The sequence below is a fragment of the Pseudomonas sp. Y5-11 genome, assembly GCF_022368695.1.
In the GTDB taxonomy this organism is placed as follows: domain Bacteria; phylum Pseudomonadota; class Gammaproteobacteria; order Pseudomonadales; family Pseudomonadaceae; genus Aquipseudomonas; species Aquipseudomonas parakoreensis.
Map to the genome: position 1 here is coordinate 4,020,865 of NZ_CP058974.1, position 56,440 is coordinate 4,077,304.

The 56,440-nt window shown below is 60.3% G+C and carries 50 protein-coding genes and 1 pseudogene (1 of these 51 cut by a window edge); 34 read left to right on the forward strand and 17 right to left on the reverse strand.

What is annotated here, in order from left to right; genetic code table 11:
• A protein-coding gene (locus HXW87_RS17660; protein ID WP_004577357.1) for a hypothetical protein crosses the window boundary here: on the reverse strand, nucleotides 1-138 show its beginning. The gene continues 315 nt to the left of window position 1, outside the view; the window shows 138 of its 453 coding nt (coding positions 1-138); it begins with the start codon at nucleotides 136-138; the stop codon falls past the left edge of the window.
• A gap of 83 nt (nucleotides 139-221) precedes the next feature.
• Here HXW87_RS17660 and HXW87_RS17665 point away from each other — a divergent pair, with 83 nt between their 5' ends.
• A complete protein-coding gene (locus HXW87_RS17665; protein WP_004577358.1) occupies nucleotides 222-527 on the forward strand; it encodes a helix-turn-helix transcriptional regulator in 306 nt (101 codons plus the stop codon).
• A 100-nt stretch (nucleotides 528-627) separates the two neighbouring features.
• Here the strand turns inward: HXW87_RS17665 and HXW87_RS17670 are convergent, their stop codons facing one another.
• The 3 genes from HXW87_RS17670 to HXW87_RS17680 form a co-directional block, all read right to left on the reverse strand.
• A complete protein-coding gene (locus HXW87_RS17670; RefSeq protein ID WP_024717488.1) occupies nucleotides 628-1,098 on the reverse strand; it encodes an MbcA/ParS/Xre antitoxin family protein in 471 nt (156 codons plus the stop codon).
• A 402-nt stretch (nucleotides 1,099-1,500) separates the two neighbouring features.
• Nucleotides 1,501-2,016, reverse strand: coding sequence for a cupin domain-containing protein (locus HXW87_RS17675; protein WP_239776984.1), 516 nt, complete (start codon nucleotides 2,014-2,016; stop codon nucleotides 1,501-1,503).
• Nucleotides 2,017-2,159: 143 nt separating this feature from the next.
• Complete coding sequence (locus tag HXW87_RS17680) at nucleotides 2,160-3,056, reverse strand: helix-turn-helix domain-containing protein (RefSeq protein WP_239776985.1); 897 nt, start codon at nucleotides 3,054-3,056, stop codon at nucleotides 2,160-2,162.
• A 161-nt stretch (nucleotides 3,057-3,217) separates the two neighbouring features.
• Here HXW87_RS17680 and HXW87_RS17685 point away from each other — a divergent pair, with 161 nt between their 5' ends.
• The 5 genes from HXW87_RS17685 (at nucleotide 3,218) to HXW87_RS17705 (ending at nucleotide 9,533) form a co-directional block, all read left to right on the forward strand.
• A complete protein-coding gene (locus tag HXW87_RS17685) occupies nucleotides 3,218-4,576 on the forward strand; it encodes a glutamine synthetase family protein (RefSeq protein ID WP_041063837.1) in 1,359 nt (452 codons plus the stop codon).
• Between the two features lie 158 nt (nucleotides 4,577-4,734).
• Complete coding sequence (locus HXW87_RS17690; protein WP_041063835.1) at nucleotides 4,735-5,823, forward strand: polyamine ABC transporter substrate-binding protein; 1,089 nt, start codon at nucleotides 4,735-4,737, stop codon at nucleotides 5,821-5,823.
• Nucleotides 5,820-7,121 (forward strand): FAD-binding oxidoreductase, encoded by a 1,302-nt coding sequence (locus HXW87_RS17695; RefSeq protein WP_239776987.1) that lies wholly within the window; start codon nucleotides 5,820-5,822, stop codon nucleotides 7,119-7,121. The genes HXW87_RS17690 and HXW87_RS17695 overlap by 4 nt, the downstream gene beginning before the upstream one ends.
• A gap of 191 nt (nucleotides 7,122-7,312) precedes the next feature.
• Nucleotides 7,313-8,968 (forward strand): MlaD family protein, encoded by a 1,656-nt coding sequence (locus HXW87_RS17700; RefSeq protein WP_239776993.1) that lies wholly within the window; start codon nucleotides 7,313-7,315, stop codon nucleotides 8,966-8,968.
• A gap of 16 nt (nucleotides 8,969-8,984) precedes the next feature.
• Nucleotides 8,985-9,533 (forward strand): PqiC family protein, encoded by a 549-nt coding sequence (locus HXW87_RS17705; protein WP_095669187.1) that lies wholly within the window; start codon nucleotides 8,985-8,987, stop codon nucleotides 9,531-9,533.
• On the opposite strand, the gene HXW87_RS17710 is transcribed toward HXW87_RS17705, so the two are convergent.
• The gene (locus tag HXW87_RS17710) at nucleotides 9,494-10,801 is read right to left on the reverse strand and encodes a HAMP domain-containing sensor histidine kinase (RefSeq protein WP_239776995.1); all 1,308 of its coding nucleotides are present in this window, start codon (nucleotides 10,799-10,801) and stop codon (nucleotides 9,494-9,496) included. The genes HXW87_RS17705 and HXW87_RS17710 overlap by 40 nt on opposite strands.
• Before the next feature lie 316 nt (nucleotides 10,802-11,117).
• Here HXW87_RS17710 and HXW87_RS17715 point away from each other — a divergent pair, with 316 nt between their 5' ends.
• The 6 genes from HXW87_RS17715 (at nucleotide 11,118) to HXW87_RS17740 (ending at nucleotide 19,183) form a co-directional block, all read left to right on the forward strand.
• Entirely contained in the window at nucleotides 11,118-11,798 is a 681-nt protein-coding gene (locus HXW87_RS17715; protein WP_239776997.1) for a histidine phosphatase family protein, read from the forward strand.
• 295 nt (nucleotides 11,799-12,093) lie between these two features.
• On the forward strand, nucleotides 12,094-13,815 hold the full coding sequence (arnT, locus tag HXW87_RS17720) for a lipid IV(A) 4-amino-4-deoxy-L-arabinosyltransferase (protein WP_239776998.1): 1,722 nt from the start codon (nucleotides 12,094-12,096) through the stop codon (nucleotides 13,813-13,815).
• Entirely contained in the window at nucleotides 13,812-15,329 is a 1,518-nt protein-coding gene (locus HXW87_RS17725) for a glycosyltransferase family 39 protein (RefSeq protein WP_239777000.1), read from the forward strand. The genes arnT (HXW87_RS17720) and HXW87_RS17725 overlap by 4 nt, the downstream gene beginning before the upstream one ends.
• Before the next feature lie 186 nt (nucleotides 15,330-15,515).
• Nucleotides 15,516-16,529 carry an iron ABC transporter substrate-binding protein gene (locus HXW87_RS17730; RefSeq protein WP_239777002.1) on the forward strand — a complete coding sequence of 338 codons (1,014 nt, stop codon included), beginning with the start codon at nucleotides 15,516-15,518 and terminating at the stop codon, nucleotides 16,527-16,529.
• A 3-nt stretch (nucleotides 16,530-16,532) separates the two neighbouring features.
• Nucleotides 16,533-18,128, forward strand: a complete 1,596-nt coding sequence (locus HXW87_RS17735; protein ID WP_182401102.1) for an iron ABC transporter permease — start codon at nucleotides 16,533-16,535, stop codon at nucleotides 18,126-18,128.
• Nucleotides 18,125-19,183 (forward strand): ABC transporter ATP-binding protein, encoded by a 1,059-nt coding sequence (locus HXW87_RS17740; protein WP_239777004.1) that lies wholly within the window; start codon nucleotides 18,125-18,127, stop codon nucleotides 19,181-19,183. The genes HXW87_RS17735 and HXW87_RS17740 overlap by 4 nt, the downstream gene beginning before the upstream one ends.
• Here HXW87_RS17740 and HXW87_RS17745 read toward each other — a convergent pair whose 3' ends face one another.
• Nucleotides 19,184-20,074 (reverse strand): tyrosine-type recombinase/integrase, encoded by an 891-nt coding sequence (locus tag HXW87_RS17745; RefSeq protein ID WP_239779167.1) that lies wholly within the window; start codon nucleotides 20,072-20,074, stop codon nucleotides 19,184-19,186.
• 438 nt (nucleotides 20,075-20,512) lie between these two features.
• Between HXW87_RS17745 and arnB the strand changes: the two genes are divergently transcribed.
• The 14 genes and pseudogenes from arnB (at nucleotide 20,513) to HXW87_RS17815 (ending at nucleotide 36,187) form a co-directional block, all read left to right on the forward strand.
• Complete coding sequence (gene arnB, locus HXW87_RS17750; protein ID WP_131670405.1) at nucleotides 20,513-21,661, forward strand: UDP-4-amino-4-deoxy-L-arabinose aminotransferase; 1,149 nt, start codon at nucleotides 20,513-20,515, stop codon at nucleotides 21,659-21,661.
• Entirely contained in the window at nucleotides 21,658-22,689 is a 1,032-nt protein-coding gene (arnC, locus tag HXW87_RS17755; protein ID WP_239777006.1) for an undecaprenyl-phosphate 4-deoxy-4-formamido-L-arabinose transferase, read from the forward strand. The genes arnB and arnC overlap by 4 nt, the downstream gene beginning before the upstream one ends.
• The gene (gene arnA / locus HXW87_RS17760; RefSeq protein ID WP_047294354.1) at nucleotides 22,686-24,677 is read left to right on the forward strand and encodes a bifunctional UDP-4-amino-4-deoxy-L-arabinose formyltransferase/UDP-glucuronic acid oxidase ArnA; all 1,992 of its coding nucleotides are present in this window, start codon (nucleotides 22,686-22,688) and stop codon (nucleotides 24,675-24,677) included. Before arnC ends, arnA begins: the two co-directional genes overlap by 4 nt.
• The gene (gene arnD, locus HXW87_RS17765) at nucleotides 24,677-25,561 is read left to right on the forward strand and encodes a 4-deoxy-4-formamido-L-arabinose-phosphoundecaprenol deformylase (protein ID WP_041063807.1); all 885 of its coding nucleotides are present in this window, start codon (nucleotides 24,677-24,679) and stop codon (nucleotides 25,559-25,561) included. The genes arnA and arnD overlap by 1 nt, the downstream gene beginning before the upstream one ends.
• The gene (gene arnT, locus HXW87_RS17770) at nucleotides 25,558-27,207 is read left to right on the forward strand and encodes a lipid IV(A) 4-amino-4-deoxy-L-arabinosyltransferase (protein ID WP_086791184.1); all 1,650 of its coding nucleotides are present in this window, start codon (nucleotides 25,558-25,560) and stop codon (nucleotides 27,205-27,207) included. Before arnD ends, arnT (HXW87_RS17770) begins: the two co-directional genes overlap by 4 nt.
• On the forward strand, nucleotides 27,204-27,548 hold the full coding sequence (gene arnE / locus HXW87_RS17775) for a 4-amino-4-deoxy-L-arabinose-phosphoundecaprenol flippase subunit ArnE (RefSeq protein ID WP_239777008.1): 345 nt from the start codon (nucleotides 27,204-27,206) through the stop codon (nucleotides 27,546-27,548). Before arnT (HXW87_RS17770) ends, arnE begins: the two co-directional genes overlap by 4 nt.
• Nucleotides 27,545-27,958 (forward strand): 4-amino-4-deoxy-L-arabinose-phosphoundecaprenol flippase subunit ArnF, encoded by a 414-nt coding sequence (gene arnF / locus HXW87_RS17780; protein WP_239777010.1) that lies wholly within the window; start codon nucleotides 27,545-27,547, stop codon nucleotides 27,956-27,958. Before arnE ends, arnF begins: the two co-directional genes overlap by 4 nt.
• Nucleotides 27,955-29,315: pseudogene (locus tag HXW87_RS17785) on the forward strand (UDP-glucose/GDP-mannose dehydrogenase family protein). The gene arnF and the pseudogene HXW87_RS17785 overlap by 4 nt, the downstream one beginning before the upstream one ends.
• Before the next feature lie 15 nt (nucleotides 29,316-29,330).
• The gene (locus tag HXW87_RS17790) at nucleotides 29,331-30,929 is read left to right on the forward strand and encodes a glycosyltransferase family 39 protein (protein WP_239777018.1); all 1,599 of its coding nucleotides are present in this window, start codon (nucleotides 29,331-29,333) and stop codon (nucleotides 30,927-30,929) included.
• Nucleotides 30,930-31,008: 79 nt separating this feature from the next.
• Nucleotides 31,009-31,527, forward strand: coding sequence for a GNAT family N-acetyltransferase (locus tag HXW87_RS17795; protein ID WP_239777020.1), 519 nt, complete (start codon nucleotides 31,009-31,011; stop codon nucleotides 31,525-31,527).
• A gap of 142 nt (nucleotides 31,528-31,669) precedes the next feature.
• Nucleotides 31,670-32,848, forward strand: a complete 1,179-nt coding sequence (locus tag HXW87_RS17800) for an MFS transporter (RefSeq protein ID WP_239777022.1) — start codon at nucleotides 31,670-31,672, stop codon at nucleotides 32,846-32,848.
• A gap of 155 nt (nucleotides 32,849-33,003) precedes the next feature.
• The gene (locus HXW87_RS17805) at nucleotides 33,004-33,690 is read left to right on the forward strand and encodes an HPP family protein (RefSeq protein ID WP_108182677.1); all 687 of its coding nucleotides are present in this window, start codon (nucleotides 33,004-33,006) and stop codon (nucleotides 33,688-33,690) included.
• A gap of 235 nt (nucleotides 33,691-33,925) precedes the next feature.
• Nucleotides 33,926-35,032, forward strand: coding sequence for an enoyl-CoA hydratase/isomerase family protein (locus HXW87_RS17810; protein WP_239777024.1), 1,107 nt, complete (start codon nucleotides 33,926-33,928; stop codon nucleotides 35,030-35,032).
• Between the two features lie 3 nt (nucleotides 35,033-35,035).
• Nucleotides 35,036-36,187 (forward strand): acyl-CoA dehydrogenase family protein, encoded by a 1,152-nt coding sequence (locus HXW87_RS17815; RefSeq protein ID WP_086791167.1) that lies wholly within the window; start codon nucleotides 35,036-35,038, stop codon nucleotides 36,185-36,187.
• A gap of 187 nt (nucleotides 36,188-36,374) precedes the next feature.
• Here the strand turns inward: HXW87_RS17815 and HXW87_RS17820 are convergent, their stop codons facing one another.
• The 6 genes from HXW87_RS17820 to HXW87_RS17845 form a co-directional block, all read right to left on the reverse strand.
• Entirely contained in the window at nucleotides 36,375-37,148 is a 774-nt protein-coding gene (locus tag HXW87_RS17820; RefSeq protein ID WP_239777025.1) for an enoyl-CoA hydratase, read from the reverse strand.
• A 119-nt stretch (nucleotides 37,149-37,267) separates the two neighbouring features.
• Nucleotides 37,268-38,395, reverse strand: a complete 1,128-nt coding sequence (locus tag HXW87_RS17825; protein ID WP_027611962.1) for an acyl-CoA dehydrogenase — start codon at nucleotides 38,393-38,395, stop codon at nucleotides 37,268-37,270.
• 144 nt (nucleotides 38,396-38,539) lie between these two features.
• Entirely contained in the window at nucleotides 38,540-39,733 is a 1,194-nt protein-coding gene (locus HXW87_RS17830; protein ID WP_239777027.1) for an acetyl-CoA C-acyltransferase, read from the reverse strand.
• Between the two features lie 12 nt (nucleotides 39,734-39,745).
• Nucleotides 39,746-40,507: an SDR family NAD(P)-dependent oxidoreductase gene (locus HXW87_RS17835; RefSeq protein ID WP_096796067.1), complete on the reverse strand. Its 762-nt coding sequence runs from the start codon at nucleotides 40,505-40,507 to the stop codon at nucleotides 39,746-39,748.
• Nucleotides 40,508-40,522: 15 nt separating this feature from the next.
• Nucleotides 40,523-42,187, reverse strand: a complete 1,665-nt coding sequence (locus HXW87_RS17840; RefSeq protein WP_239777038.1) for an AMP-binding protein — start codon at nucleotides 42,185-42,187, stop codon at nucleotides 40,523-40,525.
• Between the two features lie 261 nt (nucleotides 42,188-42,448).
• Entirely contained in the window at nucleotides 42,449-43,465 is a 1,017-nt protein-coding gene (locus HXW87_RS17845) for an AraC family transcriptional regulator (protein WP_239777040.1), read from the reverse strand.
• Nucleotides 43,466-43,755: 290 nt separating this feature from the next.
• On the opposite strand from HXW87_RS17845, the gene efeU reads away from it, so the two are divergent.
• From efeU to efeO (HXW87_RS17865), 4 genes are read left to right on the forward strand one after another with little or no spacing between them, the layout of a single operon-like run.
• A complete protein-coding gene (efeU, locus tag HXW87_RS17850) occupies nucleotides 43,756-44,610 on the forward strand; it encodes an iron uptake transporter permease EfeU (protein WP_239777051.1) in 855 nt (284 codons plus the stop codon).
• An 8-nt stretch (nucleotides 44,611-44,618) separates the two neighbouring features.
• Nucleotides 44,619-45,818: an iron uptake system protein EfeO gene (gene efeO, locus HXW87_RS17855; RefSeq protein WP_239777060.1), complete on the forward strand. Its 1,200-nt coding sequence runs from the start codon at nucleotides 44,619-44,621 to the stop codon at nucleotides 45,816-45,818.
• Nucleotides 45,819-45,835: 17 nt separating this feature from the next.
• A complete protein-coding gene (efeB, locus tag HXW87_RS17860; RefSeq protein WP_239777067.1) occupies nucleotides 45,836-47,134 on the forward strand; it encodes an iron uptake transporter deferrochelatase/peroxidase subunit in 1,299 nt (432 codons plus the stop codon).
• A 26-nt stretch (nucleotides 47,135-47,160) separates the two neighbouring features.
• Nucleotides 47,161-47,985, forward strand: coding sequence for an iron uptake system protein EfeO (gene efeO / locus HXW87_RS17865; protein WP_041063755.1), 825 nt, complete (start codon nucleotides 47,161-47,163; stop codon nucleotides 47,983-47,985).
• A 109-nt stretch (nucleotides 47,986-48,094) separates the two neighbouring features.
• Here the strand turns inward: efeO (HXW87_RS17865) and pssA are convergent, their stop codons facing one another.
• Nucleotides 48,095-49,438: a CDP-diacylglycerol--serine O-phosphatidyltransferase gene (pssA, locus tag HXW87_RS17870; RefSeq protein ID WP_047294318.1), complete on the reverse strand. Its 1,344-nt coding sequence runs from the start codon at nucleotides 49,436-49,438 to the stop codon at nucleotides 48,095-48,097.
• Between the two features lie 206 nt (nucleotides 49,439-49,644).
• Here pssA and HXW87_RS17875 point away from each other — a divergent pair, with 206 nt between their 5' ends.
• Nucleotides 49,645-50,208, forward strand: a complete 564-nt coding sequence (locus HXW87_RS17875; RefSeq protein ID WP_239777068.1) for a TetR family transcriptional regulator — start codon at nucleotides 49,645-49,647, stop codon at nucleotides 50,206-50,208.
• Nucleotides 50,209-50,264: 56 nt separating this feature from the next.
• Nucleotides 50,265-50,744, forward strand: a complete 480-nt coding sequence (locus HXW87_RS17880) for a nuclear transport factor 2 family protein (RefSeq protein ID WP_047294316.1) — start codon at nucleotides 50,265-50,267, stop codon at nucleotides 50,742-50,744.
• A 122-nt stretch (nucleotides 50,745-50,866) separates the two neighbouring features.
• On the opposite strand, the gene sfnG is transcribed toward HXW87_RS17880, so the two are convergent.
• Nucleotides 50,867-51,949 (reverse strand): dimethylsulfone monooxygenase SfnG, encoded by a 1,083-nt coding sequence (gene sfnG / locus HXW87_RS17885; RefSeq protein ID WP_239777077.1) that lies wholly within the window; start codon nucleotides 51,947-51,949, stop codon nucleotides 50,867-50,869.
• 287 nt (nucleotides 51,950-52,236) lie between these two features.
• Here sfnG and HXW87_RS17890 point away from each other — a divergent pair, with 287 nt between their 5' ends.
• Nucleotides 52,237-53,016 carry a TSUP family transporter gene (locus HXW87_RS17890; RefSeq protein WP_222019259.1) on the forward strand — a complete coding sequence of 260 codons (780 nt, stop codon included), beginning with the start codon at nucleotides 52,237-52,239 and terminating at the stop codon, nucleotides 53,014-53,016.
• Here HXW87_RS17890 and nudC read toward each other — a convergent pair.
• The 3 genes from nudC to HXW87_RS17905 form a co-directional block, all read right to left on the reverse strand.
• The gene (gene nudC / locus HXW87_RS17895; RefSeq protein WP_239777079.1) at nucleotides 52,984-53,814 is read right to left on the reverse strand and encodes an NAD(+) diphosphatase; all 831 of its coding nucleotides are present in this window, start codon (nucleotides 53,812-53,814) and stop codon (nucleotides 52,984-52,986) included. The genes HXW87_RS17890 and nudC overlap by 33 nt on opposite strands.
• A gap of 6 nt (nucleotides 53,815-53,820) precedes the next feature.
• The gene (locus HXW87_RS17900) at nucleotides 53,821-54,633 is read right to left on the reverse strand and encodes a crotonase/enoyl-CoA hydratase family protein (RefSeq protein WP_239777080.1); all 813 of its coding nucleotides are present in this window, start codon (nucleotides 54,631-54,633) and stop codon (nucleotides 53,821-53,823) included.
• 237 nt (nucleotides 54,634-54,870) lie between these two features.
• Nucleotides 54,871-55,644 carry a class I SAM-dependent methyltransferase gene (locus HXW87_RS17905; RefSeq protein WP_095666616.1) on the reverse strand — a complete coding sequence of 258 codons (774 nt, stop codon included), beginning with the start codon at nucleotides 55,642-55,644 and terminating at the stop codon, nucleotides 54,871-54,873.
• A gap of 175 nt (nucleotides 55,645-55,819) precedes the next feature.
• On the opposite strand from HXW87_RS17905, the gene HXW87_RS17910 reads away from it, so the two are divergent.
• Entirely contained in the window at nucleotides 55,820-56,353 is a 534-nt protein-coding gene (locus HXW87_RS17910) for a tetratricopeptide repeat protein (RefSeq protein ID WP_047294307.1), read from the forward strand.
• The last annotated feature ends 87 nt before the right edge of the window (nucleotides 56,354-56,440 follow it).

The following is a 56,440-nucleotide window of genomic DNA, read 5'->3' on the forward strand; positions in this document are numbered from 1 at the left end:
CCTATGCACCACTTGTAGATAAAACCACGGCAACATCAGTTCCTGCTCAACGAAGCTCCACACCCTTTGCCCGGCTGGAGACGCTGGCTCATCGGGCAGGTCAAACGCTATTTCGGCACGCGGATAGGTAGTAAACATGGCACCCCCTAAAATGAACACTATAGATTGTAGCCCTATAGGGCTCGATAGCGCTTCATCGTTCCTTTTGTGGGAACGGAAAATTGGAACTCAACATCGCCTTCGGCCAGGCGCTCAAAAAGGTTCGAGCCAGTAAAAACCTCACGCAAGAGGATTTTTCTACAGTGAGCAGCCGTACGTATCTCAGCTCGCTGGAACGAGGCCTGAAAAGCCCTACGCTGGAGAAAATCAATCAACTCGCTGGAGCCCTTAAGGTGCATCCCCTCACGATCCTCGTCGCTACCTACATCGGTAGAGACGACCATCAAGACGTTGAACGTCTTTTTCAGACGATCAGGGATGAACTGGCCGAGGTAACCTCTCTTGAACACCTATCCAAACGAAGCTAAAGCGCCGCTAAGTGAGCAAGTGGGGAAGGGTAGAGGGAGGGCACCGTCGACACGATGCTTCCACAACACTTCTCTAGCACCAACAAAAGCATAGAAAGGCCTACTGGTAGATCCCAAACTCGACTCGTCCCAAGTAGTCTTCGATTACTCTAAATCCAACTGGGTTATCTACCAGAGTGAGAGGAATCAGATCTGCCAAGTGCCTGCAGGGTTTTTGAAGCCATTCTTCGGCAAGCTGCAGACTGCCAAAAACCGTCGTTGCGTGCTCGAGAACCCTGGCGAACTGAAAAGCTACAGCACTTTGGAAAGCATTGAGGCGAAAGGCTCCATCATCATTCTTGCCGATTTTTTTATGCCTCGGCTTGCCAACGATCCGTTCGATGACCTTCGACGATGCATAGAGCTTGGAGGTCGAGACCATGGCACGGACGTCTTGGAGCGTGAAACCTTCTTTCGCCAGCAAGAAAATGCTGAACTGGCTTAGCTCATCGATTCTGGCTTGAGTCAGATACTCGGTTGGTTTTCGGACCTGGTGGCCTGACGCAGGCATTTGCGCATCATGAGAATCCATAGGGTTCACTTGTGACGTTGGGTGACGGATGAAGACTAGGTCTAGTCAATTCTAGATGGATTCAACGTGCAAGACATAAGGGCTGAAAGCAGCCCCTAGGGCGAGGAAATTTCAAAATTGAGAATTTTAGGGCGAGGCTGTTCTAGATTTCTACGAATTAGGCGTGGGTGCGTGCGAGTTTCGCAAGGAAAGTCTCGAATTTCCGCATTCGCGAGTTGACTTGATGTCTGCAGCCTGTGGGCTTGGTGCAGGAGGGACGTAACGTAATACCTCGTTTAACATAATATACATTACACGTAACAAGATGTTTCCGAATCAGCCCGGTTGCACGCACATTCAATCCAGAGGCTCACCAGAAACCGCATTTTCCAAAACCTCGGTTTGGCCTGAAATTTGTGAGCCTCAATCAGCAGACCGCGTCAGCTTTTCTATCAACATCCGATGCTGTGGAAATTGCGCAGTCAGTCTGCGTCTGTCACCCATCTCCATGTCCGAGAAATCAAATCCCGGCGACACGGTTTCACTGATCAAACCAAACCCGTGTTCACCCTCAAGCAGTCGCGATGCTTTCCAGATGCCACCAGGCACGTGCATTTGCAAAAGCTGTCCCGCCAGAATATCGCTACCCATTACCAATGTTTGAAGCGAACCGTCACCTGCGATCATGCTGTACTCGATGGGATCGCCCAAATGGTAGAAATGCAGGATGTCCGATTGGTTGAAATGAAACTGGCCGACCGGCGAATCTTCCGTCAGCAAGTAATAGATCGAAGTCATCAGGTAACGTGGGCCACGGGTGGTTTGCAGTATGGCGCGATGATCTGCTTGAAAAGTCCTGCGAAAATAGCCGCCTTCAACATGAGGCTGCAGATCCAGTGCAGCAATCACGTCCACAATGTCTGTTTTCCCTCGATTCATGGCCTGCTCCATTGATTGAAAGGCAGATAGGCTGATAGCTCTACTAAACGGCTATTTAGTGGAGTTAACGGTATTTCGAAGAATATCGAAGACAATTGCTTCCACTTCAACGATCTAACGCATACCCACGTCAGGAACACTCGCTAGCGCTTCAGCGTCTCGCTCGGCAGCTCTTTGAACAGCGCCCGATAACTGTTGGAAAACCGCCCCAGATGCCAAAACGACCAGTTCATCGCCACTTCGGCCACGGTGGTTTCCGTGGGCCGGCGATTGAGTAATTCGCGGTGTGCACTGTTAAGCCGGCGCAGGCGCAGCCACTGGCTCGGGGTCATACCGGTGTAGGCCTTGAACGCCTGCTGTAATTGACGCAACGGCACCCCTGCCACCTTCGAAAGCTCAAGCAGATTAACAGTCTCTTCTGGCGAATCTGCCGCCCATTCCCCTACTCGCTTCATGATCGTCCGTTCTTCAGTACGACGCTGCAAACCGCCTCGATCAAGGCGGGTGTGAGCGTTGTCGAGAATGAACAGACAGTCTTCGAGCAGCTGCTGCGTCAATGAGTTTTTATCAAACGGATCAACAGCTTGCGACAACTTCGTGAGCGTTGAGCTTAACCAGCGACTGAACAAGGCGTTCTGCCCGCAGTTAAGCGGCGCCATGAACAATCCCTCGAGTTTCGCCACATCCAGACAGTGTTCACGGACGAATTGCGGGCCGAACACCACGGCGATTTCCTGGTAGTTCTCCGGGGTGATCCAGATGTTGCGGCTGTCTTCGTTAAGCAAATACAGCGCGTTGTCACTGCGATCAAAACAGAACGCCAAGGCACCCGATGGCGCGCTGAATGCCTGCTCGACGCGGGTGTTCATCTGTTCTTCGTAGACCTGCACACCTTCCAGATCCAGATAGCGAATCTGCCCGGCGAAATGCCCGGGCGACATCTGCTGGTAATGCTGTACCCAACCCGGTGTGGCGCGGATTTGTTCGGTGACATCAGCGGTATTGAACGCCTGAACCTGAAGCGGATTACACGTTGTCATGGGAGACCTTGCGCACTCTTTTGGTGCGCTTTGGTGCTGCTTAAAGTGGATAGATGGAACGGCAAGGCACGCCCAAGATAGTCGTCAACGCGCCACAGGGGAAGGGGCGGAAGATGAAACCCGCCCTCCCCGGCGTCTATAAAACCAATAACGAGGTCTTTATGAATGCCCCTTTCGATCAGCTGTTCACATGGCTGAAAGATCACAAGATTACCGAAGTTGAATGTGTGGTCAGCGACCTGACCGGCATTGCCCGCGGCAAGATCGCACCGACCAACAAGTTCCTGCATGAGCGAGGCATGCGCCTGCCGGAAAGTGTGCTGCTGCAAACGGTAACCGGGGATTTTGTCGACGACGACATCTACTACGACCTGCTCGACCCGGCCGACATCGACATGGTCTGCAAACCGGTGAGCGACGCCGTGTATGTGATTCCATGGGCCATCGAGCCGACCGCCATCGTCATTCACGACACCTTCGACAAGTTCGGCAACCCGATCGAACTGTCGCCGCGCAACGTGCTGAAAAAAGTCCTGCAGCTTTACACCGACAAGGGCTGGAAGCCAATCGTTGCACCGGAAATGGAGTTCTACCTGACCCAGCGCTGCGAAGATCCGGACCTGCCACTCAAGGCACCACTGGGGCGTTCGGGCCGTGCCGAAAGCGGTCGGCAGTCGTTCTCCATCGACGCCGCCAACGAGTTCGATCCATTGTTCGAAGACGTCTACGACTGGTGCGAGCTGCAAGGTCTGGATCTGGACACGCTGATCCACGAAGACGGCCCGGCGCAGATGGAAATCAACTTTCGTCACGGCGACGCCCTGGATCTGGCCGATCAGATCACCGTGTTCAAACGCACCCTGCGGGAGGCGGCGCTCAAGCACAACGTCACTGCGACGTTCATGGCCAAACCGATTGGCGACGAACCTGGCAGTGCCATGCACCTGCACCAGAGCGTGGTGGAAATCGCCACGGGCAAGCCGATTTTCGCTGATGCCGACGGCAAGATGAGCGACTTGTTCCGCCATCACATCGGCGGCCTGCAAAAGTACATTCCTAAAGTACTGCCGATGTTTGCGCCCAACGTCAACTCGTTCCGCCGCTTCCTGCCGGACACCTCGGCACCGGTCAACGTCGAGTGGGGCGAAGAAAACCGCACCGTCGGTTTGCGTGTACCGACCTCCGGGCCGGAAGCCATGCGCGTGGAAAACCGCCTGCCGGGCGCCGACGCCAACCCGTATCTGGCGATTGCCGCGAGCCTGTTGTGTGGCTACATCGGCATGGTCGAAGGCATCGAGCCGAGTGCCGCCGTCGAAGGCCGCGCCTACGAACGCCGCAACCTGCGCCTGCCGATCACCATCGAAGACGCGCTGACGCAAATGGAAGAGTGCGACACCGTTGCCCGATACCTTGGCAACAAGTTTGTGCGCGGCTACGTCGCGGTCAAACGCGCCGAGCATGAAAACTTCAAGCGCGTGATCAGCTCCTGGGAGCGCGAGTTCCTGCTGCTGAGCGTCTGATCCACGTCCTATATCCCTTGTGGGAGCGAGCCTGCTCGCGAAGGCGTCACCACAGTCACCATCAATGTTGCCTGACCCACTGCTTTCGCGAGCAGGCTCGCTCCCACAGGGATTGGCGAACCACCTGAAAAATCCAAAAAATTCGAAGAGGTGTCGATATGCGTCTATTGAAATCCATGGTTCCCGCCGCACTGGCGCTGTTGTGCAGCACCGCAGCCCTGGCCCAGCCCCAGGTCAGCGTCTACAACTGGACCGACTACATCGGTGAAACCACCCTCGCCGACTTCCAGGCCAAGACCGGGATCAAGGTGATCTACGACGTGTTCGACTCCAACGAAACCCTGGAAGGCAAACTCCTCGCCGGTCGCACCGGCTACGACGTGGTGGTGCCGTCCAACCACTTTCTCGCCCGTCAGGTAAAAGCCGGTGCGTTCCTCAAACTGGATCGCGAGCAGCTACCGAACTGGAAAAATCTCGACCCGAAATTGCTCGAATTGCTCGAAAAGAACGACCCGGGCAACCAGCACTCGGTACCGTACCTGTGGGGCACCAACGGCATCGGCTACAACGTCGACAAGGTCAAGGCAGTGCTTGGCATCGATCACATCGATTCCTGGGCCGTGCTGTTCGAGCCGGAGAACCTGAAGAAGCTCACCCAATGTGGCGTGTCGATGATGGACTCGGCGGACGAAGTGTTCCCGGCGATCCTCAACTACATGGGCATGGACCCACGCAGCGAAAACCCGGAAGACTATAAAAAAGCCGAAGCCAAACTGCTGAGCATCCGCCCCTACATCACCTATTTCCACTCCTCGAAATACGTTTCCGATCTGGCCAATGGCGACATCTGCGTAGCCTTCGGTTACTCCGGCGACGTGTTCCAGGCGGCCAACCGCGCCAAGGAAGCCAAGAACGGGGTGAACATCGCCTATGCGATTCCGAAAGAAGGCGCCAACCTGTGGTTCGACTTGCTGGCGATCCCGGCCGACGCCAGCAACACCAAGGAGGCCCACGCCTTCATCAATTACCTGCTTGATCCGCAAGTGATTGCCAAGGTCAGCGCGTCGGTCGGTTACGCCAACCCGAACCCGGCCGCCAAGCAGTACATGGACCAGGCGCTGGTGAACAATCCCGAGGTCTACCCGTCCCAGGCAGTGCTGGACAAGCTCTACATCTCCTCTACCCCGCCCCAGTCGATCATGCGTCTGATGACCCGGTCCTGGAGCAAAGTGAAGTCGAACAAATGAATCAGTACAGCCAAGAACACGCCCGCTCCTATTACGCGGCTTCAGCCCGGGCCAGCACGCCCTGGCCGACACTCGACGCTGACCTCAGCGCCGATGTCTGCGTGATCGGCGGCGGCTTCACCGGCGTCAATACCGCGATTGAACTGGCGCAGCGCGGGCTGTCGGTGGTGTTGATCGAAGCCCGGCGCATCGGCTGGGGCGCCAGCGGACGCAACGGCGGCCAGTTGATTCGTGGCATCGGTCACGAGGTCGAAGGCTTTGCCCGTTACGTCGGCAACGACGGCGTGCGTTATCTGCAACGCGCCGGTATCGACTCCGTGGAACTGGTGCGCCAGCGCATCACCGAGCATGCCATCGAGTGTGACCTGCGTTGGGGCTTCTGCGAACTGGCCAACACCCCGGCGCAGTTCGCGGCGTTCAAGGACGAACAGGTCAGCCTCGACGAACTCGGCTACCGCCATGAGACCAAGCTGGTCGGCCCCGAGCAAATCCGCCAGCAAGTGGTCAACGCCGACGGCTACGCCGGTGGTCTGATCGACATGGGCTCCGGCCATCTGCACCCGCTGGATCTGGTGCAGGGCGAAGCGCGTCTGGCGGCGTCCCTCGGTGTACGCATTTTCGAGCAGAGCCCGGTCCAGCAGATCATCCACGGCGAAACGGTTGAAGTGCGCTGCGCCACCGGCAGCGTCCGCGCTGGCAGTCTGGTGCTCGGTTGCAACGCGCATCTGGATGAACTCGAGCAGCAACTCAGCGGCAAGGTCCTGCCCGCCGGCAGTTACATCATCGCCACCGAGCCGCTGTCCGAGGAACGTGCCGCGCAATTGATCCCGCACAACCTTGCGTTGTGCGACCAGAAAGTCGGCCTCGACTATTACCGGCTCTCGGCGGACCGACGTCTGCTGTTTGGCGGCGCCTGTCACTATTCCGGTCGCGATCCGGCGGACATTGCCGCCTACATGCGCCCGAAGATGCTTAAAGTCTTCCCGCAACTGGCGGACGTGCGCATCGACTATCAATGGGGCGGCAAGATTGGCATTACCGCCAACCGCTTTCCGCAGGTCGGGCGGCTCAAGCAACAGCCGAACGTGTTCTACGCTCAGGGTTATTCCGGTCACGGTCTGAATGTCACGCATTGGTGCGCCAGGCTGCTGGGCGAGGCGATTCACGCCGGCCACAGTCAGGGCATGGACGTGTTCAGCGCCGTGCCGCACATGACCTTCCCCGGCGGCCCGGCCTTGCGTTCACCGCTGTTGGCATTGGGTATGTTCTGGTATCGCTTGCGCGAAATCCTCGGCTAACGCGCGCCCCTGTAGGAGCTGCCGCAGACTGCGATCTTTTGATCTTTAAAATCAAGAGATCGCAGCCTGCGGCAGCGCCTGCACAAAACCACATCGACCCGCGAATTTGCTCTATCGCCAAGCACTTCTATATTGATGAAGTGCTTTTGCGTTCCTGACGCTCAGCATCCACAAAACCGAGGAGGACATGGATGAAGTCGTCAGCCGCCGATGAGCCACGAGCACCGGGCCACGCGCCAATCAAGACCCGGCGTTTCAGCATCTCCCTGGTGTGGATCGTCCCGGTCGTCGCGGTGCTGGTCGGCATATCGCTGGTGGTGCACAACCTGCTGCAGGAAGGCCCGACCATCGTCGTCAACTTCAAGACTGGCAGCGGCCTGGTTGCCAACAAGACCGAGGTCAAATACCGCAGTGTGGTGATCGGTCAGGTGACGGATGTCGAATTGAGCGGCGATCAGAAGAGCGTCGACGCCACAATCAAACTGGCCAAACAGGCCGAAACCTTCACCCGCGAAGACTCGGAGTTCTGGGTTGTGCGCCCACGCATCGGTGCCGGCGGCGTTTCGGGCATCGATACCTTGCTTTCCGGCGACTATATCGGCGCCGACATCGGTCAGGCCAACAACCGCGCCAAGCATTTCAAGGGGCTGGAGAATCCGCCGCCGATCACCTACGGCGAACCGGGCAAGCGCTTCATGCTGCATGCCTCGGATCTCGGCTCGCTGGATATCGGTTCCCCGGTTTACTACCGCAAGATTCCGGTGGGCCAAGTCGTGACCTACACCCTCAATCCCGAGGGCAAAGGCGTGGACATCGAGGTGTTCATTCACGCACCGAACGACGCGTTCGTTACCGAAAATACCCGCTTCTGGAACGCCAGCGGCATCGACATCAATGTCGGCGCCAACGGTTTTGCGGTGAAGACCGAATCGCTGTCCACCATGCTGGTCGGCGGCATTGCCTTCCGCGCGCCGGATTACAGCCCCAACGACGTTGCCGCCGCCGACGACAAGGACTTCGAACTGTTCGCCGATCAGCAGACCGCCCTCGCCCCGCCCAACGGCAAGGCGCAATACATGGTGTTGCGTTTCGAGCAGTCGTTACGCGGGCTCAAGGTCGATGCGCCCGTCGAGTTTCTCGGCATGGAGATTGGCCGGGTCGTTGGAATCAACCTCGACTTCGACGCGAAAAAACGCACCTTCCCGCTTAACGTCGGGATCGTCATTTACCCGCAGCGCCTCGGCCAGGCTTACAAAAAGATGCTGACCGAATTCAAGCACGATCCCAACGACGAAGCGGCCGGTATTCGTCTGCTCGGCACCTTCGTCGACAACGGTCTGCGCGCTCAGGCCCGCAGCGGCAACCTGCTGACCGGGCAGCTGTACATTGCGCTGGATTTCTTCCCGAAAGCCGAGAAAGTTGCATTTGACGCAACGGCCCGACCAGTCGCCTTGCCCACCGTGCCCGGCAGCCTCGAACAGTTGCAGGAAAAACTCGAAGCGGTGGTCGACAAGCTCAACAAACTGCCGGTCGAGCGGATTGCCGGCAACCTCGACAGCAACCTCGTCGAGCTGCGCAAAGGCCTGCAACAGTTCAATGCGAAAACCTTGCCGGGCGTGCAAACCACACTGGCCGACGTCAGCAAGACCTTGCAGTCCGCCAGTTCGACCTTGGCCGAAGATTCACCGCAGCGCGAGAAACTCACCGAGACCCTCGACGAACTCGGGCGCATGTCGCGTTCGCTGCGTGAGCTGTCGGACTATCTCGGTCGCCATCCGGAATCGCTGATTCGCGGTCGTCCCGACAACGCAGCGCCGCTGGATCTGAAAGGACCGCCACGCAATTGAGCCCAGGAGCTATCCCATGGCTGTACCGCTGAAGATCACCATGCTCGCTGCGTTCATGCTCCTTGGCGCCTGCCGCAGCGAACCGATCAACTTTCACACCCTGACGCCGGTGGAGCTGTCGGCGTCCCGGGCCGGCGCGCAGATTCCCATTGAGGGGATCAGCGTGCCGCCGCAAGTCGACCGCCCGCAAATCGTCATCCGTCAGGGCAACAATGGCCTGGCGATTCTGGAAACCCAATGGTGGGGAGCGAGTCTGGCGGATGAATTACGCAGTGCCTTGAGCGATCAACTGAGCAATACCGGCAGTCGCGGCAATGTTTCGGTGCGTATCGATGTGCAGCGTTTCGACTCGATTCCCGGACAATACGGGCTGATCGACGTCAAATGGCGCCTGCGCCCGAGCGGTGCGGCGGACAACGCTCTGCTGACCTGCCATTCAACCTTGCAAACACCCTCCGGCCCGAGCATCGACGAACTGGTGGCCGCGCAACAGAACAACGTCAAACGCCTGGCAGCCCTGATCAATCAGGCGGCGGGCAACGCTCGCTGCCCGTCAGCCTCCTGAGCCGCCGACAGCGTGACCGTGAAACGGCAGCCATTGGGCTCGCGAGTGACCAACTGAACCTGCCAGTGTTGATGGCTGCAGATCCGCTGCACCAGCGACAACCCCAGCCCAAGGCCTTCACCGCGCTGTTCGTCACCGCGCACGAACGGCTGGAACATCGCGTGACGTTTTTCTTCCGGAATACCGATGCCGCTGTCCTCGACCACAAAGCTGTCGTTGAGCAGGGTCAACCGGACAAATCCCTGATCGGTGTAATGCCAGGCATTGCGCAGCAGATTGCCCATGACCGACTGCAGGAACGTCAGGTCGTAACGTGCACTGCCCGCCAGTTGCGGCTCGTAGATAAACTCCAGACCCTTTTCGCCAATCAATCGCCCCCAGATTTCCACCTGGGCGTCGGCGATAGATTTGAGTGTGCAAGTGGATTCGGTGCCGAGCTCCTCCGGCTTGCGCGCCAGCATCAAGAAGGTCTCAACCAGTTGGCGCATTTCTGCGCTGGCCCGGGCGATGCGTTTGACCTGTTGGGTGGAGCGCGAATCCAGCGAAGGGTTGGCCAGCAACAGCTCGCAGGAACTGGCCAGAATCATCAGCGGTGTGCGCAATTCATGGCTCACGTCACTGGTGAAAAGCTTTTCCCGGTTCAGGGTTTCGCGTAACCGGCCGAGTGTCTGGTCGAAAGACAGCGCCAGCGCCCCAACCTCGTCATCGGCGTAATCCGGATGCAGCGCCGGTGCCAGTGCGATCAACTGGTCACGATGACGCACCTGCCCCGCCAGGCGGATCACCGGCGCCATGACTTGCCGCGCCAGCAGCCTGCCGAGCGCGACCGCCAGCATGACGCTGAGGATGAACCCGACTATCACCACCACGAACAGCAGGTGCTCGCGTTGTTCGAAGCTTTCCTGATTGCGCAACAGCACATATTTGCGGCCGCCGACCGCCTCGACCATCGCATAGAAGTCGTCGCCGTTGAACGTGATCTCTTGAAACCCCACGGGCAGTTCCGCCAGTTGCGGTGTCAGCGCCATGGGCCCGGGGCCGTTCTCGAAAAAAAACAGTTCGCTCTTTTCCGGCTCGTGGCGCCACTGGTTGATGTCGTCCATCGCCAACAACCGGCGCAAGCCACCGCTGAGGGCGGTCATGGTCAACTTGTGCTCCACGACATGCACGGTAGCCACAATGCCCATTGCGAAGACACCGGCCACCACCGCGCTCATCAAGGCGAACACAATCACAATCCGATTGGCGAGGCTTTGCTTGAGGTCCATCCGGTTGCTTGACTCCAGTGCTGATGTCGGGGACTGCAAGCCGCTGCGCCACGACGTTATCCAGAGTCGCAGCTTCGCCTCGACTGGCGCTGTTGTTAAGTGGCCCTAATAAACAAAACGAGTATTTGAGTTTATTTATCAAATAGACTTTTCCGTTAATGCCTGCGCCGCTCTCGCAAATTTTTCACATGTTCTTCACTGCACCGCCACGACTCTGAACGTAGTGTTCAGCAGCCATTCAAGCAGACCACCGTAAAGTAACTAACCTCCTGGAGCTTACGTTGCACTTTGCGTGTGAACTGAATGGAACTCGGGAATGACAAGGGGCAACGTCGTGGTTGAATTAGCACAAGTACAATCAGCACCCAAGAGGTCGTACCTCTCGCGTCCGCGTGCCTGGGCAGCCATCGCAGTCGGCGTGCTGGTGATCAGTCTGATTTGTGGCTTTGTCTGGCTGCAGCGTTCACCAGCCAACCTGCGCTATGTCAGCGCATCTGCCACCCAGGAGTGGGTCAAAGCCTGGCAGGCTGGCGAGGTCGTCGCGCTGGTCCGTCATGCCGAGCGTTGTGACCGCTCGAGCAATGTTTGCCTGGGGCCGGCAGACGGTATCACTCAGCTGGGCAGTGTCTCTGCAGCCACCGTGGGCCGGGCCTTTACGCAACTGGGAATGCAGCAGACTCAGGTGTTCACCAGCCCGCTGACGCGCACTGCACAAACGGCTCACTACATGTTCGGTCGCGACGCAGTGGCCGCGGAATGGCTGGAAACCTGTGGCCCGACGATGCGCAATGAAGTGGTGGCGCACAAGACCGCAGGACAGAACATGATCCTGGTGACCCACAGCGGCTGCGTCGCCGATTTCGAACGGCAAACCGGTTACCCACGCGCGGTCGCCGCCGAATATGGCAGCACGGTTTTAGCTCGAATAGATGCGCAAGGCAAACTTGAAGTAATCGGCATCATGAACCCAGAAGGCTGGCAACGATTGCCCAAGTAATCGTCAGACTTGATCAAGTAAAAAACACTCGGGCAATGCTCTGGCACAGAGCTATTGGCGCTTATGAAATTGTAATAAGAAATTTTTTTCACTTTGAAAAACTGGAAATATTTCATTTTAAAGCTTGTCTTTCCGAGGAGAACTTAACGCTGGAAGCAGACCCGTTCTCTGAATACAGGACACGCCCTTCGGACGTGCTCGCCTCTGCATTCATTCAACCCAGTGCCGCGCCTGCAACGGAAATCGCCAGGCGCAACACTGAAACGCACACTTTGTACTGCACCAAGGTCCAGTCATGACGTCTGAGAACAAACCGTTGCACCATGCAGCGTTGAATTTGCCGCGCCTCCACCAGAGCACCCTGATCGAACGCTTTGCGATACCCGGGCTGGTACTGGCATTCGTGGTGTTTTATCTGCTGCCGCTGATGACCCACGGCCTGTGGATTCCCGATGAAACCCGCTATGGGCAGATCAGCCAGGAAATGCTGCAGAGCGGCAACTGGGTGGCGCCGCACTTCATGGGGATTCGCTATTTCGAAAAACCGATTGCCGGCTACTGGATGATTGCCATCGGCCAGGCCATTTTCGGTGAAAACCTGTTTGGCGTGCGCATCGCCTCGGCGCTCAGCACGGGCGTGAGCGTCTGGCTGGCCTATCTGCTGGCCCGTCGCCTGTGGAACAACCCGCGAATCAGTGCCGCTTGTGCCCTCCTTTATATGAGCTTCGGCCTGATCGCAGGGCAGGCTGGCTATGCCAACCTCGATCCGCAATTCACCTTGTGGGTCAACCTCAGCCTGGTGGCGATCTGGTTTGCCATCGACAGCAATACCCCGCGCGCGCGTCTGGGCGGCTGGGCATTGCTGGGATTCGCTTGTGGCATGGGCCTGATGACCAAAGGTTTCCTCGCCCTGATGCTGCCGGTGCTGATTGCCCTGCCCTACATGATCTGGCAGCGACGCTTTGGCGAGCTGGTGCGTTATGGTCTGGTCGCCGTGGCGGTGGCCGCGCTGGTCAGCGTGCCATGGGCACTGGCCGTGCATTACCGTGAACCGGATTTCTGGCGATTCTTCTTCTGGCACGAACACATCCGGCGTTTTGCCGCCGGCGAAGACGCACAGCACGCACGGCCATGGTGGTTCTACCTGCCGTTGCTGTTTGCTTCTACCTTGCCATGGGCCCTGCTGTTGCCTTCGACGCTGCTACGCACCTGGCGCGAAAAACGCGATCCGAAAATCGCCTTCCTCGCCTTGTGGTTCCTGCTGCCGCTGGCATTTTTCAGCGCGAGCAGCGGCAAACTGCCGACCTACATCATGCCGTGCCTGCTGCCGTTGGCCCTGTTGATGGGCTACACGGTAATGAACTGGATAGCTGACCAGAACGGGCGCGTCTTGCGCATCAACGGTGTGGTCAACGTGGTGCTGGCCATTGCGGCGCTGGTCGCACTGATCTACCTGCAAGCGACCCGTGAAATTTACGAACACACCGAAATGTTCAGCCTGTCGCTGGGTTATATCGTGTTGCTCGGCTGGCTCATTGCCGGCGCGCTGCAAACCGTGCGCCCACTGACGCTGTGGGCGATGCCGGCGCTGGGCATCGGCTTGCTCGTCGCACTGCTGCCTGCCGCCATGCCGGCGACCATCGTCAACAGCAAGATGCCGGATCAGTTCATTGCCGAACACCAGCAGGAACTCAGCCAGACCCGCTCGTTGCTGAGTAACGACCTGGGGGCGGCTTCTGCGTTGTCATGGCGCTTGCGTCGCCCGCAAGTCGACCTGTTCAACACCGTTGGCGAGCTCAAGTACGGCCTCGATGACCCGGCCATGGCGTCACGCAAGGTCAGCCTCGCCGGTGTAGGCGAGTGGATGACCGAAGCGCGCAAAAAAGGCTCGGTGGGTGTGTTGATGCGCGTCAACAGCACCTCCGACGAACAACAACTTGAGCTGCTGCCGATCGATGGTCAGCACTTCCGGCGCGGCAACCTGGAAATCTTCATTTTTTCCCAGAGCAAACCATGACCGCAGACAAAAAAGATCGGGGCGCGTTGCTGCTTCTGCTTGCCGCGACTGCCCTGCTGTTACTGCTCGGTCTGGGGAGTCGTGAGCTGTGGGGGGCGGAAACCCGCTGGGCTAACATCGCGTTGCAGATGTTGCAGAGCGGCGACTATTTCGACCCCTATCTCAAGGGCAGCCCCTATTACGACAAGCCGCTGCTGTCGTACTGGCTGATCACCGCCACCGCCTGGTTCACGGGTGGACTGGGGCATTGGTCGTTGCGCCTGTCATCGGTGATTTCCGCGTGGTTCAGCGTGTGGCTGGTGTACCTGATCGGCGAGCAATTGTTTCGCAAAGGCACCGGGCTGATTGCCGGCTGGATGCTGGCGACCACGTTCTACTTCGTGTTCTGGGCGCGAGTCGCCACTGCCGACATCCTCACCGTCTGCGGTGTGCTTGCCGCGGTCTGGTGGTACTGGCGCGGCCCGGATGACACCCGGTTCTGGCGCTATGTGGTGTTCTTCGGTTTGCTGTCGCTGACCTCGCTGTTCAAGGGCCTGATCGGTTTCATCCTGCCGGGGCTGGTGCTGCTGCCGCACCTGCTCAGTGAGCACCGCTGGAAACGTCACCTGAACCTGCGACTGTTCGCGGCGATAGTGATCGCCGGGGCGTTTTATATGACGCCGTTCGTGCTCTCGCACTTCTACGGCGCGCCCAACTACGAACAAAGTGGCCTGGGGCTGGTACTGCGTGAAAACGTTGTGCGGTTTTTCCAGCCGTTTGATCAGTTCGGGCCGATTTACACCTACTTGATCTACCTGCCGGTTTACACCCTGCCCTGGGCACCGTGCTGGTTGATCGCCTTGTGGTTGGCCGCGCGCAACTGGAAGCACATCGAACCGGATACCCGCTGGCTGATTCAAGGGCTCGCGCTGCTGATGCTGTTCTTCACCGCCAGTGGCAGTCGCCGCAGCTATTACGTCTTGCCGCTGGTGCCCTTCGCGCAACTGCTGGGTGCCTGGTGGGTAACCCGGCGCATGGCGGCTCGCCACAGCGAAGGCCGTGGGCTGAAGATCGGTTTCGCTGTCACCACCGTGTTGCTTGCCGCGATATTGGGTGTGCTTTACCCGTGGACCAACAGCGGCGGCGGTGTCATCCGCTTCGGCGAACAGGTTCGCGAGCAGGCCAGTCAGCAGGCACCGTTGAATCAATGGCGCATGGTCATGGTCGAGGTCGACAACAAAGTGCCGATGTACCTGCAAACCGGTGGTGCACCGTTCTACTACGTGCCGGAAACGATCCAGGACTTTCCGCACAATGGCGACACAGCAACGCTGATCGCCTGGCTGGAACGCACCAGCGGGGAACGGTGGGACCCGCAACGCACGATTTTCGTGGCGCAATACCGTTCCGGCGACGCCGTGCCGCTCGATGCATTGAAGGCTGACCATCAGGTCATCACCACCACGCCCACCCGTGGCGAGCAGGTCTTTCACGGGCGGGAAGACCAGAGCGTGGCCTACATCCCCCACTCCTGAGCGATGACGTTAAGACAAAAGTAGAGAGTCGCGGTAAATTTGAATGGCAATGACAACTATTAACGGCTTCTTTGACGTTTTTTTCTCATTTGCCACCCTACATTGCCGCGACTCGACACTTGCAAATCGTTCGCATTGTTTCCTGCGAGGGTTTGCTCATAACGTCTGAAATCAGGAGCTGCCCGAATGAATCCACGCCTTCCATCCATCTTCAAGCGCGCATTGCTGGCCACCGCGTTGCTCGGCACCGGGCATGCAGTTGCCGCCGACTCGGTAGGTCTGGTGGTTTACAACGCGCAGCATGAAACGCTGACCAAGGCCTGGGTGGCCGGTTTCACCGAGGAAACCGGGATTCCGGTGACCATTCGCAACGGCGATGACACCGAGATGGGCAACCAGCTCGTGCAGGAAGGCGCCGCCTCGCCGGCAGACGTATTCCTCACCGAGAACTCCCCGGCGATGGTGCTGGTGGACAACGCCAAACTGTTTGCGCCGCTGGCGCCCGCGACCCTTGAGCAAGTCGACGCTGCCTACCGTCCGGCCCACGGCAATTGGGTCGGCATCGCTGCCCGTTCCACCGTGTTCGTCTACAATCCGAGCAAGCTGACTGAAAAAGACCTGCCCAAATCCCTGCTCGACCTCGCCACCCCCGCCTGGAAAGGCCGGTGGGCCGCCTCCCCGGCTGGCGCCGACTTCCAGGCGATCGTCGCCGCTGTGCTGCAACAGAAAGGCGAAGCTGCCACGCTGGAATGGCTCAAGGGCATGAAGACCAACGCCACGATCTATCGCGGCAACAGCGCGGTGCTCAAAGCGGTGAACGCCGGGCAGATCGACAGCGGCGTGATCTACCACTATTACAGCTTCGTCGATCAATCCAAGACCGGCGAGAACAGCAAAAACACCCAGTTGTACTACTTCAAACATCAGGATCCGGGCGCGTTCGTCAGCACCTCCGGCGCTGGCGTGCTGGCATCGAGCAAGCATCAGGATGAAGCGCAGAAGTTCGTCCAATACATCACCAGCAAGGAAGGTCAAGAAGTGCTCGAAACCGGCACCTCCTTCGAATACGCCGTGGGCAAAGACGCGCCGTCCAATCCGAAGCTGACCCCGCTGAAAACCCTCGATGCGCCGAAAGTCGATGCGTCGACCCTCGACAGCAAAAAAGCCGTCGAGCTGATGACCCAGGCCGGGTTGCTCTAAGTGATGCCCAAAACCTTGCCTGCACCGGCCGTGGTGACGGCCCCCGCCAACCTCCTCCACCCGCCCCGCACGCTGGCCGGGCGCGGCAGTTCGTGGGTGGTGAGTTCGGCGGTGCTGGTGTCGTTGCTGTCACTGCTGCCGATTGCCTTCGTGATCGGCGTGGCGTGGTACACCGGTTGGGCGACCCTCGAAGCCCTGGTGTTTCGCCCGCGAGTCGGCGAGTTGCTGATCAACACCGTGCTGCTGGTGCTGATCACCTTGCCGCTGTGCATTGTCCTCGGGACAACCCTGGCCTGGCTGACCGAACGCAGCAATCTGCCCGGCCGGCGTCTGTGGTCCCTGCTGGCGGTTGCGCCACTGGCCGTGCCGGCGTTCGTCCACAGTTATGCATGGGTCAGTCTGATTCCGTCGATCCACGGTCTGCCGGCCGGCGTGCTGGTGTCGGTGATCGCCTATTTCCCGTTTCTGTATTTGCCGATTGCCGCGACCTTGCGCCGTCTCGATCCGGCGATTGAAGATGTCGCTCAGTCCCTCGGGCTGAAGCCGTGGGCGGTGTTTTTCCGGGTGGTGTTGCCGCAACTGCGGCTGGCCATCTGCGGGGGAGCCTTGTTGGTCGGCCTGCATTTGCTGGCCGAGTACGGCTTGTACGCGATGATCCGTTTCGACACGTTCACCACGGCGATCTTCGATCAGTTCAAATCGACCTTCAACGGCCCGGCCGCCAACATGCTCGCAGGCGTTCTGGCGCTGTGCTGCCTGGCGATGCTCACGGCGGAATCCGCTGCCCGTGGCCAGGCGCGTTATGCGCGGGTCGGTTCCGGCAGCGCCCGGGATCAGCGCAGCGTGCAACTGGGGCGCGGCGCGACAACCTTGGCGCTGCTGCTGCAAACGCTGACGTGCCTGTTGGCACTGGGTGTGCCGTTGCTCACGTTGGGCCGCTGGCTGGTGGCCGGTGGTGCGCAGGTCTGGCAAGGCGACGAGCTGTTGCCAGCCTTGCTGCAAACCCTGTCGTATGGCGTGGCCGGCGCATTGTTGACCAGTGTCGCGGCGATTCCCATTGCGTGGCTGTCGATCCGCTCTCCGGGCAAACTGCAGCGCTTGCTGGAAGGCTGCAACTACATCACCAGTTCACTGCCCGGCATTGTCGTTGCTTTGGCGCTGGTCACCGTGACCATTCATTTCGCCCGGCCGATCTACCAGACCACCATCACGGTGCTCTTGGCCTATCTGCTGATGTTCCTGCCGCGGGCGCTGGTCAGTCTGCGCGCCGGTTTCGCGCAAGCCCCGGTCGAGCTGGAAAACATCGCACAAAGCCTTGGCCGCTCGCCGTTGCGCGCATTGTGGCTGATCACTGTGCGCCTGGCGGCTCCCGGCGCGGCGGCAGGTGCGGCGCTGGTGTTTCTGGCAATCACCAATGAGCTGACCGCGACCCTGCTGCTTGCGCCCAACGGCACGCGCACCCTCGCTACCGGGTTCTGGGCGATGACCAGCGAAATCGATTACGCCGCCGCAGCGCCTTACGCGCTTTTGATGATCCTGCTTTCTCTGCCGCTGACGGCCATTCTCTATCACCAATCCAGGCGTACCGCTGGCCGATGAACGCTCTCGAACTGCACAACCTCAGTAAAACCTTCGGCGCGCAAAAGGCGCTCGACGACGTCAGCCTCAACGTGCCGACCGGCAGCCGCACGGTGATCGTCGGCCCCTCCGGTTCCGGCAAAACCACGCTGTTGCGGATTATCGCCGGGTTCGAATTCCCCGACAGCGGCAGCCTTACGCTCAACGGTCAGACGCTGGTGGACCGCAGCCACGCGGTGCCGGCCTATCAACGGCAGATCGGTTACGTGCCGCAAGACGGCGCGTTGTTCCCGCACATGACGGTGGCGGCGAACATCGGCTTCGGTCTGGCCCTGACCGGAGCGGCCCGCACCCAGCGCATCCTTGAGTTGATGGACAGCGTGGCCCTCGACGCCAACATGGCCCACCGTTGGCCACATGAGCTGTCGGGCGGCCAGCAACAGCGGGTCTCGCTGGCCCGCGCTCTGGCGCAACAACCACGACTGATGCTGCTGGATGAGCCGTTCTCCGCCCTCGACACCGGTTTGCGCAGTGCCATGCGCAAAATGGTCGCGCGCCTGCTCGAAGACGCCGGCGTCACCACCATTCTGGTGACTCACGATCAGAGCGAGGCGTTGTCGTTTGCCGATCAATTGGCCGTGATGCGCAGTGGCCGGCTGGTGCAGTCCGGGCATCCGATGGATCTCTACCGCTATCCGCAGGATGAACAGACCGCGCACTTTCTCGGCGAAGCGGTGGTCCTGCCCGCGCAGATCGAGGCGGGTTGGGCGCATTGCGATCTGGGTCAGGTGGCGGTGAACAGCAACGGTTTCAGTGGCGCCGCGCAAATCATGCTGCGCCCCGAACAACTGCTGATCGCCGAGGTGGCCTCTGACAGTCATGGCTGCCACGCGCGGGTCACCGACCGTGATTTTGCCGGCAACACCTGCACTTTGACGGTTGAACTGAGTTCATCCGCGACGCAGGATCCGGCCCGTTCGATTCTGGTGCGCAGCACCGGTATGCACGCACCGCCCGCCGGCAGCGCGGTGCAGCTGTCGGTGCTCGGTGCGGCGCATGTGTTTGGCCTGAACTGATCAGAGATCGAAGCGATCCACCGCCCGCCGCCGCTCGTTGTCATCGCGCACATCGTAGTTGGCGGTGGTCTGGATGTTGCTGTGATGCGCCAGTTTCTGCGCAATCGACAGGTCATGCTCCTCGATCACCCGAGTGATGAACGAGCGACGGAAGTCGTGGGGCATGATCTTCACTCCGACCTGCGTGCCGCGCTGACGGGCAATGTAGTAGATCGCATGCTTGGTAATGCGCTCGCGGGTGATGTGGCTGCCACGGCGAATGCGGTTGAACAGAAAGGCATCGTCGCTCTCGCCTTCCTTGAGCTGCGAACGGCGCAGCTCGAGCCACGCATCAAGCTTGCTGAATGCCCACGCCGGCGCGTACTTGATCAACTGCTTGTTGCCCTTGGCGGTGACGCACAGGCTGCGCTCTGTGAAGTCGACCTGATTCAGGTCCAGGTCCACCGATTCCGACTTGCGCATACCCGTGCCGTACAGCAACGCAATGATCGCCGCATCGCGCAGGCCCTGCGGGCGCGGGTCGGCAGCGCAGACTTCCATCAATTCGTGAATCAACGTGCGCTTGAGATTGCGTCCCTGGGACAACCGTGTGCCGGCAATGCCCTTGACCGAGCGCATCTTCAAAAGATGTTCCTGGCTGATCAGGCTCATGCGCCAGGCCTCATTCATGACGCCGCGCACCGCATTCACATACAACGAAGAAGTGTTCGGTGCGTAGTTGTCTGCGCGTAATGCCGCGACCAGTGCAACAACATCTTCTGGTTGCAAGGCATGCCAGGGAATCTCTTCGACATTCAAGTCTTCAAAGCCCAGGCGATCGGCGGCATCTTGCAGCACGTAACGCATGGTCAATTGGCTGGAGGGCGCCAAACGCGCGAGGTACAGGCTCATCGGGTTGGTTTTTGGAGCGTCGGGGGTTGCAGCAACTAAATCAATCAAACGTTAAACCTTGAGTAAAAAATGTACAGCACTACAACAACTAACAAATGCAATGTACTTGAAGTAAAGAAGGTACTTGAGCTGCACTGTCGGACAAAAAACTGCGATGGACGGCAGAAGCCTGAACAGCGGCTGTATAAGTGACAGATAAACGATTCGCCAACCGGTTTTTCATGTTCCTTTCACAAAAACCGGCATAACCTTAATTCCCATAGGTTCGGTAGTGGCTATGCCCCAACCTGCCGGGCAAATCGTGAAAAGTCAATCAATCCCCGACGTCATGCTTTTTTTGCCAAGTTATTGATGCAGGAGCGCTTTTCTGTGTCTACGCTGTGGTTGGATCCAACAGTTGCGTGAGTCCATCCTTTTATTTTTTGCAATGAGGTGCCCATGAGTCAGGCGTTTCTCCCCTTCTCTCGCCCCAGTATCGGCGATGAGGAAATTGCCGCTGTCGAGCAGGTGTTGCGCTCGGGCTGGATCACCACGGGGCCGAAAAACCAGGCACTCGAAGAGCAGTTTGCGCAGTACGTGGGTTGCAAGCACGCGGTGGCCTTGTCTTCGGCCACCGGCGGGATGCACATCACGCTGCTGGCCCTGGGCATCGGCCCGGGCGACGAAGTCATCACCCCGTCGCAGACCTGGGTCTCGACCGCCAACATGATCTCCCTGCTGGGCGCCAAACCGGTGTTCGTCGATGTCGACCGCGACACGCTGATGACCGACGCTGCACGCATCGAAGCGGCCATCACCCCGCGGACCAAGGCAATCATTCCGGTGCACTATGCCGGCGCAGCATTCGATCTCGATCCGCTGTATGCCCTGGCCGACAAACACGGCATCCCGGTCATCGAAGACGCCGCCCACGCTGCCGGCACGCGCTACAAGGGCCGTCACGTCGGTTCGCAAGGCACGGCGATCTTCTCGTTCCATGCGATCAAGAACATGACCTGTGCCGAAGGCGCGATGTTCGTCACCGACGACGAAGCCCTCGCCAGCCGCGTGCGCATGCTCAAATTCCACGGCCTGGGCGTTGACGCCTATGACCGTCTGACCGGTGGCCGCAAGCCGCAGGCGCAGGTGATGGAACCGGGCTTCAAGTACAACCTGGCCGACATCAACGCCGCGATTGCCCTGGTGCAACTGCAGCGTCTGGACGAAATCAACGCCCGCCGCACCGAACTGGCCACCAGCTACCTGCAAAAATTCGAAGGCCTGCCGGTGCAACCGCTGGCCCTGCCCGACTACGCCCAGCAACACGCCTGGCACCTGTTCATCCTGCGCATCGACAGCGAGCGTTGCGGCATGGACCGCGAAGCCTTCATGAAGGCGTTGCAGGATCAGGGCATCGGCACCGGTATCCATTTCATCGCCACCCACTTGCACACCTGGTATCGCCAGCGTGACCCCGACCTCTACCTGCCCAACACCGAATGGAACTCGGCGCGGCTCTGCTCGATTCCGCTGTTCCCCGACATGACCGGTCAAGACCTTGACCGGGTGGTCGGTGCCATCGCACACATCATGGAAAAACGCCTGTGAAACCTTATCCAATCCGTAGCGTGTCGATCGTCATCCCGGTCTACAACGAACAGGAAAGCCTGCCCGAACTGCTGCGCCGTACCGAGGCGGCCTGCCGCCAGTTGCATCACGATTTCGAAATCGTGCTGGTCGACGACGGCAGCCGCGATGAGTCGGCAAACATGCTTGAAGAAGCCGCCGGGCGTGAAAACAGCCCGTTCGTGGCGGTCATTCTCAACCGCAACTATGGTCAGCACGCCGCGATCATGGCCGGTTTTGAACAGTGCAAGGGCGACGTGGTCATCACCCTCGACGCCGACCTGCAGAACCCGCCGGAAGAAATCCCGCGACTGGTGGCCGAGGCCGAAAAAGGTTACGACGTGGTCGGCACCGTGCGCGGCAATCGTCAGGACTCGGCGCTGCGCCGTTATCCGTCGAAGCTGATCAACCTTGCCGTGCAGCGCTCCACTGGCGTTGCCATGAGCGACTACGGCTGCATGCTGCGCGCCTACCGCCGCACCATCATCGACGCGATGCTCGCCTGCCGCGAACGCAGCACGTTCATCCCGATTCTGGCCAACAGCTTCGCCCGTCACACCACCGAAATCGTCGTGGCCCACGCCGAGCGTGAACACGGCGACTCGAAATACAGCCCGATGCGCCTGATCAACCTGATGTTCGATCTGATCACCTGCATGACCACCACCCCACTGCGCCTGCTCAGCATCGTCGGCTTCGCCATGGCCGGTCTGGGTGTGCTGTTCGCCGTTGCGCTGATCGTACTGCGTCTGGCGTTCGGTGCCGGTTGGGCCGGTGACGGCATGTTTGTGCTGTTCGCCGTACTGTTTGTGTTTACCGGTGGCCAGTTCATCGGCATGGGGCTGCTGGGTGAATACCTCGGTCGCATGTACAGCGATGTGCGCGCCCGTCCGCGTTTCTTCATCGAAAAGGTGTTGCGCAGCCAGCCGGCCGATCCGGCCCCTGCCGTCACCGTTGATGGTCTTTCTTCTACCGCTACTTCTTCCACTTCCGATCAGGTTCTCTCATGAGTGCAAAAACTGTTGTCTTCGCCTACCACGATATTGGCTGCGCCGGCATTGAAGCCCTGCTCAACAGCGGCTTTGACATTGCAGCAGTGTTCACTCACGCCGATGATCCGAAAGAAAACGCGTTCTATGCCTCGGTAGCCCAGCTGTGCGCCAACAAAGGCATCCCGGTACACGCGCCGGAAGACGCCAACCACCCACTGTGGATCGAGCGCATCGCCAAGCTGGACCCGGAATACATCTTCTCCTTTTATTACCGCAACCTGCTGAGCGAGCCACTGCTGGCCCTGGCCAAAAAGGGTGCATTCAACCTGCACGGTTCGCTGCTGCCACGCTACCGCGGCCGCGCTCCGGCGAACTGGGTGCTGGTCAACGGCGAAACCGAAACCGGCGTGACCCTGCACCGCATGGTCAAGCGCGCCGATGCCGGCGCCATCGTTGCCCAGCAGCGTGTTGCCATCGAACGCAGCGACACCGGCCTGACCCTGCACGCCAAACTGCGCACCGCCGCCAGCGACCTGCTGCGCGACACCCTGCCGAACATGCTGCAAGGCAAGATCACTGAAACCCCGCAGGACGAATCGAAAGCCACCGTGTTCGGTCGTCGCACCCCGGCGGACGGCAAACTGGTCTGGGCCAAGCCGGCCGAAGAACTGTTCAACCTGGTGCGCGCCGTGACCCGTCCTTACCCGGGTGCGTTCTGCGCCGTGGGCGAACACAAACTGATCGTCTGGAGCGCTGACGTCGTCAAGGGCAACGAAGGTCAGGCGCCAGGTCGCGTGATCAGCGTCGATCCGCTGCGCATTGCCTGCGGTCAGGACTCGCTGGTGATCAACGCCGGTCAGCGCAACGACAACGGTCTGTACCTCAGCGGCCCGCAACTGGCCAACGAACTGGGTCTGGTGGATGGCTCGCTGCTGCGCGGCGCCGAATCCGGGCGTGCGCCACGTCGTACCCGCGTGCTGATCCTCGGTGTCAACGGCTTCATCGGTAACCACCTGTCCGAGCGCCTGCTGCGTGACGACCGCTACGAAGTCTACGGTCTGGACATCGGCTCCGACGCCATCGACCGCCTGCGCAGCCACCCGAACTTCCACTTCGTCGAAGGCGACATCAGCATTCACTCCGAGTGGATCGAGTACCACATCAAGAAGTGCGACGTGGTCCTGCCGCTGGTGGCCATCGCCACGCCGATCGAATACACCCGCAACCCGCTGCGCGTATTCGAACTGGACTTCGAAGAGAACCTGAAACTGGTTCGCTACTGCGTCAAGTACAACAAGCGCGTGATCTTCCCGTCGACCTCCGAAGTCTATGGCATGTGCCAGGACAAGAACTTCGACGAAGACAGCTCGAACCTGATCGTCGGTCCGATCAACAAGCAGCGCTGGATCTACTCGGTCTCCAAGCAACTGCTGGACCGCGTGATCTGGGCTTACGGCGCCAAGGGCCTGAACTTCACCCTGTTCCGTCCGTTCAACTGGATGGGCCCGCGTCTGGACCGTCTGGATTCGGCGCGTATCGGCAGCTCCCGCGCCATCACGCAGTTGATCCTCAACCTGGTGGAAGGCACGCCAATCCGCCTGTTCGACGGTGGCGAGCAGAAGCGTTGCTTCACTGACATTGCTGACGGCGTTGAAGCCCTGGCGCGCATCATCGACAACGACAACGACGTGTGCAACGGCCAGATCATCAACATCGGCAACCCGGACAACGAGGCCAGCATCCGTCAACTGGGCGAAGAGCTGCTGCGTCAGTTCGAAGCACACCCGCTGCGCCACAACTTCCCGCCGTTCGCCGGTTTCCGCGACGTGGAAAGCAAGGCGTTCTATGGTGCCGGTTACCAGGACGTGGAACACCGCAAGCCAAGCATCGCCAACGCCAAGCGCCTGCTGAACTGGGAGCCGACCGTGGAAATGCGCGAGACCATCGGCAACACCCTGGACTTCTTCCTGCGTGAAGCCATGCTCGAAATCGCGGACAAGAAGTAATGCAGGCAGGTCTTCGTATCGATGTCGACACCTACCGCGGCACCCGAGAAGGTGTGCCGCGACTGTTGGAGATGCTCGACGAGGCGCAGGTCAAGGCAACGTTTTTCTTCAGTGTCGGCCCGGACAACATGGGCCGGCATCTGTGGCGCCTGATCCGCCCGCAGTTCCTCTGGAAAATGCTGCGTTCCAACGCTGCCGGCCTCTACGGCTGGGACATTTTGCTGGCCGGTACTGCCTGGCCCGGCAAACCGATTGGCCGTGATCTCGGGCACCTGATGCGTCAGGCCCGGGACGCCGGTCACGAGGTTGGCCTGCACGCCTGGGATCACCATGGCTGGCAGGCCAATGCCGGTCGCTGGAGTGACGCGCAACTGATCGAACAGATCCGTCGCGGCGTCGACACCTTGAGCGACATCCTCGGCGAAAAGATCCAGTGTTCGGCCGCCGCCGGTTGGCGTGCGGACGAGCGCGTGATCGAGGCCAAGCAGACTTTCGGCTTTCGCTACAACAGCGATTGCCGTGGGCAGAGCCTGTTCCGTCCGCTGCTGGCGGACGGCACACCGGGCACGCCGCAGATTCCAGTGGACCTGCCGACCTTCGATGAAGTCGTCGGCCCGCACGTGGCGGCGAAGGACTTCAACGCCTTCATCCTCGACCGGTTCCAGTCGCAAGCACTCAACGTCTACACCATTCATGCCGAAGTAGAAGGGATTCTGATGGCTCAGGACTTTCGTCAATTGCTGGCCGATGCACGCCAGCGCCACATTGACTTTCAACCCTTGGGCAACTTGCTGCCCGAGTATTTCAACACCTTGCCCGTGGGCCGCGTGCAACGCGGTGCGCTCGAAGGCCGCGAAGGCTGGCTGGGAGTGCAAGGCGCATGACCAGACGCTGGGCACTGCCGCTGTTGGTCGGCCTTTGTCTGCTGGCCTATCTGTTGCCGTTGAGCACCCATGGCCTGTGGATCCCCGACGAAACCCGTTACGCACAGATCAGCCAGGACATGCTGCTCAGTGGCAACTGGGTGTCGCCGCATTTCATGGGCCTGCGGTATTTCGAGAAGCCGATTGCCGGCTACTGGATGATCGCCATCGGCCAGGAACTGTTCGGGCAGAACCTGTTCGGCGTGCGCTTCGCGTCGGCCCTCAGCACGGCTTTGAGTGTGTTGCTGGCCTACCTGGTCGCGCGCAGGCTATGGAACGATCCGCGCAAGAGTTTCGTCTGCGCCCTGCTCTACATGAGTTTCACAGTCGTCGCCGGTCAGGCCGGGTACGCCAACCTCGATCCGCAGTTCACCTTTTGGGTCAACCTGAGTCTGGTGGCGCTGTGGTTTGCGCTTGACAGCAAAAGCACCGGGCACCGCCTGGGCGCCTGGGCGCTACTGGGGCTGGCCTGCGGCATGGGCTTCATGACCAAGGGCTTTCTCGCCTGGTTGCTGCCGGTACTGATCGCATTGCCGTGGATGCTCTGGCAGAAACGCTGGCGTGAACTGCTGGTGTTCGGTCCGGTGGCCATCGCCATCGCGATCGTCGTCAGCTTGCCGTGGGCACTGGCGGTGCACGCACAGGAACCGGATTACTGGCGGTTTTTCTTCTGGCACGAACACATCCGCCGCTTCGCCGGTGACGATGCGCAGCACGATGCGCCATGGTGGTTTTACCTGCCGCTGTTGGTGGCGTTCAGTTTGCCGTGGGTTGGTCTGTTGCCGACTGCGTTCAAGCAAGCCTGGCAAACCCGGGCCCAGCCGAACATGGTTTTCCTGCTGTTATGGCTGTGGTTGCCCCTGGGCTTTTTCAGCCTGAGCAACGGCAAGCTGCCGACCTACATCCTGCCGTGTCTGCTGCCATTGGCACTGCTGCTGGGCAATGCGCTGGCTGATCGTCTGCGTCTGGAACAAGGCCGGGCGCTGGGGATCAATGGTCTGCTGAACCTGCTGCTGGGTGTGGTCACCCTGATCGCACTGGTTTACCTGCAACTGAACAAACCGGTGTACGACCACGAACTGCACAGCATGGTGCTGGTGTTCATTGCCTTGATCGGCTGGATCATCGCCAACCTGGCGCAAGCGTTCCTGCCGCTGCAATGCTGGGCGGCACCGGCGCTGGGCAGCCTGTTGCTGGCCGGGATCCTGCCGGCGGCGTTGCCAAAATCGGTGGTGGCCAACAAAACCCCGGATCAGTTCATCCGCCATCACGTCACTGAACTGTCCGGTGCCACGCACTTGCTGAGCAACGATCTGGGCGCCGCAGCGGCACTGGCCTGGCGCATGAAACAACCAGAGGTCGCGCTGTACAACACGGTCGGCGAACTCAAATACGGTCTGTCCTACCCGGAAGGTGCTGAACGCCGACTCACCAAAGACAACGTTCAGCAATGGGTACGTGAAGCGCGCCGCAGCGGCTCGGTCGGCGTGCTGATGCGCGTCAAGGGTCAGGACGAACTTGAAGAACTCGATCTGCTGCCTAAAGACGGTACCCGTTACGAATCGGGCAATCTGGTGATCATGGTGCTGCCCAAGGATCCGTCATGAGTTGGTTGCTGTTACTGACGGCGTGTCTGCTGACGTGTCTGGGGCAAGTCGCACAGAAATTCGCCGTGGAGAGCTGGCGCGGCGTTGAGTCGTCGTGGGCTGACAAACTGCGTTCACCGTGGTTGTGGCTGGCGCTGTTTTCACTCGGCAGCGGGCTGCTGGTCTGGCTGCTGGTGCTGCAACGTCTTGAAGTGGGCATCGCTTACCCGATGCTCAGCCTCAACTTCGTACTGATCACCCTGATCGCCCGCTTCGTCTTTCGCGAGCCCATCGACCGCCGGCATTGGCTGGGCGTGGCGCTGGTGATCGGTGGCGTGGTTTTGCTGGGGCAACAGTCATGAACCAGGTACGAGGTATCGGTTTTGCGCTGGCCAGCGTGGGCCTGGTCAGCGCTGCCCAGTTGGGGATGCGCTGGAGCATGACGCGCCTGCCGCAACCGGAACAATGGCTGGCGGCGTTGAGCACTGGCAGTGTCGATCTGTCGGCACTGGCCGTGGTGCTGGCGGCGATTTTCGCCTACGCCCTGTCGATGCTCTGCTGGCTCGCGGCCTTGCGCGATCTGCCGCTGGGGCGGGCCTATTCGCTACTGAGCATCAGCTATGCGCTGGTGTACCTGCTGGCGGCCAGTCTGCCGCTGTTCAACGAATCGTTCAGTTTCACTAAATCGCTGGGCGTGGCACTGGTCATGCTCGGGGTCATCACTATTAACACTCGTCCGTCTCGTGCGCCCGAATTCAGGAGTGCTCCATGAAAATCACAGTATTTGGTAGCGGTTATGTGGGTCTGGTGCAGGCCGCCGTGTTGGCCGAAGTCGGTCACGACGTCGTGTGCATGGACATTGATCAGAAGAAAGTCGAACTGCTGCGCCAGGGTCACGTCAGCATCTTCGAACCAGGCCTGTCGAGCCTGGTGCGCGAAGGTCTGGACTCCGGCCGCCTGCATTTCACCTCGGATGAAAAACTCGCCGTGCAGCACGGTCGTGTCGCATTCATCGCCGTCGGTACACCGTCCAGCGACGACGGCTCGGCTGACTTGAAATACGTGCTGTCGGTGGGTGACGCGGTGGCGCGCCACCGTGAGCAGCCGCTGATTCTGGTGGAGAAATCCACCGTACCGGTTGGCACCGGCGACACCCTGCGGGCGCACATACAAGCCGCGCTGGACAAGGCCGGTCGTGAACTGCAGTTCGATATCGTCTCCAACCCGGAATTCCTCAAGGAAGGTTCGGCGGTGTCCGACTGCCGTCGTCCGGACCGCATCGTCATCGGCTGCGAAGGTGACGACGTGCGCGATGTGATGCGCGACCTGTACTCGCCATTCAACCGCAACCACGACCGCATCATGTTCATGGACCTGCGCAGCGCCGAGCTGACCAAATACGCCGCCAACTGCATGCTGGCGACCAAGATCAGCTTCATCAACCAGATCGCCGAACTCGCCGAACACCTGGGCGCCGACATCGAATCGGTCCGTCAGGGCATCGGTGCCGATACGCGCATCGGTTATCACTTCATCTACCCGGGCTGTGGTTATGGCGGCTCGTGCTTTCCCAAAGACATGCGCGCGCTGATTCACAGCGCCGAGCAGGCGCACTGCTCCAGCGACCTGCTGCAAGCGGTCGAAGCGATCAACGAGCGGCAGAAGCACAAGCTGTTCGACCGTATCAACGCGTTCTATAAGGGTGACCTGCGCGGCAAGACCTTCGCCCTGTGGGGCCTGGCGTTCAAGCCGAACACCGACGACATGCGTGACGCGCCGAGCCGCGTGCTGCTCGATTCGCTGTTCGCCGCCGGCGCCAGTGTGCGCGCGTTCGACCCGGAAGCGATGCAGGAAACCCAGCACCTGTACCCGAACGAAGAAAAACTGATGCTGATGGGCACCCCGGAATCGGTGCTGGCCGGCTCCGATGCACTGATCATCTGCACCGAATGGCAGCAATTCAAGGCCCCGGATTTCGACCTGATCGAGCAACGCCTGAAAGCCCCGGTGATCTTCGACGGCCGCAACCTGTACGACGCCGAGCGTCTGGCGCGCAATGGCTTCAAGTACTTCCCGATCGGCCGAGGCGATTCGCGCAAACTGCCGATGCCACTGCAGCAGTGGCCTAACAAAGCGGAAGTCGCTTGATCACGTTGTCGCCTGTCATCCGCCGGCAGTCCCTGATCGCAGGGCTGCTGGCACTGCTGTTGTTTATCGCCGGGGTTTACGGACAGGCTCCCATTGGCTTCGATTCACGTTTTGTGCTGTTTGCCCAAGAGATGCTCAGGCACGGGCCAACGGTATTCCCGACGACCTACGGGCAGCCGTACGCCGATTATTCGGCGCTTTCGACGCTGTTCATCTGGCTGTTGTCGCTGCCCTTCGGCGCGATCAACACCCTGACGGCATGGCTGCCCAGCGCCATTGCCGGCGGCGTGATCGTGACGTTGATGTACCGTTTGCTGGCGGTGCATTCGCAACGCTGGGCGTTGATCAGCATTGCGCTGCTGATGCTCACCAGCACCTTCGTCACCGAAGTGCGCGCGGTGTCGCAAGACCTGATGCTCGCCGCCGTGGCGCTGTCGGTGTTTTATCTGGGTTACGCGCACGACCACTTTGGCTCGCGCCGACGCTGGCCGCTGATCTTTGTCCTGTTGCTGCTGGGTTTTGGTATCCGTGGGCCGATCGGCCTGGTGGTGCCGACCGGCATGCTCTGCAGTTACTACCTGCTCAATCGTGAGTGGAAACGCCTGTTGGTATTCGGTGTACTGGCGTCGATCCTGCTCGCCGCGTGCGTCGCGCTGCTGTTGTGGCTGGCCAGACTCAGTGGCGGCGAAGCGTTCCTGCAAGACGTGATCCGCATGCAGTTCATGGGGCGCATGGACGGCAGTGAAGGCGTCAGCGGTTCGCTGTATTACTTCACCAGTTCCATGGGCAACTACGCACTGGCGTATCCGCTGGCGATCCTGGCGTTGGCGGCGACCTGGCTGAGCAAACCGCATCAGCGCGGGCCGGCCTTGCGTCTGGTGCAATACTGTGCGGCTGCCGGGCTGATCGTCATGGTTGGCCTGTCGATTCCACAGGCGAAGAAGGCGCGTTACCTGCTGCCGATGTTGCCGATGGCGGCGATCATCGCGGCGTACCCGTTTCAGGTGCTGCACGGTCGGGTGTTCCGCGTATTGCGCGGGGTTATCCAAGGCATTTGGCTGGTGACGCCGGGACTGTTGATGGTGGCCCTGCTGGTTGCCAAACGCCGCTTCCCCGAGCAGCTCGACGGTCTGACTCTGGTGCTGATCGTACTCGGTGTTCTGCAATTGCTCGCGTTGTCGCGCCTGTTGATACCGCGTTGGCGTGCCGAAGTGCTGGCGCTGTGCTCGGTGCTCGCGTTGTGGATGGTGTATGCCGCGGTGTTCGAACCGGTGGAGCGACGCTTGTACGACACGCAGGCGTTCAGTCGCGCCGCCTTCGCGCAGGTGCAGCAGAACCCGGCACCGCTGGTGCTGCACGGCATGGGCAAAGACGCCAAGGCGATCAAGTTCATGGTCAACGTCGAGCAGGACCTGCAACCGCAGTTCACCGAAACGGTGCAGCAACTCGAGGCCCTCAAAGGCCCGGCCTGGCTGATGATGGACAGCAAGGACCTGCAATCGCTGCAGGGCACCTCGCTGGCGGGTTTGCAACCGGTACTGACCGGCCGTTTCGACAAGAACGATTACGTGCTGTTGTACCTGAAACCCTTGTAGGAACTGATTGAGGCTGCGATCTTTTGCGCTTTCGGGAAAAAGATCGCAGCCTGCGGCAGCGCTTACAGGGACTTTTACCATGAGTTTTGTTGTACGCCGGGCGCGGCAGAGTGATGCCGACGCCCTCCCCGCCATTGAACGCTCGGCCGCCGAGCTGTTTCGCACAGATCCGACCCTCGCCTGGTTGGCCGACACTGACGTGGCCAGCGCCGCGCAACACCGCCAATTCATCGACCATGCCCACGTTTGGGTCGCCGAAAACACCTCGGCGCAGCTCGCAGGGTTTATCCGCGCGCTGGATGTCGGCAAGCAACTGCACATTGAGGAACTGTCCGTCAGCCTGGCGTTTCAGGGGCAGGGCGTGGGCCGTCAACTGCTGCTGGCCGCGATTGAACATGCCCGCCGCGAGCAGATGCCCGCCGTGACCCTGACCACGTTTCGCGATGTGCCGTGGAATGCGCCGTTTTATCATCGGATGGGGTTTGTGGAAGTCACACCCGGTGAGCACGAAGCGCATTTGCTCGATGCCCTGCAGAACGAAATCGAACAGGGTTTTGCCGCCGAGCGACGCTGCGCCATGCAGCTGAGATTGCCCTGACAGGACAAATCCCTTGTAGGAACGAGCCTGCTCGCGATAGCGTCCTGTCAGTCAACTGCGTTGGCGCCTGACACTCGGTATTGGCGAGCAGGCTCGCTGCCACGCGGGTTTTCATCATAAAAATAAGGACATTTGCACTGCCGTGGCCACCTACTCCCGCCTGATACGCCGCCTGATGATCACCTCGCTGAGCATCGTCATCAGCCGTGCCCTGATCAGCCCGCTACTGACCCTGTTCCTCAGCAACAAACTGGGCCTCAACCCGCAGGACGTCGGTCTGCTGTTGGGCATCGCCGTGTTCAGTGCCACGCTGTTGTCGCTGTATGGCGGCTACATCATCGATCGCCTCGACAAGCGTCAGCTGTTGATCCTGACCATGCTCTCCAGCGGTGTCGGCCTGATGCTGCTGACCTTCGCGCAGAATCTGTACCTGGTCACGCTGGTGCTGATCATCAGTGAAACGGCGTCGGCACTGTTCCTGATCTGCTCCAAAGCGATGCTCAGTGAAAACCTGCCGGTCGGCCAGCGGGTCAAGGCGTTTTCACTGAACTACACGCTGACCAACATTGGCTACGCCGTGGGCCCGATGATCGGTGTAGTGATTGCCGGGGTTCAGCCTTCAGCGCCGTTTATCGTCGCCGGGCTGATTGCCGCCGGCAGCGTTTTCCTGCTGCTGGGCGTTTCCCGCGAGACCGGTCCGCTGTCGCCGGCCAGCCCGCCACAGAGTTTCCTGAACACCCTGATCATCCTGAAAAACGACCGCACGATGATCCTGTTCACCCTCGGTTGTCTACTCAGCACCCTGGTTCACGGGCGCTTTACCCTGTACCTGTCGCAATACCTGCTGGTGACCCATACCCAAGAACAGACACTCGACACCATGGCCGCCCTGCTGGCCTGCAACGCGATCACGGTGATCCTGCTGCAATACCAGATCGGGCGTTTACTCAAGCGCGAGCACCTGCGGTTCTGGATTGCCGGCGGCACGGCGTTGTTCATCGTCGGTCTGATCGGTTTCAGCCTGGCGGACAGCCTCGTCGGCTGGTGCGTGGCGATGTTCATCTTCACCCTCGGCGAGATGATCATTTATCCGGCGGATTTCCTCTTCGTCGATACCCTCGCGCCGGAAGAGCTGCGCGGCAGTTATTACGGCGCGCAGAACCTCGCGGCACTGGGCGGTGCGCTGAGTCCGGTGATGTGCGGGTTTCTGCTGATGCACACGCCGGCGCCGAGCATGTTCTACGCCCTGAGCGCTTTGGCCGCGCTGGGTGGGTATCTGTGTTTTGTCAGTGGACGCCGCGTGGCCACAATTCAAAAATAATGCACTGAAGCAGCATTTATATGAATTTGTCAGCATCGAATTTGCACGGCACACTGTGCGCGTTCCTCCCCCAATAGTTGGAACGCTTCGAGGACTTTCCGAAACGGACAAGTCCTTTTTTTTGCCTCGATTTTACCGCCAAGGACCCGATTCACATGCTCGCTCGCTGGTTCCCCGCCGCCATCAACACCCGCCCCACCGAATGGAGCCGCGCCGCCATTGGTATGGCCTTGGGCACCTTGTTCAGTGTCTGGGCGTGCAGTCAGGTATTCGGCCATGAAGTGGCGTATCACCTGATCGGGCCATTGGGTGCTTCGGCGGTGCTGTTGTTCGCCGTGTCCTCCGGTGCGCTGGCGCAGCCTTGGTCGATCATCGGCGGCTATCTGTGCGCCAGTGTCATTGCGTTGCTGGTGGCTCATGTTCTTGGGCGAACCCTGGGCAGTGCCTGTCTGGCGGCAGGCATGGCGCTGATTCTGATGTGCTGGTTGCGTTGCCTGCACCCACCGGCCGGCGCGCTGGCGCTGACACTGGTGCTGGCCGATCCCGCCACCATCGCCCTGGACTGGAAAGCCATGGAACCGGTGATGCTCGCCGCCGCGTGCATGCTGCTCAGTGCGCTGGCCTACAACAACCTGACGCGCATCCGCTACCCGAAACGCCCGGCCGAACCCGCGCCGCTGCAGACTCCCGTCGACAGTCAGTCAATTACCGCCGAGGATTTGAAACGGGCACTGGCTGAGATGGAAGCCTTTATCGACGTCACTCCCGAAGACCTCGAACAACTGATCCACGCCAGCGAACTGCACGCCAAACGCCGCAGCATCGGCGAAGTCTTCACCTGACACCTCACTCTCCCTGTAGGAGCTGTCGAGTGCAACGAGGCTGCGATCTTTTCAAGATCAAAAGATCGCAGCCTTCGGCAGCTCCTACACAAGCACATCCGATTTTCCCTAAGGCAAAAACGCAAACTCCCCCTGCACATATCCCCGTTGTACACGGCAAATTTGCACTGTTACGATCCGTTAACGCTCGCGCGCGAGCTTCTCGAATAAAGACAATAAAAGCAGGGAGTTAGTGATGACTGCTCAGGCTTCATCCCCGCGGACGCCGTCCATGGATGCCACGCAAAACGACGTGCTGGCCGAGGTTCGCAACCACATTGGTCACCTGACCCTCAACCGCCCCGCCGGTCTCAACGCCATCACCCTCGACATGGTTCGCCAGTTGCAGCAGCAACTCGATGCCTGGGCTGCTGATGCCAATGTGCACGCTGTGGTGCTGCGCGGTGCCGGTGAAAAAGCTTTCTGCGCCGGTGGCGATATTCGTTCCCTGTACGACAGTTTCAAAAGCGGCGCCACGCTGCACGAAGATTTCTTCGTCGAGGAATACGCCCTCGACCTGACCATTCATCACTACCGCAAACCGGTACTGGCGTTGATGGACGGTTTCGTCCTCGGCGGCGGCATGGGCCTGGTGCAAGGTGCGGATCTGCGGGTGGTTACGGAAAAGAGCCGGCTGGCGATGCCGGAAGTGGCGATCGGTTATTTCCCCGATGTCGGCGGCAGCTATTTCCTCTCGCGGATTCCCGGTGAACTGGGGATCTATCTGGGCGTCAGCGGCGTGCAGATTCGTGCGGCGGATGCGCTGTATTGCGGGCTGGCGGACTGGTTTGTCGACAGCCGCCAACTGGCGAGCCTCGACGAACAACTCGATCACCTGGAATGGCACGACACGCCGCTCAAGGATCTGCAGGGCCTGCTGGCGAAAACCGGCGTGCAAACCCTGAGCGATGCGCCGCTGGAGAAGCTGCGCCCGGCCATCGACCATTTCTTCGCCCTGCCGGACGTGCCGAGCATTGTCGAGCAACTGCGCGCAGTCACCGTCGCCGACAGCCATGAGTGGGCGACGACCACCGCTGACCTGCTGGAGACCCGCTCGCCGCTGGCGATGGCCGTGACCCTGGAGATGCTCCGTCGCGGTCGGCAACTGAGCCTGGAACAGTGTTTCGCCCTCGAACTGCATCTGGATCGTCAGTGGTTCGAACGCGGCGACCTGATCGAAGGCGTACGCGCCCTGCTGATCGACAAAGACAAGATACCTCGCTGGAATCCGCCGACCCTCGCCGCGCTGGACGCCGGGCACGTCGCGAGTTTCTTTAACGGTTTTGATGAGAGCGGGAGCTGAGCCATGCACGATCTCGAACTGACTGAAGAACAAGTAATGATCCGCGACATGGCCCGGGATTTTGCCCGTGGCGAAATCGCACCTCACGCGCAAGCCTGGGAAAAGGCTGGCTGGATCGACGACGCGCTGGTGGCGAAGATGGGCGAACTCGGTTTGCTCGGTATGGTGGTGCCCGAGGAATGGGGTGGCACTTACGTTGATTACGTGGCCTATGCGCTGGCCGTCGAAGAAATTTCAGCCGGTGACGGCGCGACTGGCGCGTTCATGAGCATTCACAACTCGGTGGGTTGTGGGCCGGTCATGAATTACGGCAGCGAAGAACAGAAACAAACCTGGCTGGCCGACCTCGCCAGCGGTCAGGTCATTGGCTGCTTCTGCCTCACCGAACCGCAGGCCGGCTCCGAGGCGCACAACCTGCGCACACGCGCCGAACGGCGCGACGGCCAGTGGGTGATCAACGGCGCCAAACAATTCGTCAGCAACGGCAAACGGGCGAAACTGGCGATCGTGTTTGCGGTGACCGACCCGGATCTGGGCAAGAAAGGCATTTCTGCGTTCCTGGTGCCCACCGATACGCCGGGGTTCATCGTTGATCGCACCGAACACAAGATGGGCATCCGCGCCTCCGACACCTGCGCAGTGACCCTCAACAACTGCAGCATTCCCGAGGCCAATCTGCTCGGCGAGCGCGGCAAGGGTCTGGCGATTGCCCTGTCCAACCTCGAAGGCGGCCGCATCGGCATTGCTGCGCAAGCCTTGGGCATCGCCCGGGCGGCGTTTGAAGCGGCGCTTGTGTACTCCCGTGATCGCATCCAGTTCGGCAAGCCGATCAACGAACACCAGAGCATCGCCAATCTGTTGGCCGACATGCACATGCAAATCAACGCGGCGCGCTTGATGATCCTGCACGCGGCGCGCCTGCGCACGGCGGGCAAACCGTGTCTGTCGGAGGCGTCGCAGGCCAAACTGTTCGCCTCGGAGATGGCCGAAAAGGTTTGCTCGTCGGCGATTCAGATTCATGGCGGGTACGGGTATCTGGAGGATTATCCGGTCGAGAAGTACTACCGCGATGCGCGGATCACCCAGATCTATGAGGGGTCGAGCGAGATTCAGCGGATGGTGATTGCGCGGGAACTGAAGAACTACCCGCTGTAAAAAGCAAAAGATCGCAGCCTTCGGCAGCTCCTACAGGAAAATGGTGTAGGAGCTGCCGAAGGCTGCGATCTTTTGATGTTGCCTCAAAAGCTTCGCGTGCAAGCTCGCTCCCACAGGGGATTTGTGTACGACATAAATCCAGTGTGGGAGCGAGCTTGCTCGCGAAGACGTCAGCCAGGACGATGCATTACTTTCCGGTAAACTCCGGCGCGCGCTTGGCCACAAACGCCGCCATCCCTTCCTTCTGATCCTGCGTCGCAAACGCCGCGTGGAACACCCGGCGCTCGAAACGCACGCCTTCAGCCAGGTTGACCTCAAACGCACGGTTGACGCTTTCCTTGACCATCATCGCAATCGGCAGCGACTTGCTGGCGATCACGGCGGCGACTTTCAACGCCTCGTCGAGCAACTCATCGCTCGGTACGATCCGCGCAACGATGCCGCAACGTTCGGCCTCCACCGCATCGATCATCCGCCCGCTGAGGCACATGTCCATGGCCTTGGCCTTGCCCACGGCGCGGGTCAGGCGCTGGGTGCCGCCCATGCCCGGGAGCACGCCGAGGTTGATTTCCGGTTGACCGAATTTGGCGTTGTCGCCTGCCAGAATGAAGTCGCACATCAACGCCAGTTCACAGCCGCCACCAAGGGCGAAACCGTTGACCGCAGCGATGATCGGCTTGCGGCGGTTGGCCACGCGGTCGCTGTCGCTGAACAGGTCGTCCATGTAGATTTGCGGGTAGGTCAGCTCGGCCATTTCCTTGATATCAGCGCCGGCGGCGAAGGCCTTCTTCGAACCGGTGATGACGATGCAACCGATGTTCGCATCCGCTTCCAGAGCATCAAGGGCGTGGTTCACTTCGCTGACCAACTGCGCGTTCAGGGCGTTCAGTGCCTGCGGACGGTTCAGGGTGATCAGGCCGACGCGGTCGTGGTTTTCCAGCAGAATTGTTTCGTAGCTCATACATGACTCCTGAATTTGTACCCTGTAGGAGCTGCCGCAGGCTGCGATCTTTTGATCTTGTTTTTAACAATCAAAAGCAAAAGATCGCAGCCTGCGGCAGCTCCTGCAAAGGGTTGGGGTTAAAGGTTGCGTGAGATGACCATGCGCTGAATGTCGCTGGTGCCTTCGTAGATCTGGCAGACGCGCACGTCGCGGTAAATGCGTTCCAGCGGGAAGTCGTTGAGGTAACCGTAACCACCCAGCGTCTGCAACGCCATCGAGCAGACCTTCTCGGCCATTTCCGAAGCGAACAGTTTGGCCATCGAAGCCTCAACCAGTGCCGGCTGACCGCTGTCGCGCAGCGCGGCGGCGTAATGCACCATTTGCCGGGCGACGGCGATCTGCGTGGCCATGTCGGCGAGACGGAACGCCACGGCCTGGTGCTCAATGATCGGTTTGCCGAACGTATCGCGCTCGCGGGCGTAGTCGCGGGCCGCTTCGAACGCAGCGCGGGCCATGCCCACCGCTTGCGACGCGATGCCGACCCGCCCGCCTTCGAGGTTGGCCAAGGCGATCTTGTAGCCTTCGCCCTCCTCACCCAAGCGGTTGGCGACCGGTACTTTGACGTCTTCAAACAGAATCTGGCAGGTGTCCGACGCGTGCTGGCCGAGTTTGTCTTCGACCCGTGCGACTTTGTAGCCCGGCGAATCGGTGGGCACGATGAACGCCGTGATGCCGCGCTTGCCGGCACTCGGATCGGTCACCGCAAACACGATCACGATCCCGGCGTTCTGCCCGGACGTGATGAACTGTTTGCAGCCGTTGAGTACATAGTGATCACCTTCCAGACGAGCGCGGGTTTTCAGGCTGCTGGCATCAGAGCCGGCCTGCGGTTCGGTCAAGGCGAAGGCTCCGAGCATGGCGCCGCTGGCCAGCGGTTTGAGGAAGCGCTCGCGCTGGTCGTCGTTGCCGAACTTGAGGATTGGCACGCAGCCGACCGAGTTGTGCACGCTCATGATGGTCGAGCAGGCGCCGTCGCCGGCGGCGATTTCTTCCAGGGCCATGGCGTAGGCCAGGTAACCGGTGTCACAACCGCCCCACTGTTCCGGCACGAGCATGCCGAAAAAACCCAGTTCGGCCATTTCGCCGATGGCTTCCTTGGGGAAACGATGCTCGCGATCCCACTCGGCGGCGAACGGTTTCAGCCGTTCCTCGGCGAACTGCCGGGCCATGTCGCGGATCTGGGTCTGGTCTTCGTTGGGAATCATGGTGAATCCTTAACTTAAATCCGGGTTACACACCGCCCCCTGTAGGAGCTGCCGCAGGCTGCGATCTTTTGATTTTGATTTTAAAAACAAGATCAAAAGATCGCAGCCTCGTTGCACTCGACAGCTCCTACAGAGAGAGGGTGCTCAGTAGACGCATTCCACGGCCATCGCCGTGGCTTCACCGCCGCCGATGCAGATTGCCGCGATCCCGCGTTTCAGGTTTTTCTGGCGCAGGGCCGAGAGCAAGGTCACCAGAATCCGCGCGCCCGAGGCACCGATCGGATGGCCCAGCGCGCAGGCGCCGCCGTGCACGTTGAGCTTGTCGTGGGGGATTTCCAGGTGAGTCATCGCGGCCATCGCCACCACGGCGAACGCTTCGTTGATTTCGAACAGATCGACCTCGTTCAACGCCCAGCCGGTCTTCTTCACCAGCTTCTTGATCGCGCCAATCGGTGCCACCGGGAACAGGCCCGGCGTGTCGGCAAACGCCGCGTGACCGTGAATCACCGCCAGTGGCTTGAGACCCAGTTTCTGCGCTTGCGACTGGCGCATCAGCACCAGCGCCGCCGCGCCGTCGGAGATCGAGCTGGAGTTGGCCGCTGTCACCTTGCCGCCTTCGCGGAACGCCGGTTTCAGTGAGGCGACCTTGTCCAGTTTGGCTTTCGGCGGCTGCTCGTCGTTGCTGATCAGCAGCTGTTCTTTGCCGACGGTCACCGTGAGCGGCACGATCTCGGCTTTGAAGCTGCCGTCCTTGATCGCCTGCTGGGCGCGGGTGGTCGAGGCGATGGCAAACGCATCCTGGGCTTCGCGGCTGAAGTTGTTGGTTTCGGCGCAGTCTTCGGCGAAGGTGCCCATCAGACGGCCCTTGTCGTAGGCGTCTTCGAGGCCGTCGAGGAACATCGAATCGAGCACCCGGCCATGACCCATGCGATAGCCGGCGCGAGCGCGGTCGAGCAGATACGGCGAGTTGGACATACTTTCCATACCGCCGGCGATCACCACATCTGCGCTGCCGGCCAGCAGCATGTCGTGGGCCAGAATGGTGGTTTCCATGCCCGAGCCGCACATCTTGTTGACCGTGGTGCAGCGCGTCGATTTATCCAGCCCGGCGCCCAAAGCTGCCTGCCGCGCCGGCGCCTGACCGAGGCCGGCGGGCAATACGCAACCGAACAACACTTCATCAACCGCGTCGCTGGCAACCCCGGCGCGTTCAACCGCTGCTTTGATCGCCGCAGCGCCCAGTTGCGGCGCGGTGAGGCCTTTCAGTTCGCCCTGAAAACCGCCCATCGGGGTGCGGACGGCACTGACGATAACAATCGGATCGTTGGCAAGAGTCATGACAAATCCTCCTTACTTGGCGGCCATGCGCAAGGCGCCGTCGAGACGGATCACCTCACCGTTGAGCATGCTGTTTTCGATGATATGCCGAACCAGCGCGGCGTACTCGGCAGGTTTGCCCAGGCGCGGCGGGAACGGCACGCCGGCGGCCAGCGACTCGCGCACTTCCGGGGTCATGCCGGCCATCATCGGGGTTTCGAAAATGCCCGGAGCGATGGTCATCACGCGGATGCCGAAACGCGCCAGTTCACGGGCGGCCGGCAGGGTCAGGCTGGCAATCGCGCCTTTGGAAGCAGAATACGCCGCCTGGCCGATCTGGCCATCGAACGCCGCGACCGAGGCGGTATTGATGATCACCCCACGCTCGCCATCGGCATTGGCTTCGCTTTCGGCAATGGCCGCTGCGGCCAGTCGCAGCATGTTGAAGCTGCCGATCAGGTTGACGTTAATCACTTGGGCAAAACTCGACAGCGCATGCGGGCCGTTCTTGCCGAGAATCTTCTCGCCCCGGACGATGCCGGCGCAGTTGACCAGACCGTTGAGGCTGCCAAAAGCTTTCAGCGTCGCCTGCACCGCCGCTTCGGCAGCGGCTTCGTTGCTGATATCGGCCACCACACTTTGCGCGCCGAGGCGCTGGGCCTGCGCGGCGACGGCTTCGGCATTCATGTCCACCAACATTACTTTGGCGCCGGCGTTGACCAGCAATTCGGCGCTGGCGGCACCCAGGCCGGACGCGCCGCCGGTGACGATAAAAACCTTGTTCTCGATCTGCATGACGGACTTCCTGATTCAAGCTGAAACGTTGTGCGCCGCGGCCTCTTGAGCCTTGGCGATTTCCTGGTTGCGCAAGATAAAGCGCTGCAATTTGCCGCTTGGGGTTTTCGGCAACTCACTGACAAATTCGATTTCCCGCGGGTACGAATGCGCGGCCAAACGCTTGCGCACGTGTTGCCGCAATTCTTCGGCCAGCGTCGGTTCGGCGCGGTATTGCGGGTTGAGCACGACGAAGGCCTTGACCAGTTCGGTACGCTCCGGATCCGGCTTGCCGACCACGGCCGCTTCGACCACTGCCGGGTGTTCGATCAGCGCACTTTCGACGTCGAACGGGCCGACGCGGTAGCCGGAAGTCGTGATCACATCATCACTGCGCCCGACGAAGCTGATGCTGCCGTCCGGGTTCCATTCCACGGTGTCGCCGCTGAGGTAGTAATCGCCGACGAAGGCCTTGGTCGACACGCCCTCGTAGCCGCCGAACCAGCACATCGGCGACTGGGTGCGGTCGATGGCGAGGATGCCCGGCTGGCCGACACCAAGTTCGTTGTACTGCTCGTCGAGCACCACGATGCGATGGCCCGGCGAGGCGAAACCGGCGGCGCCGAGGTGGATCGGATGCTGCAGACCGTGGTGGTTGCACAGCACCATGCCCAGTTCGGTCTGCCCGTAATGGTCGTGAATCACCACATCGAGGTTGTCGGCGAACCAGCGGATCACTTCCGGATTCAGCGGCTCGCCGGCGCTGCTGACGATGCGCAGCTTGCCCTTGATCGACTTGGCGAACTCGTTGCCGCCGGCAATCAACAGGCGATACGCGGTCGGCGAGCCAGTGAGGTTGGTGATGGCGTATTTGTTGATCACCCGGCAGGTGCTTTCGAGGGTGAACGGACCATCGTAAAAGGTGATCGGATGCCCCATCGCCATCGGCCCGGTGACGCCGAAATAGATGCCGTAGGCCCAGCCCGGATCGGCGACGTTCCAGAACGCATCTTCAGGGCGCAGATCCACCGCGTCGCGGGTGTAGCTCTGAAACGCGACGATGGCCTTGAGCGGCACCGACAGCGCTTTCGACGGGCCGGTGGTGCCCGAGGTGAACATCAGCAGGAACGGATCGTCACCCGTCAGCAGGACCGGTTCGCAAACGCTGGAATAGTTGGCCAGCTCGGCCCAGAAACTGAAGTCGCCACGGACGATGCCCTGACCTTTGGCACCGCCGACGGTGACGATGGTCGGGCAATCCATGACTTCGGCGAGTTTTGGCCGGTTGACCGCGTCGGTGACCACCACTTTGGCGTCGGAGCTGTTCAGCCGATGCTCGATGGCCTTGGGGCCGAATGCGGTGAACAACGGCTGATACACCGCGCCGATGCGCCAGGTGGCAAACACGGTGATGAGCAATTCGATGTTGCGCGGCAGCAGGCCGGCGACCTTGTCGCCCTTCTGCACGCCTTGTTCGAGAAGGAAATTGGCGAAACGCGCGGCTTTGTCTTGCAGTTCGCTGAAGGTGTACGTGGCACTGGCGCCGTCGCGGCCTTCCCAGAACAGCGCGATGCGCCCCGGCAAGGCATGGCGGTCGCAACATTCGACGCAGGCGTTGAGCGCCTCCAGCGTGCCGCTGAGCGCAGCGTCCACGGTGTGCTGATAGTTGAACTGTTCGGTGGCAGACAAGTAATCGCGCATTGCCAGAATCCCTCGGTGTTTTTATTAGGCTGGGAACCGTAAACAACACAGGGATAGTCGCGCTGCGGCGCGGAGGCGGCAATGGTCAAAGCCATCAAAGTGGCTGACTGGTTTGGCCATGCTTGCACAATGACAAACAAACGCCTGTAGGAGCTGCCGCAGGCTGCGATCTTTTGATCTTGTTTTTTAGAACATCAAAGGCAAAAGATCGCAGCCTGCGGCAGCTCCTACAGGGGAAGCGCATTCCAAATGTGCGTCGGATCAGACCGCTTCGTTAAGGATCAACGTACGATAATGCCCCGGATTGGACCCCGACCACTTGCGAAACGCCTTGTAGAACGAACTCGCATCGGCAAAACCCAGCCGAGTGGCGATCTCGACGAAGCTGATCGACGGCTCCGCCAGCCAACTGATCGCCAGTTCCTTGCGCACGCTGTCCTTGAGACCCTGATAGGTCTGCCCTTCCTCGGACAAACGCCGGCGCAGGGTCGAGGCGGACATGCACAGTTGCTGCGCCAGCGCCTCGGTCTCCGGCCACTGTTCGGCGGGCAACTGCCGCAGATCCTGCTTGATCCGGCTGGCAAGGCTCTCAGGATCGCGGTACTTCACCAGAATGTTCGCCGGCGCATGGGCCAGAAAGCGTTTCAATTCTTCGGCCGTGCGCTTGATCGGCAGATCAAGGCAGTCAGCGGCGAAAATCATCCGCGTACGCGGACGCTCGAAGCGCAGGTTTTCCGAGAACATCACCCGGTAGTCGTCGCAGAAATCAGGTTCCGCGCAGCGCAGTTCGATCGCCAGGATCGGAATCCGCCGCCCCGCCAGCCAGCAGGCCACGCCGTGGACGATCATCCAATAGGTGAAATAGGTAAACGCGCGGCGCGGTTCCGGGTCGTCTTCGAGCAGGACGATTTCCGCCAGGCTCTGCTGATGCACCAGTTGCGCGGGCATTTTTTCCAGCATCAGCGAGAGAAAACTCAGGCCCATGTTCACGCCGGCGGCCAGCGTCGATTGCGCCATGGCGCTGCGGCAGAGGAATTCGAGGCTGCCGGACCTGAGCCGGCGCGGATCCATGCCAAAGAACTCGTCATCGCCGCGCCGGGCCAGCAAGCGCCAGAGTCTGGCGTATTGCGAGGCAGGTACCCGACCTTGCTCGCTGTGCAGCAGCGCCGGAGCAATCCCGACCTTGTTCAAGACTTCATCCGTGGCCACGCCCGGGGCACAACTTTGCAGCAGCGCTTCACGCACCAGCTGCACGGCGATGGTGTCTTTTTCCGACATGGAGCGAGGCAGACCTTGTGGTTTTCGAGTGACGGGCATCTTAACGCAGGATGCGAATTCAGCACGAATCCCCTGTAGGAGCTGCCGAAGGCTGCGATCTTTTGACTTTGATTTTTAAAAACAAGATCAAAAGATCGCAGCCTTCGGCAGCTCCTACAAGGGGGCTGTGCGGGGGACGAAAAACATGCCGTTCAGCGAATGTTCAGGTAAATGTCAACCATCCCCATTTGGGAATGAGTGTCATTATGTTACAACTTAGCCACCTATCTAAATCACTCGTGGTTGCCTGAATGCTCGTTCCCTTTCTGATCATGCTGCGCGAAGGCATTGAAGCCGCGCTGATCGTTGGCATCATCGCCAGCTACCTGCAACAGACCGGTCGTGGCCAATGGATGCCGGCGGTGTGGATCGGCGTCTTCCTCGCCGCTGCGCTGGCGCTGCTGGTCGGCGGCGGCCTGGAGCTGGTCAGTGCCGAATTCCCGCAGAAACAGCAGGAATTGTTCGAAGGCATTGTCGGACTGGTCGCGGTGGGCATCCTCAGTTCGATGGTGTTCTGGATGCGCAAGGTCGCACGTTCGATCAAGCATTCATTACAAGCCTCGCTGGATCACGCCCTGACCTCGTCAAAGCATCAAGTAATCGCACTGATTGCCATGGTGTTTTTCGCCGTGGCTCGCGAAGGGCTGGAAACCGTGTTCTTTCTGCTCGCGGTATTCCAGCAGAGCGAGGGGCCTGGGGCACCGATCGGTGCCCTGCTCGGCCTGGTGCTGGCAATCGTCGTCGGTTTCCTGATCTACAGCGGCAGCATGCGCCTGAACCTGTCGGCGTTCTTCAAGTGGACCGGGTTGTTCATTCTGGTGGTCGCCGCCGGAATCCTCGCCAACTCGGTGCAAGCCCTGCATGAAGCCGGTGTGTGGAATCACCTGCAAAGCGTGCTGTTTGATTTCAGCGCGACGCTGCCGATGGACGGCCCGCTGGGCTCGGTGCTGGCCGGCATGTTCGGTTATCAGGATGCGCCGACCGTCAGCACCCTCGGTGCGTACCTGATCTATCTGGTGGTGGCGCTGGTGATGTTCTTCTACCCCGCCGCGCCGGCCTCAAGCGCAGACACAGCCAGCAAATCGTCTTCCGTTTCCAGCCAATAAGGGCACCCATGTCAAAGCCTAATACTCCTCAGGCCTCGCCTCCCCGCGCCTTGCGCTGGGCGGTGGCCGGTTCGGTGGTCGTGATGATCGCCGCCGGTGGCCTGTTCTACTACGCCTCGAAAATGGCTGCGGCCAAGCGTCAGCACAACCATGATGAAGTGGTGGTCAACATCAACGCGCACAGCTGCGATCCGAACGAGCTGACGGTGCCCGCCGGCCGCGCCAGTTTCCGCATCGTCAACCGCTCCGATCGGGCGGTGGAATGGGAAATCCTCGACGGCGTGCTGGTGATCGAAGAGCGCGAAAACATCGCCCCGGGCCTGAGTCAGGTGATCAACGCCAACCTGCAACCCGGCGACTACGCGATCACGTGCGGTCTGCTGAGCAATCCGCGTGGCGTGTTGCACGTAACGCCGACCGCCGCCTCCGACGCTGCCGCCAAGGCCAAACCGTCGATGGTCGCTTTCGTCGGGCCTTTGTCGGAGTTCCGCGTGTATCTGGCGACTCAGGGCAGCGCGCTGATCAAAGCCGTGACCGCGCTGAATCAGGCAATTACCAGCGGCGACCTGGCTCAGGCACAAGCACTGTACCTGCCGGCGCGTACGGCTTATCAGCGTCTGGCCCCTGCCGCGCAACGGCTGGCGGAGCTGGACAACAGCATCAACGCTCGCGCCGATTACTTCGAAAAACGTGAGCAGGATCCGGCCTTCGTCGGCTTCCACCGGGTCGAATATGCGCTGTTCCAGCAACGCAGCCTCGACGGCTTGAACCCGGTCGCCGAGCGTCTGCTGGTCGACGTCACCACACTCAAACAGCAACTGCTGGCCCAATCGCTGCCGCCGGAGCAATTGGTGAGCATCGTGGTGCGCAACCTCAACACCCTGGCCGACGTGCGCGCCGCCAGCGGTGAAGAGGAACGCTACAGCCACGCCGATCTCGGTGGCTTCGCCGGCAATCTGGAAACCGCGCACAAAGTGGTCGAGCTGCTGCGGCCGATGCTGAGCAAGTCGGCGCCGGAGCTGCTGCCGAAAATTGACGCGGCGCTGAGTGATTTCGACAGCGTACTGAACAGCTTCAAGGTCAAGGACGGCTACGCCACTTACGACACGGTCAGTGGCGCACAACGCAAACAGATCGCCGACAAGGCCAAGGCACTCGCCGACGCTCTGGATGGCATCGATCCCGCCCTCGGCCTCTCCGGCCTGTAAGCAGAAGACGAATACCGATGAAAGAATTGCAAAACCTCGATGTGCAACGTCGCCGCCTGCTGATGGGCATGGGAGTCGCCGGTGTCGCCCTGGCCGGATCGGCCCTGAGCTGCCCGGCGATGGCTGCAGCCCCGGCGCAAGTTACCGAAGCGCCGAGCAGCGACAAGACCGAAGACCGCCACGATTTCCACGGCGTGCATCAGACCGGCATCGTCACCCCGCGCCCGGCGTCCGGCATGTTCGTGTCGTTCGATGTACTGGCCAGCGATCGCCAAGATCTTGAGCGGCTGTTCCGCACCCTCAACGAGCGCATCGCGTTCCTGATGAAGGGCGGCCCGGTGGCACAGGTCGATCCGAAACTGCCACCGCCGGATTCCGGCATCCTTGGCCCGATCGTGACCCCGGACAACCTGACCATCACCGTCTCGGTCGGCGAATCGCTGTTCGACGAACGCTTCGGTCTGGCCGCCGTCAAACCGAAGCGCCTGCAACGCATGGTCGGCTTTCCCAACGATGCGCTGGAGGCCGATTGCTGTCACGGCGACTTGAGCCTGCAGTTCTGCTCGAACACTGCCGACACCAACATTCACGCCCTGCGCGACATCGTCAAGAACCTGCCGGACCTGCTGCTGGTGCGCTGGAAACAGGAAGGCAGCGTGCCGCCGCAAGCCCCGGCCAAACCGGGTGTGCCGGCGCAATCGGCGCGTAACTTCCTCGGTTTCCGTGACGGCTCGGCCAACCCCGACTCCAACGACGCCAAGGCGATGGATCAGATTGTCTGGGTGCAACCGGGCAGCGATGAACCGGCCTGGGCGGCGCACGGCAGCTATCAAGCGGTGCGGATCATCCGTAACTTCGTCGAGCGCTGGGACCGGACGCCGTTGCAGGAACAGGAAAGCATCATCGGTCGGGTCAAGACCACGGGCGCGCCGATGGGCGCCCACCATGAGACCGAGGTCCCGGACTACAGCAAAGACCCGCAAGGCAAGCTGACCAAGCTCGACGCGCACATTCGCCTGGCCAACCCGCGCACCGCCGCGAGCCAGGCCAACCTGATCCTGCGCCGCCCCTTCAACTACTCCAACGGCGTGAACAAGAACGGCCAGCTCGACATGGGCCTGCTGTTCATCTGCTACCAAGCCGACCTGGAAAAAGGCTTCATCACCGTGCAGACCCGGCTCAACGGCGAGCCGCTTGAGGAATACCTCAAACCGGTCGGCGGCGGTTACTTCTTCACCCTTCCGGGTGTCACCGGCGACAAGGACTTCATCGGTCGCTCGCTGCTTGACGCCACCCACCCCAAAACAGCTGCCTAACCACAAAAAAACCTCGGAGCCGCTCCATGAAAAAGTCGCCACTCGCGTTATTGCTGACCCTCGGTTTACTCAACACCCCGTTGTCGGCGTTCGCCGCAACAGCGCCGCTGGATCTGGTCGGCCCGGTGTCGGACTACAAGATCTACGTCACCGAGCAACTGGATGAATTGGGCAGCCACACCAAGCAGTTCACCGATGCGGTGAAGAAAGGCGATCTGGCCACCGCGCAAAAGCTCTACGCGCCGACTCGCGTTTACTACGAGTCGATCGAGCCGATTGCCGAGCTGTTCAGCGACCTCGATGCGTCCATCGACTCGCGCGTCGACGACCACGAAAAAGGCGTGAAGGCTGAAGATTTCACCGGTTTCCATCGCCTCGAATATTCGCTGTTCTCGGAGAAGAGCACCGAAGGCCTGACGGCGCTGGCTGACAAGCTGGACAGCGATGTGAAAGACCTGCAGACCCGCGTCGCCGGGCTGACCTTCCCGCCGGAGAAAGTCGTTGGCGGTGCGGCCGCGCTGTTGGAAGAAGTTGCCGCGACCAAGATCTCCGGTGAAGAAGACCGTTACAGCCACACCGACCTGTACGACTTCCAGGGCAACATCGACGGTGCGAAGAAAATCGTCGACCTGTTCCGTCCGCAGATCGAGAAGCAAGACAAGGCGTTCGTTGCCAAAGTCGACAAGAACTTTGCCACCGTCGACAAGATCCTCGCCAAGTACAAGACCAAGGACGGTGGTTTCGAGACGTATGACAAGGTGAAGGACAACGATCGCAAGGCACTGGTTGGCCCGGTCAATACGTTGGCGGAAGACCTGTCTACGTTGCGTGGCAAGTTGGGTCTGAACTGACGGATCTGAGTCGCCAGTAAAAAAGATCGCAGCCTTCGGCAGCTCCTACAGGGTGTTCACATACCCAATGTATGAGCTGCCGGAGGCTGCGATCTTTTGCTTTTAACGGTTACAAAATCCGGTACAGCAACCGCTCAATCCGCACCCGACTCACCCGCTTGAGAAACTTCGCCACTCCCGCCGGGTACTCCGGCAGAGTCTCAAGGTTCTGGAAGCTGGCGATCCGCGTGGTGTTGCGGAAGATCTCTGCCTGCTCCTTCGCCCGTGGCTCAAGCCACTCGCCTTGCGGATCATCGATCAGCAGCGCGTTTTCCAGGTCGAGACGAAACGCCCGCGGGTTGAGGTTGTTGCCGGTCAGCAGCGTATAGCGCTGATCCACCCACATGCCCTTGAGGTGGTAACTGTTGTCGCCGTCACGCCACAGGTGCAGGTTCAACTGGCCGCTGTCGATGTTGCGCTGATGACGCTTGGCGAAGCGGCGCAGGCTGATTTCGTACAGGTACGGCAGCGCCGCAATCACCTTGAACGGCTCGCTCGGCGGAATGTAGAAATCGTTGGCGGTTTTGTCGCCGACCACGATGTCGATCTTCACCCCACGGGCCAGCGCGCGGTTGATCTCGCGGATGATCGGCAGCGGCAGATTGAAATACGGGGTGCAGATCGTCAGCTGCTGTTGCGCACTGGCGATCAGCTCGACAATCACCCGGTTCAACGGGTTGTTCTTGCCCACGCCCAGCAGCGGACTCACCGACAGGCCGCTATGCGCTGTACTGCCGGCGCTGGTGTCGTACGCCGCGTATTTGAGACGGCTTCGCAGGTCGCCGATGTCGTTGCGCAGGCTGCGGGTGGTCGGCAGATTCGGCAGGTCGAGGCGATGCACAGCCTTGGATTCGATCAGGCCGTGCTTGACCAGATGGTGCATCGAGTCCGCCAGTTCGCGGCTGTGCAGTACGTGGTAGCGGTCGAAACGGTACTTGTCGAACTTGTGCAGGTAGACGTTGTTCAGGCTCGCTCCGCTGTAAACCACGCAGTCGTCGATCACGAAGCCTTTCAAGTGCAGGACGCCAAACAGTTCGCGGGTCTGTACCGGCACGCCGTAGACCGGCACTTCACTCTGATGCGTGCGGGTCATTTCCTGATACCACGCCGAGTTGCCCGGCTGTTTGCCGGCACCGATCAACCCGCGCTGGGCGCGCAGCCAGTCGACCACCACGACAATTTCCAGTTCGGGACGCTTGAGCTTGGCGGCGTGCAAGGCATCGAGGATTTCCTGACCGGCCTCGTCGTGCTGCAGATACAGCGCAACGATGTAGATGCGCCGGGTCGCCTCGGCGATTTTCTCCAGCAGGCAACGACGGAACTCGGCGGCGCCGGACAGAATCGTCACGGCCTCGGCAGTCAGCGGAAAGCTGCGCAGTTTGGGCAGCAAAGAGCGTTTGAAAAGCAACGGCATAGGGCTCGCAATGGGTCGAATCCGAAGAACCCGAGAGCTTACACCATCAACCGGTTCGGGTCTTGTTACTGTCTGTAATGACGCCTTCGCGAGCAGGCTCGCTCCCACAATGGATCGCATTTCAAATGTGGGAGCGAGCCTGCTCGCGAAACCGATCTGAAAATAAACGCTTGACCAAGGAGAACGATCGTTCTACTGTTCGCCACATGAACGAAATCAATGACACCTCGACCCGCGACATCATTCTGGATGTCACCGAAAAGTTGATCTACAAAAGTGGCATTGCGGCCACCGGCATGGATCTTCTGGTGAAAACCGCCGGCGTCTCCAGAAAAAGCATTTACCGCTACTTCGCCAACAAGGAGGAGCTGACCGTCGCCGCCCTGCAACGCCGCGACGTGCGCTGGATGCACTGGTACCGCAGCGCTGTCGATCAGGCCGAAACCCCGGCCGACCGCCTGCTGAACCTGTTTACCGTGCTCAAAAGCTGGTTCGCCTCGGAAGGCTTCCGCGGCTGCGCCTTCATCAATACCAGTGGCGAGACCGGCGATCCTGAAGATCCGGTGCGCCAGGTCGCCAAAGACCACAAACAGAAGCTGCTCGACTACCTGTGCGAGCTGTGTACCGAACATGGCGTCGAAGATCCGCAATGTCTGGCCAGGCAGTTGCTGATCCTGATTGACGGCGCCATTACCGTAGCGCTTGTGATGGGTGATCACAGTGCCGCTGATAATGCGCAATGCATGGCGCGTAAGTTATTGGACCTGTAACGCCTTAAATAAGCCTGAACCGTTGTTTAATCGTTTATTAGATCGGGAGACTGACAATGTCGACTGCTGCCCAAGTGCGTCCGCCTTTACCGCCGTTCAACCATGAATCGGCCATCGAAAAAGTTCGACTGGCCGAAGATGGCTGGAATTCCCGCGATCCCGAGAAGGTATCGCTGGCCTACACACTCGACACGAAATGGCGCAACCGCGCCGAGTTCGCCAACAACCGTGAAGAAGCCAAGGCGTTCCTGACCCGTAAATGGGCCAAGGAACTCGATTATCGCCTGATCAAGGAACTCTGGGCCTATTCGGATACGCGGATTGCCGTGCGCTACGCCTATGAATGGCGCGACGATTCGGGCAACTGGTTCCGTTCCTACGGCAATGAAAACTGGGAGTTCGATGAGCACGGCCTGATGTTCCAGCGCTATGCCTGCATCAACGACATGCCGATCAAGGAAAGCGAACGCAAGTTCCATTGGCCGCTGGGTCGGCGTCCGGATGATCATCCGGGGCTCTCCGATCTCGGTCTCTGAGTTCATGTAGATCGAAAATGTGGGAGCGAGCTTGCTCGCGAAGGCGTCGTGTCAGTCAATACTCATGTAACTGACAAACCGCTTTCGCGAGCAAGCTCGCTCCTACACTGGTTTTGTAGTGGTCAGGCGACGGCGGCAGTCTTTTCAGCCTCCAGTTTCCGCACCAACGGCAACACACGCTTGCCGAAATACTCCACCTCCTCCTGAAAGTGCAGAAACCCCGCCAACACCAGATCCACCCCCACCGCTTTCAGCGCCACAATCCGCTCGGCAATCTGCTGTGGCGTGCCGATCAGGTTGGTCTTGAAGCCATCGTTGTATTGCACCAGATCCTCGAACGTCGATTTCGCCCAGTTGCCCTCACCTTCCGGCGACGCCCTGCCCGCCTGCTTCGCCGCGTCACCGAAAGCATTCACCGCTTCCGGGTCGGCCTGGTCGATGATCTGCGCCAGTACAGCGCGGGCCTCTTCTTCGGTGTCGCGGGCGATGACAAAAGCGTTGACGCCGATTTTCACCGAATGATTGTTTGCCGCCGCTTTGGCCCGGATGTCATCGACCTGCGCCTTGATCCCTTCGACGCTGTTGCCGTTGGTGAAATACCAGTCCGAAACCCGCGCCGCCATGTCCCTTGCCGCACGGGAACTGCCACCCTGGAAGATTTCCGGGCGGCCCAGCGGTTTCGGTTTGAGGCTGTAATTGTCGAAACGGTAGAAGTCGCCGCGAAAAGTGAAGTTGTCCTGGCTCCAGATCCCGCGCAGCGAGCGGATGAATTCCTCGGAACGCCGGTAGCGCTCGTCGTGTTCCAGCCAATGTTCGCCGATGGCCTGGAATTCGCCCTTGAACCAACCGCTGACGATATTGACCGCAATCCGGCCGTTGGTGAGTTGATCGATGGTCGCCAGTTGCTTGGCTGCCAGCGCCGGTTGCCAAGGCCCCGGCAGAATCGCCGCGATCACCTTGAGCCTGGTGGTAGCTGCCAGCAGCGCATGACTGAACGCCACCGATTCATGCTGGAACTCGGCACCGTAACCGGCGGTAAAGCGGATCTGCGTCAGGGCATACTCGAACCCCGCCGCTTCGGCGAGTTGCGCCAGTTTGCGGTTGTAGTCGATGCCCCAGTCGGTGCGCTGCTCGATCTTGCTGACCACCAGGCCGCCACTGACGTTCGGCACCCAGTAGGCGAATTTCACGGCTTGCTTGCTCATTGGCGTGTCCTCGGGATATTTGCGGAGATGTGGGGGATAGAGCAGCAAGCGTGCCAGGGTTGAAATGCCCGGTTTTGTTGGGCTTGGGGCTGATGGTGTTGCATTCTTGGAGGGTAATTTGTCGTCGAGGTGTTGGGTAGGCAACAGTTGAATAGCCTTTGCCTGTGCAGGCCGCATCGCTGGCAAGCCAGCGATGCGGCCATACGGGTCGCCGCAACACTTGGAAATGAGTAACATGTCAGCCCTTCCCCGCAGCCCTTCTGCGCCCTGCCGAATAAGCCGATTCCATGCCTTTCGAACTCAGCGTTGACCTCACCACCCTGGCCGTTCTGGCCCTTGTCGCTTTCATTGCCGGTTTCATCGACGCCATCGCCGGCGGCGGTGGTCTGCTGACCACGCCCGCGCTGCTGACGGCCGGCCTGCCGCCACACCTGGTGTTGGGCACCAACAAACTCAGTTCGACTTTCGGCTCGGCCACCGCCAGCTTCACCTTCTACCGGCGCAAACTGTTCCATCCCCGGCAATGGATGCACGCGATCGTCGGTACCCTGGTCGGGGCGTTGACCGGCGCGATTGTTGCCCATTACCTGCCGGCGGAATGGCTGAACAAGATGCTGCCGGTGATCGTCTTCGCCTGCGGCCTGTATCTGTTGTTCGGCGGAACGCCAAAAGCGCCGCTGGACAGCGACGCACCCATCAAGAAGAAATGGCAATCGAGCCAAGGCTTCAGCCTCGGTTTCTACGACGGCGTGGCCGGCCCCGGCACGGGCGCGTTCTGGACCGTCAGCAGTCTGCTGCTCTACCCCATCGACCTGGTCAAGGCCAGCGGTGTAGCGCGCAGCATGAACTTCGTCAGCAACATTGCGGCGCTGTCGGTGTTCATGTTCTCCGGGCAAGTGGACTGGATCATCGGCCTGAGCATGGGCCTGTCGGTGATGGTCGGCGCATTCTTCGGGGCGCGCACCGCGATCAGCGGCGGCGCCAAGTTCATTCGTCCGGTGTTCATCACCGTGGTGCTGGGGCTGACTGTGCGCCTAGCCTGGCAGCACTGGTTCAGCGTGGCCTAAACGGCGCGCCACGTAGACGTCGATCAGGTAACGGGCAATCGATTTTGACGCCGGCAACGGCGGCAAATCGTGCACGTTGAACCACTGGGCGTCTTCGATTTCGTCTTCCTGGCAAACGATCTCGCCACCGGCATATTCGGCATGGAACCCCAGCATCATCGAGTGCGGGAACGGCCAGCACTGACTGCCCATGTACTGGATGTTCTTCACCTCGATGCTGACTTCCTCGCGCACCTCGCGAATCAGACAATCCTCGGCCGACTCGCCTGGCTCGGCTAACCCGGCCAGCGTGCTGTAGACCCCGGTGACGAAACGCGGTGAGCGCGCCAGCAGGATCTCGTCACCACGGGTGACCAGCACGATCATGCTCGGCGAAATCCGCGGATAACTGCGCAGCTCACACGGCTGGCAATACATCGCCCGCTCCCTCGGCACCTGCATCATCGCCTGCCCACAGTTGCCGCAAAAGCGATGTTCGCGCGCCCAGGTGCCGATCTGCGCGGCATAACCCAACACCTTGTAGACGGTGTGATCGCCATCGAGCATGAACGCCCGCAGCCCCTTCCAGTTGCAGCCCGGCACTTCGCTGTGACTGTGCAGCTCCAGCAGATACACCGGCTCGCCATCAAGATGGCCGATGCCATGCTCGGCGAGGATCGACAAGTCCTGACGCTTGAGCCATTCCCGGGGGAACAGCGCGCCGTTGTCATCGAACAGAAAGCCTTCGGGGCTGCGCGCCACGGCCCAGCCGCCGGGTTGATCGGTGTCCAGTACTGCAGTGGTCCAGCGAGCTGTCATGGTTTCTCAATCCAGAAATTCAGGTTTCTGTTTACTCATATGGGCGGCCATGGCCACGCGCAAGTCGGTGGATTGCAACATGGCGGCGTTCCAGGTGGCAACGTATTCGAGACCGTCGTCAATGCGGTGGTCACGCATGTAGCTGATCATTTCCTTGGTGCCGGTGACCGCGATGGGCGATTTGCGGGCGATCTCGCGAGCAATGTCCATCACGCCTTCGAGCAGCAGTTCCTTGTCAGCATAAACACGATTGACCAGACCGAGGCTGCACGCTTCGTCGGCACCGAACGTACGACCGGTGTAAGCCAGTTCACGCAGCATGCCGTCACCGATGATTCGTGGCAACCGTTGCAAAGTGCCAACATCGGCGGCCATGCCGATATCGATTTCCTTGATCGAGAATTGCGCATCTTCCGCAGCGTAACGCATGTCGCAGGCGGCGATCAGGTCGATGGCACCACCGAGGCAATAGCCTTGAATCGCCGCCAGCACCGGTTTGCGGCAATTATCGACGGCGTTGAACGAGGCTTGCAGGGTCAGGATCTTGCGCCGCAGCAGACGCGCGTTACGGCCGACGTCCTTGCCCAGCTCATTGGCGACGCCAGCGAGCATCATCAGGTCGATGCCGGAGGAAAAGTGTTTGCCGTTGCCGCTGAGCACCACCACTCGCACTTCGTCGGTGTCATCGATCCACTGGAAAATCTCGACGATCTCGCTCCAGAACGCGGCATTCATCGAGTTGATCTTCTCCGGGCGATTGATCTGCACATGCGCGATGTTGTCGGCCAGTTCGACGCTGAAGGCGGTGTATTGAGTCATGGCAGTGATCCTTTACCGGGCAGAAAATGAGGCCCGAACTATAACAAGGCATCACGATGACGGTTCGGCCAAATGCGGGACTGACTTCCACAAAGAATTTTGCCGCGCTCCAGTCCGTGTAGGAGCTGCCGCAGGCTGCGATCTTTTGACTTTGAAGATCATGCGGCAGCTCCTACAAGGCTTTGTATCGATGCAAAAATGTGGGAGCCAGCCTGCTGGCGATGAGGCCGCCCCGATCTAACCGCCCTTCACCGCCACATACGCCGCCGTCTCATAAGGCACCGTCAGCACATGCCGCCCGCGCAACGCCGGCTCCGAGGCAATCAGCGCGCGAATCTGCTCATCGACCTTGTCCCGCTGCGCCTGCGGCAACGCGGCAATGAAACTGGTGGAGCGCACCCGATTGAAAATCACGTCCTCCGGCGAACCGGTATGTCCATGGTGGAACTGCTGCAAGTGCAACGGCCCGAACGCCGGATGCGGAAACACCTGACGCCATTGGCCGGTGTAGTAACGCGGCGTGTCCCCTTCCAGCGCGTTAACGATGGCATCGAGTTTCGGCACCCAACTGACTTGCGTGTCGCGCAGGTTCCAGATCAGGCCAAGCTTGCCGCCGGGCTTGAGCACCCGGGCGATTTCGCTCAAGGCCTCGGGCGTGGCGAACCAGTGAAACGCCTGCGCGCAGACCACTGCATCCACCGACGCATCCGGCAGTGGCAGATCGGTCGCCGTACCGCTCACCGCCAGCACCTGCGGCCAGGCGGCGGAAAGTTTTTCCAGCATCTGCGCCACCGGCTCCACGGCGATTACCTGTGCGTCAGTCGCCACCAGCCGGCCGGTGAACTTGCCGGTACCGGCACCCAGATCGATGACCGTCTTGTGACTGTCCAGACCCAAGGTCTGGGTCAACCACTGGCTGACCTGCGGCGGGTAGTCCGGGCGCCCTTTGATGTAGGTGTCGGCGGCAGTCTTGTAGCCGGCAGCAGCGGAGTGATGGACCTGATCGTTCATGGCAGTTCCTCGTATGGCAGCGCGGTGACATCGTCAGGCGCTGGATGGACGGCTGGCGTTCCTGAGCATAACGCCACAATTTGCGCTTACCTTGAACAGAGCCTGACAAAGCAATGAATAAAATGCCGTGCTGTGGTGTTCAAAGTGAAACATAACCCTCTGTGGAGCCTTGCCCATGACTATCCGTTCCGTTATGTTCGCCGCCCCGTTGCTGCTGGTGACCGCGTTGTCTGCATCGATGGCGTTTGCCAACGGTGATGAAAGTGCGCCCGTGCAGAAACCCAATTGCCCCAAAGGCCAGGTCTGGGACAGCCAATCGCAGAAATGCGTGATGCAGACCAGCCGTGCCGTGCCGGATGCCGACCGTACCGATTACGCCTACAGGCTGGCCAAGGACGGTCGATACGAAGAAGCCTTGGCCCTGCTCGACACCCTCAAACAACCGAACACTGCCAAAGCCCTCAACTATCGCGGTTACGCCACGCGAAAACTCGGGCGTACCGATGAAGGCATCGGCTATTACCTGCAATCGGTGAAACTCGATCCGCAGTACGCGCAAGTGCGTGAATACCTCGGCGAAGCCTATGTAATCAAGGGCCGCGTCGACCTGGCGCAGGAACAGTTGCAGCAGATCAAATCGATTTGCGGAACATCTTGCGAGGAATACCAGGACCTGGCTGAAGCCATCAACGATTCATCGAAAACCTGAAACAGATAAAGGAACGCCATCATCGTCAGCGATCAGGCATTCAGAGCGGAACTCGGACAGCATCTGGCGCGACTGTGGCGCTACGGT

What these genes read in the sequence shown, in the direction of transcription:
- arnE (WP_239777008.1), top strand. Translation starts at nt 27,204, where the DNA reads ATGAGTTGGTTGCTGTTACTGACGGCGTGTCTGCTGACGTGTCTGGGG.
- HXW87_RS17810 (WP_239777024.1), top strand. Translation starts at nt 33,926, where the DNA reads ATGACTGCTCAGGCTTCATCCCCGCGGACGCCGTCCATGGATGCCACG.
- arnB (WP_131670405.1), top strand. Translation starts at nt 20,513, where the DNA reads ATGAGTCAGGCGTTTCTCCCCTTCTCTCGCCCCAGTATCGGCGATGAG.
- HXW87_RS17705 (WP_095669187.1), top strand. Translation starts at nt 8,985, where the DNA reads ATGGCTGTACCGCTGAAGATCACCATGCTCGCTGCGTTCATGCTCCTT.
- HXW87_RS17890 (WP_222019259.1), top strand. Translation starts at nt 52,237, where the DNA reads ATGCCTTTCGAACTCAGCGTTGACCTCACCACCCTGGCCGTTCTGGCC.
- HXW87_RS17685 (WP_041063837.1), top strand. Translation starts at nt 3,218, where the DNA reads ATGAATGCCCCTTTCGATCAGCTGTTCACATGGCTGAAAGATCACAAG.
- HXW87_RS17680 (WP_239776985.1), bottom strand. Translation starts at nt 3,056, where the DNA reads ATGACAACGTGTAATCCGCTTCAGGTTCAGGCGTTCAATACCGCTGAT.
- HXW87_RS17730 (WP_239777002.1), top strand. Translation starts at nt 15,516, where the DNA reads ATGAATCCACGCCTTCCATCCATCTTCAAGCGCGCATTGCTGGCCACC.
- arnA (WP_047294354.1), top strand. Translation starts at nt 22,686, where the DNA reads ATGAGTGCAAAAACTGTTGTCTTCGCCTACCACGATATTGGCTGCGCC.
- HXW87_RS17735 (WP_182401102.1), top strand. Translation starts at nt 16,533, where the DNA reads ATGCCCAAAACCTTGCCTGCACCGGCCGTGGTGACGGCCCCCGCCAAC.
- HXW87_RS17700 (WP_239776993.1), top strand. Translation starts at nt 7,313, where the DNA reads ATGAAGTCGTCAGCCGCCGATGAGCCACGAGCACCGGGCCACGCGCCA.
- HXW87_RS17710 (WP_239776995.1), bottom strand. Translation starts at nt 10,801, where the DNA reads ATGGACCTCAAGCAAAGCCTCGCCAATCGGATTGTGATTGTGTTCGCC.
- HXW87_RS17840 (WP_239777038.1), bottom strand. Translation starts at nt 42,187, where the DNA reads ATGCGCGATTACTTGTCTGCCACCGAACAGTTCAACTATCAGCACACC.
- efeO (WP_239777060.1), top strand. Translation starts at nt 44,619, where the DNA reads ATGTCAAAGCCTAATACTCCTCAGGCCTCGCCTCCCCGCGCCTTGCGC.
- sfnG (WP_239777077.1), bottom strand. Translation starts at nt 51,949, where the DNA reads ATGAGCAAGCAAGCCGTGAAATTCGCCTACTGGGTGCCGAACGTCAGT.
- HXW87_RS17820 (WP_239777025.1), bottom strand. Translation starts at nt 37,148, where the DNA reads ATGAGCTACGAAACAATTCTGCTGGAAAACCACGACCGCGTCGGCCTG.
- efeU (WP_239777051.1), top strand. Translation starts at nt 43,756, where the DNA reads ATGCTCGTTCCCTTTCTGATCATGCTGCGCGAAGGCATTGAAGCCGCG.
- HXW87_RS17815 (WP_086791167.1), top strand. Translation starts at nt 35,036, where the DNA reads ATGCACGATCTCGAACTGACTGAAGAACAAGTAATGATCCGCGACATG.
- HXW87_RS17690 (WP_041063835.1), top strand. Translation starts at nt 4,735, where the DNA reads ATGCGTCTATTGAAATCCATGGTTCCCGCCGCACTGGCGCTGTTGTGC.
- arnD (WP_041063807.1), top strand. Translation starts at nt 24,677, where the DNA reads ATGCAGGCAGGTCTTCGTATCGATGTCGACACCTACCGCGGCACCCGA.
- HXW87_RS17845 (WP_239777040.1), bottom strand. Translation starts at nt 43,465, where the DNA reads ATGTCGGAAAAAGACACCATCGCCGTGCAGCTGGTGCGTGAAGCGCTG.
- HXW87_RS17825 (WP_027611962.1), bottom strand. Translation starts at nt 38,395, where the DNA reads ATGATTCCCAACGAAGACCAGACCCAGATCCGCGACATGGCCCGGCAG.
- efeO (WP_041063755.1), top strand. Translation starts at nt 47,161, where the DNA reads ATGAAAAAGTCGCCACTCGCGTTATTGCTGACCCTCGGTTTACTCAAC.
- HXW87_RS17875 (WP_239777068.1), top strand. Translation starts at nt 49,645, where the DNA reads ATGAACGAAATCAATGACACCTCGACCCGCGACATCATTCTGGATGTC.
- arnT (WP_239776998.1), top strand. Translation starts at nt 12,094, where the DNA reads ATGACGTCTGAGAACAAACCGTTGCACCATGCAGCGTTGAATTTGCCG.
- HXW87_RS17835 (WP_096796067.1), bottom strand. Translation starts at nt 40,507, where the DNA reads ATGCAGATCGAGAACAAGGTTTTTATCGTCACCGGCGGCGCGTCCGGC.
- pssA (WP_047294318.1), bottom strand. Translation starts at nt 49,438, where the DNA reads ATGCCGTTGCTTTTCAAACGCTCTTTGCTGCCCAAACTGCGCAGCTTT.
- HXW87_RS17880 (WP_047294316.1), top strand. Translation starts at nt 50,265, where the DNA reads ATGTCGACTGCTGCCCAAGTGCGTCCGCCTTTACCGCCGTTCAACCAT.
- HXW87_RS17910 (WP_047294307.1), top strand. Translation starts at nt 55,820, where the DNA reads ATGACTATCCGTTCCGTTATGTTCGCCGCCCCGTTGCTGCTGGTGACC.
- HXW87_RS17900 (WP_239777080.1), bottom strand. Translation starts at nt 54,633, where the DNA reads ATGACTCAATACACCGCCTTCAGCGTCGAACTGGCCGACAACATCGCG.
- arnT (WP_086791184.1), top strand. Translation starts at nt 25,558, where the DNA reads ATGACCAGACGCTGGGCACTGCCGCTGTTGGTCGGCCTTTGTCTGCTG.
- HXW87_RS17830 (WP_239777027.1), bottom strand. Translation starts at nt 39,733, where the DNA reads ATGACTCTTGCCAACGATCCGATTGTTATCGTCAGTGCCGTCCGCACC.
- efeB (WP_239777067.1), top strand. Translation starts at nt 45,836, where the DNA reads ATGAAAGAATTGCAAAACCTCGATGTGCAACGTCGCCGCCTGCTGATG.
- HXW87_RS17695 (WP_239776987.1), top strand. Translation starts at nt 5,820, where the DNA reads ATGAATCAGTACAGCCAAGAACACGCCCGCTCCTATTACGCGGCTTCA.
- HXW87_RS17740 (WP_239777004.1), top strand. Translation starts at nt 18,125, where the DNA reads ATGAACGCTCTCGAACTGCACAACCTCAGTAAAACCTTCGGCGCGCAA.
- HXW87_RS17675 (WP_239776984.1), bottom strand. Translation starts at nt 2,016, where the DNA reads ATGAATCGAGGGAAAACAGACATTGTGGACGTGATTGCTGCACTGGAT.
- HXW87_RS17670 (WP_024717488.1), bottom strand. Translation starts at nt 1,098, where the DNA reads ATGGATTCTCATGATGCGCAAATGCCTGCGTCAGGCCACCAGGTCCGA.
- HXW87_RS17795 (WP_239777020.1), top strand. Translation starts at nt 31,009, where the DNA reads ATGAGTTTTGTTGTACGCCGGGCGCGGCAGAGTGATGCCGACGCCCTC.
- arnF (WP_239777010.1), top strand. Translation starts at nt 27,545, where the DNA reads ATGAACCAGGTACGAGGTATCGGTTTTGCGCTGGCCAGCGTGGGCCTG.
- HXW87_RS17905 (WP_095666616.1), bottom strand. Translation starts at nt 55,644, where the DNA reads ATGAACGATCAGGTCCATCACTCCGCTGCTGCCGGCTACAAGACTGCC.
- HXW87_RS17725 (WP_239777000.1), top strand. Translation starts at nt 13,812, where the DNA reads ATGACCGCAGACAAAAAAGATCGGGGCGCGTTGCTGCTTCTGCTTGCC.
- HXW87_RS17715 (WP_239776997.1), top strand. Translation starts at nt 11,118, where the DNA reads ATGACAAGGGGCAACGTCGTGGTTGAATTAGCACAAGTACAATCAGCA.
- nudC (WP_239777079.1), bottom strand. Translation starts at nt 53,814, where the DNA reads ATGACAGCTCGCTGGACCACTGCAGTACTGGACACCGATCAACCCGGC.
- HXW87_RS17805 (WP_108182677.1), top strand. Translation starts at nt 33,004, where the DNA reads ATGCTCGCTCGCTGGTTCCCCGCCGCCATCAACACCCGCCCCACCGAA.
- HXW87_RS17745 (WP_239779167.1), bottom strand. Translation starts at nt 20,074, where the DNA reads ATGAGCCTGTACCTCGCGCGTTTGGCGCCCTCCAGCCAATTGACCATG.